At 69.3% G+C, this 57,671-nt stretch carries 45 protein-coding genes and 1 pseudogene (2 of these 46 only partly in view); 11 read left to right on the top strand and 35 right to left on the bottom strand.

The genetic code is table 11. The annotated features are described in order from the left end of the window. Positions 1–607, top strand: the 3' portion of a protein-coding gene (locus tag AC5Y2S_RS05975) for a GAF and ANTAR domain-containing protein (RefSeq protein WP_499954612.1). Its footprint begins 149 nt before the window's first position; the window shows 607 of its 756 coding nt (coding positions 150–756); its start codon lies off the left edge, out of view; it ends in the stop codon at positions 605–607. Between the two features lie 12 nt (positions 608–619). Here AC5Y2S_RS05975 and AC5Y2S_RS05970 read toward each other — a convergent pair whose 3' ends face one another. The 4 genes and pseudogenes from AC5Y2S_RS05970 to rplS form a co-directional block, all read right to left on the bottom strand. Then, a complete protein-coding gene (locus AC5Y2S_RS05970; protein ID WP_003875077.1) occupies positions 620–925 on the bottom strand; it encodes a DUF2469 domain-containing protein in 306 nt (101 codons plus the stop codon). 9 nt (positions 926–934) lie between these two features. Then, positions 935–1,694, bottom strand: a pseudogene (locus AC5Y2S_RS05965) (ribonuclease HII); the annotation flags it as partial. A 2-nt stretch (positions 1,695–1,696) separates the two neighbouring features. Next, positions 1,697–2,554, bottom strand: a complete 858-nt coding sequence (gene lepB, locus AC5Y2S_RS05960; protein WP_499954610.1) for a signal peptidase I — start codon at positions 2,552–2,554, stop codon at positions 1,697–1,699. A 48-nt stretch (positions 2,555–2,602) separates the two neighbouring features. Then, a complete protein-coding gene (gene rplS / locus AC5Y2S_RS05955; protein WP_066930268.1) occupies positions 2,603–2,944 on the bottom strand; it encodes a 50S ribosomal protein L19 in 342 nt (113 codons plus the stop codon). Positions 2,945–3,255: 311 nt separating this feature from the next. On the opposite strand from rplS, the gene AC5Y2S_RS05950 reads away from it, so the two are divergent. Further along, positions 3,256–4,212, top strand: a complete 957-nt coding sequence (locus AC5Y2S_RS05950) for a serine hydrolase (RefSeq protein WP_499954608.1) — start codon at positions 3,256–3,258, stop codon at positions 4,210–4,212. Here the strand turns inward: AC5Y2S_RS05950 and trmD are convergent. The 5 genes from trmD to AC5Y2S_RS05925 form a co-directional block, all read right to left on the bottom strand. Continuing rightward, entirely contained in the window at positions 4,209–4,925 is a 717-nt protein-coding gene (gene trmD, locus AC5Y2S_RS05945) for a tRNA (guanosine(37)-N1)-methyltransferase TrmD (protein WP_499954606.1), read from the bottom strand. The genes AC5Y2S_RS05950 and trmD overlap by 4 nt on opposite strands. After that, positions 4,922–5,440, bottom strand: a complete 519-nt coding sequence (gene rimM, locus AC5Y2S_RS05940; protein ID WP_499954604.1) for a ribosome maturation factor RimM — start codon at positions 5,438–5,440, stop codon at positions 4,922–4,924. The genes trmD and rimM overlap by 4 nt, the downstream gene beginning before the upstream one ends. Before the next feature lie 11 nt (positions 5,441–5,451). After that, positions 5,452–5,694: an RNA-binding protein gene (locus AC5Y2S_RS05935; protein WP_003878715.1), complete on the bottom strand. Its 243-nt coding sequence runs from the start codon at positions 5,692–5,694 to the stop codon at positions 5,452–5,454. Between the two features lie 5 nt (positions 5,695–5,699). Continuing rightward, positions 5,700–6,215, bottom strand: a complete 516-nt coding sequence (gene rpsP, locus AC5Y2S_RS05930; RefSeq protein ID WP_499954602.1) for a 30S ribosomal protein S16 — start codon at positions 6,213–6,215, stop codon at positions 5,700–5,702. Positions 6,216–6,376: 161 nt separating this feature from the next. Next, positions 6,377–6,796: a nuclear transport factor 2 family protein gene (locus tag AC5Y2S_RS05925; protein WP_499954600.1), complete on the bottom strand. Its 420-nt coding sequence runs from the start codon at positions 6,794–6,796 to the stop codon at positions 6,377–6,379. Between the two features lie 160 nt (positions 6,797–6,956). On the opposite strand from AC5Y2S_RS05925, the gene AC5Y2S_RS05920 reads away from it, so the two are divergent. Together AC5Y2S_RS05920 and AC5Y2S_RS05915 are read left to right on the top strand one after the other, a co-directional pair. Next, positions 6,957–7,214: a hypothetical protein gene (locus tag AC5Y2S_RS05920; protein WP_499901008.1), complete on the top strand. Its 258-nt coding sequence runs from the start codon at positions 6,957–6,959 to the stop codon at positions 7,212–7,214. A gap of 35 nt (positions 7,215–7,249) precedes the next feature. After that, complete coding sequence (locus AC5Y2S_RS05915) at positions 7,250–8,122, top strand: D-alanyl-D-alanine carboxypeptidase family protein (RefSeq protein ID WP_499954598.1); 873 nt, start codon at positions 7,250–7,252, stop codon at positions 8,120–8,122. On the opposite strand, the gene AC5Y2S_RS05910 is transcribed toward AC5Y2S_RS05915, so the two are convergent. From AC5Y2S_RS05910 to ffh, 5 genes are all read right to left on the bottom strand, one after another. After that, positions 8,091–8,702 carry a TetR/AcrR family transcriptional regulator gene (locus AC5Y2S_RS05910; protein ID WP_499901010.1) on the bottom strand — a complete coding sequence of 204 codons (612 nt, stop codon included), beginning with the start codon at positions 8,700–8,702 and terminating at the stop codon, positions 8,091–8,093. The two genes, AC5Y2S_RS05915 and AC5Y2S_RS05910, sit on opposite strands and share 32 nt — an antisense overlap. A gap of 1 nt (position 8,703) precedes the next feature. Continuing rightward, positions 8,704–10,506 carry an N-acyl-D-amino-acid deacylase family protein gene (locus AC5Y2S_RS05905; protein ID WP_499954596.1) on the bottom strand — a complete coding sequence of 601 codons (1,803 nt, stop codon included), beginning with the start codon at positions 10,504–10,506 and terminating at the stop codon, positions 8,704–8,706. A gap of 94 nt (positions 10,507–10,600) precedes the next feature. Next, positions 10,601–12,172 (bottom strand): serine/threonine-protein kinase, encoded by a 1,572-nt coding sequence (locus tag AC5Y2S_RS05900; RefSeq protein WP_499954594.1) that lies wholly within the window; start codon positions 12,170–12,172, stop codon positions 10,601–10,603. Positions 12,173–12,209: 37 nt separating this feature from the next. Next, positions 12,210–13,286: a metal-dependent hydrolase family protein gene (locus AC5Y2S_RS05895; RefSeq protein ID WP_499955660.1), complete on the bottom strand. Its 1,077-nt coding sequence runs from the start codon at positions 13,284–13,286 to the stop codon at positions 12,210–12,212. A gap of 13 nt (positions 13,287–13,299) precedes the next feature. After that, positions 13,300–14,856 carry a signal recognition particle protein gene (gene ffh, locus AC5Y2S_RS05890; RefSeq protein WP_499954592.1) on the bottom strand — a complete coding sequence of 519 codons (1,557 nt, stop codon included), beginning with the start codon at positions 14,854–14,856 and terminating at the stop codon, positions 13,300–13,302. A gap of 137 nt (positions 14,857–14,993) precedes the next feature. On the opposite strand from ffh, the gene AC5Y2S_RS05885 reads away from it, so the two are divergent. The 3 genes from AC5Y2S_RS05885 to AC5Y2S_RS05875 all read left to right on the top strand — a co-directional run bounded on the left by AC5Y2S_RS05885 (position 14,994) and on the right by AC5Y2S_RS05875 (position 19,140). Continuing rightward, a complete protein-coding gene (locus AC5Y2S_RS05885) occupies positions 14,994–15,791 on the top strand; it encodes an alpha/beta hydrolase (RefSeq protein ID WP_499954590.1) in 798 nt (265 codons plus the stop codon). An 87-nt stretch (positions 15,792–15,878) separates the two neighbouring features. Then, on the top strand, positions 15,879–17,591 hold the full coding sequence (locus tag AC5Y2S_RS05880; RefSeq protein WP_499954588.1) for a DEAD/DEAH box helicase: 1,713 nt from the start codon (positions 15,879–15,881) through the stop codon (positions 17,589–17,591). A gap of 127 nt (positions 17,592–17,718) precedes the next feature. Then, entirely contained in the window at positions 17,719–19,140 is a 1,422-nt protein-coding gene (locus AC5Y2S_RS05875) for a PE family protein (protein WP_499954586.1), read from the top strand. Positions 19,141–19,176: 36 nt separating this feature from the next. Here AC5Y2S_RS05875 and AC5Y2S_RS05870 read toward each other — a convergent pair whose 3' ends face one another. From AC5Y2S_RS05870 to AC5Y2S_RS05835, 8 genes are all read right to left on the bottom strand, one after another. Continuing rightward, positions 19,177–21,609 (bottom strand): [protein-PII] uridylyltransferase, encoded by a 2,433-nt coding sequence (locus tag AC5Y2S_RS05870; RefSeq protein WP_499954584.1) that lies wholly within the window; start codon positions 21,607–21,609, stop codon positions 19,177–19,179. A 45-nt stretch (positions 21,610–21,654) separates the two neighbouring features. Beyond that, positions 21,655–21,993, bottom strand: coding sequence for a nitrogen regulatory protein P-II (gene glnB / locus AC5Y2S_RS05865; RefSeq protein WP_067880293.1), 339 nt, complete (start codon positions 21,991–21,993; stop codon positions 21,655–21,657). Beyond that, entirely contained in the window at positions 21,990–23,372 is a 1,383-nt protein-coding gene (locus AC5Y2S_RS05860) for an ammonium transporter (protein WP_499955659.1), read from the bottom strand. Before AC5Y2S_RS05860 ends, glnB begins: the two co-directional genes overlap by 4 nt. A gap of 187 nt (positions 23,373–23,559) precedes the next feature. Continuing rightward, entirely contained in the window at positions 23,560–24,873 is a 1,314-nt protein-coding gene (gene ftsY / locus AC5Y2S_RS05855) for a signal recognition particle-docking protein FtsY (protein ID WP_499954582.1), read from the bottom strand. A gap of 73 nt (positions 24,874–24,946) precedes the next feature. After that, the gene (locus AC5Y2S_RS05850; protein ID WP_499954580.1) at positions 24,947–25,606 is read right to left on the bottom strand and encodes a hypothetical protein; all 660 of its coding nucleotides are present in this window, start codon (positions 25,604–25,606) and stop codon (positions 24,947–24,949) included. 84 nt (positions 25,607–25,690) lie between these two features. Next, positions 25,691–29,290 (bottom strand): chromosome segregation protein SMC, encoded by a 3,600-nt coding sequence (gene smc, locus AC5Y2S_RS05845; protein ID WP_499954578.1) that lies wholly within the window; start codon positions 29,288–29,290, stop codon positions 25,691–25,693. A 132-nt stretch (positions 29,291–29,422) separates the two neighbouring features. Continuing rightward, positions 29,423–29,716: an acylphosphatase gene (locus AC5Y2S_RS05840; RefSeq protein ID WP_499954576.1), complete on the bottom strand. Its 294-nt coding sequence runs from the start codon at positions 29,714–29,716 to the stop codon at positions 29,423–29,425. Beyond that, complete coding sequence (locus AC5Y2S_RS05835) at positions 29,703–30,125, bottom strand: OsmC family protein (protein ID WP_499954574.1); 423 nt, start codon at positions 30,123–30,125, stop codon at positions 29,703–29,705. The genes AC5Y2S_RS05840 and AC5Y2S_RS05835 overlap by 14 nt, the downstream gene beginning before the upstream one ends. Before the next feature lie 52 nt (positions 30,126–30,177). On the opposite strand from AC5Y2S_RS05835, the gene AC5Y2S_RS05830 reads away from it, so the two are divergent. After that, on the top strand, positions 30,178–30,954 hold the full coding sequence (locus tag AC5Y2S_RS05830; protein ID WP_499954572.1) for a PIG-L deacetylase family protein: 777 nt from the start codon (positions 30,178–30,180) through the stop codon (positions 30,952–30,954). 72 nt (positions 30,955–31,026) lie between these two features. Here the strand turns inward: AC5Y2S_RS05830 and mutM are convergent, their stop codons facing one another. The 4 genes from mutM to sepIVA form a co-directional block, all read right to left on the bottom strand. Continuing rightward, positions 31,027–31,890 (bottom strand): DNA-formamidopyrimidine glycosylase, encoded by an 864-nt coding sequence (mutM, locus tag AC5Y2S_RS05825; protein ID WP_499954570.1) that lies wholly within the window; start codon positions 31,888–31,890, stop codon positions 31,027–31,029. Positions 31,891–31,893: 3 nt separating this feature from the next. After that, complete coding sequence (rnc, locus tag AC5Y2S_RS05820) at positions 31,894–32,607, bottom strand: ribonuclease III (RefSeq protein WP_499954568.1); 714 nt, start codon at positions 32,605–32,607, stop codon at positions 31,894–31,896. After that, complete coding sequence (locus AC5Y2S_RS05815) at positions 32,604–33,197, bottom strand: YceD family protein (protein ID WP_499954566.1); 594 nt, start codon at positions 33,195–33,197, stop codon at positions 32,604–32,606. The genes rnc and AC5Y2S_RS05815 overlap by 4 nt, the downstream gene beginning before the upstream one ends. 196 nt (positions 33,198–33,393) lie before the next feature. After that, positions 33,394–34,131 (bottom strand): cell division protein SepIVA, encoded by a 738-nt coding sequence (gene sepIVA, locus AC5Y2S_RS05810; protein WP_499901028.1) that lies wholly within the window; start codon positions 34,129–34,131, stop codon positions 33,394–33,396. Between the two features lie 352 nt (positions 34,132–34,483). On the opposite strand from sepIVA, the gene AC5Y2S_RS05805 reads away from it, so the two are divergent. After that, on the top strand, positions 34,484–35,665 hold the full coding sequence (locus AC5Y2S_RS05805) for a permease (RefSeq protein WP_499901029.1): 1,182 nt from the start codon (positions 34,484–34,486) through the stop codon (positions 35,663–35,665). Here the strand turns inward: AC5Y2S_RS05805 and AC5Y2S_RS05800 are convergent. The 3 genes from AC5Y2S_RS05800 to AC5Y2S_RS05790 form a co-directional block, all read right to left on the bottom strand. Next, a complete protein-coding gene (locus AC5Y2S_RS05800) occupies positions 35,653–42,885 on the bottom strand; it encodes a beta-ketoacyl synthase N-terminal-like domain-containing protein (RefSeq protein ID WP_499954564.1) in 7,233 nt (2,410 codons plus the stop codon). The genes AC5Y2S_RS05805 and AC5Y2S_RS05800 overlap by 13 nt on opposite strands. Further along, on the bottom strand, positions 42,885–49,103 hold the full coding sequence (locus tag AC5Y2S_RS05795; RefSeq protein ID WP_499954562.1) for an SDR family NAD(P)-dependent oxidoreductase: 6,219 nt from the start codon (positions 49,101–49,103) through the stop codon (positions 42,885–42,887). The genes AC5Y2S_RS05800 and AC5Y2S_RS05795 overlap by 1 nt, the downstream gene beginning before the upstream one ends. A gap of 346 nt (positions 49,104–49,449) precedes the next feature. Further along, a complete protein-coding gene (locus AC5Y2S_RS05790; RefSeq protein ID WP_499954560.1) occupies positions 49,450–51,129 on the bottom strand; it encodes a PfaD family polyunsaturated fatty acid/polyketide biosynthesis protein in 1,680 nt (559 codons plus the stop codon). A 171-nt stretch (positions 51,130–51,300) separates the two neighbouring features. Here AC5Y2S_RS05790 and purU point away from each other — a divergent pair, with 171 nt between their 5' ends. Next, the gene (gene purU / locus AC5Y2S_RS05785) at positions 51,301–52,227 is read left to right on the top strand and encodes a formyltetrahydrofolate deformylase (RefSeq protein ID WP_499954558.1); all 927 of its coding nucleotides are present in this window, start codon (positions 51,301–51,303) and stop codon (positions 52,225–52,227) included. A 6-nt stretch (positions 52,228–52,233) separates the two neighbouring features. Here the strand turns inward: purU and coaD are convergent, their stop codons facing one another. From coaD to AC5Y2S_RS05760, 5 genes are all read right to left on the bottom strand, one after another. After that, the gene (coaD, locus tag AC5Y2S_RS05780) at positions 52,234–52,716 is read right to left on the bottom strand and encodes a pantetheine-phosphate adenylyltransferase (protein ID WP_499954556.1); all 483 of its coding nucleotides are present in this window, start codon (positions 52,714–52,716) and stop codon (positions 52,234–52,236) included. Positions 52,717–52,740: 24 nt separating this feature from the next. Then, positions 52,741–53,295, bottom strand: coding sequence for a 16S rRNA (guanine(966)-N(2))-methyltransferase RsmD (gene rsmD / locus AC5Y2S_RS05775; protein WP_499954555.1), 555 nt, complete (start codon positions 53,293–53,295; stop codon positions 52,741–52,743). A 10-nt stretch (positions 53,296–53,305) separates the two neighbouring features. Further along, positions 53,306–53,917 carry a vitamin K epoxide reductase family protein gene (locus tag AC5Y2S_RS05770; protein ID WP_499955658.1) on the bottom strand — a complete coding sequence of 204 codons (612 nt, stop codon included), beginning with the start codon at positions 53,915–53,917 and terminating at the stop codon, positions 53,306–53,308. An 11-nt stretch (positions 53,918–53,928) separates the two neighbouring features. Further along, positions 53,929–54,690 (bottom strand): DsbA family protein, encoded by a 762-nt coding sequence (locus AC5Y2S_RS05765; protein WP_499954554.1) that lies wholly within the window; start codon positions 54,688–54,690, stop codon positions 53,929–53,931. 74 nt (positions 54,691–54,764) lie between these two features. Beyond that, positions 54,765–55,877 carry an alpha/beta hydrolase gene (locus AC5Y2S_RS05760; protein WP_499954552.1) on the bottom strand — a complete coding sequence of 371 codons (1,113 nt, stop codon included), beginning with the start codon at positions 55,875–55,877 and terminating at the stop codon, positions 54,765–54,767. A gap of 254 nt (positions 55,878–56,131) precedes the next feature. Between AC5Y2S_RS05760 and AC5Y2S_RS05755 the strand changes: the two genes are divergently transcribed. Continuing rightward, positions 56,132–56,977, top strand: a complete 846-nt coding sequence (locus AC5Y2S_RS05755; RefSeq protein ID WP_499955656.1) for an aldo/keto reductase — start codon at positions 56,132–56,134, stop codon at positions 56,975–56,977. An 8-nt stretch (positions 56,978–56,985) separates the two neighbouring features. On the opposite strand, the gene AC5Y2S_RS05750 is transcribed toward AC5Y2S_RS05755, so the two are convergent. Next, positions 56,986–57,671, bottom strand: partial view of an HNH endonuclease family protein gene (locus AC5Y2S_RS05750; RefSeq protein WP_499954550.1) — the 3' portion only. 25 nt of this gene lie beyond the right edge of the window; the window shows 686 of its 711 coding nt (coding positions 26–711); the start codon falls outside the window, past its right edge; it ends in the stop codon at positions 56,986–56,988.

Raw genomic sequence — 57,671 nt, 5'->3', positions numbered from 1 at the left:
CTGTGACCACGCCAGCCTGCTGGTGCGCGAAGGCGACCGCTATGTCACGGTCGGCGCAAGCGACCAGATCGCGCAGCAAATCGACGAGATGGAACGGCGTTCCGGCGACGGGCCGTGCATCGACGCGATCGAGGAGGAGACTCCCCAGATCGACACGGACCTGACCTCGCCGTCGCTGTGGCCCAGGCTCGCCAAGGTGCTGGTCGAGGAGACGCCGGTGCGCGGCGCCATGGGCTTTCGGCTCCTGGTCGACAAGCGCAAGGGGGCCGCGCTGAACCTGTTCAGCGACACCCCCAGCCTGTTCGACGCCGAATCCGCCGGCCGGGCGGCGGTGCTGGCGTCGTTCGCCAGCGTGGCCATCAACGCGGTCGCCAAGGGGGAAGACGCCGCAAGCCTGCGCCGGGGGCTGATGAGCAACCGGGAGACCGGCAAGGCGGTCGGCATGTTGATGCTGCTGCACGACATCACCGAAGACCAGGCATTCGACCTGCTGCGCCGGCACTCCCAGGCGCTGAACATCAAGCTGGCCGACGTGGCGCGCGCCGTCATCGACAATCGTGGCCAGCTGCCGGCCGGCGGCGACGATCAGGTTCCGCCCAGCGGATAGCGATGCCGGCCGCTACTCCGGCAGCCGCAACTCGGGCTTCTCGACCTCTTCGATGTTGACGTCCTTGAAGGTGACCACGCGCACCTGCTTGACGAAGCGGGCCGGCCGGTACATGTCCCACACCCAGGCGTCGGACAGCCGCAGCTCGAAGTACACCTCGCCGTCGGCGTTGCGGGGCGTCATCTCCACGCTGTTGGCCAGGTAGAAGCGCCGCTCGGTTTCCACGACGTAGCTGAACTGGCCGACGATGTCCTTGTATTCGCGGTACAGCGAGAGCTCCATCTCGGTTTCGTACTTTTCGAGATCTTCTGCACTCATCTGCTCAGACGTCCTTCTGCATGACGTGGGAACCTGGTCCCATCTTTCCTCACCGGTCTTCGCCAGGCTCGGCCGGAGGGTCCGGTTTGCACTCCGCGACCACGCGCGCACCGGATCCGGTCGCCACGCGCCGGACGTTGATGAACGAATAGCGGTGCTGAGCGCAGGGGCCGAGCTCGGTCAGCGCCGTCGAATGCGCCGGGGTGCTGTAGCCCTTGTGGTCGGCGAAGCCGTAGCCGGGGTGATCGGCGTCCATCGCGACCATCAGCCGGTCGCGGCTGACTTTGGCCAGCACGCTGGCCGCGGCGATGCACGCGGCGACGGCGTCCCCGCCGATCACCGGCAGCGACGGCATCGGCAGGCCGGGCACGCGAAACCCGTCGCTGAGCACGTAACCGGGGCGGACCGCGAGCCCGGCCACCGCGCGCCGCATGCCCTCGATGTTGGCGACGTGCACCCCGCGCCGGTCGACCTCCTCCGACGAGATGAAGACGACGTGGTACGCCAGGGCATAACGGCGGATCAAGGGGAACAGCTTCTCCCGCATCTTTTCGGTGAGCTTCTTCGAGTCATCAAGGGCCGCAAGGCTTTCCAGTCGGCTCGGGCCGAGCACGCAGGCCGCCACCACCAGCGGGCCGGCGCAGGCGCCGCGGCCCACCTCGTCCACCCCGGCCACCGGACCCAGGCCGCTGCGATATAGGGCCGACTCCAGGGTGCGCAACCCGGACGATTTGCGGATGACGGTCCGCGGCGGCCACGTGGTGGCCATGGCTACTGACTCTGCTGGGGGTTCACCGACCTGACGCCGCCCCACCTCGACGGCGGCCACACGATGAACTGGGCCTTGCCGATGACGTTGGCGACCGGGACGGTTCCCGAATTGGGGTCACCGGTGCACAGGATGCCCTTGAGGGCTTCGATCGGGACGCTGGTGCAATGGGCCCGGGAATCGGCCGAGTGAGTCCGGTTGTCCCCCATCACCCACAGCCGCCCCGCCGGAACGGCGACGGGCCCGAACTCGCTGCCCAGGCAGGGGTACTTCGACGGGTCGGCCATCATCGTGTTCGGATCCAGATACGGCTCTTTGAGCGGCTTGCCGTCGACGGTCAACCCCGTCTCGGCCCGGCAAGCCACCGTCTGCCCTCCCACCGCGATGACCCGCTTGACCAGGTCGTTCTCGTCGGGGGGCACGAAACCGATGAACGACAGCGCGTTCTGCACCCAGCGCAGCGCGGTGTTGTTCGACCGGATCGACTTGTAGCCGGCGTTCCACGACGGCGGGCCCTTGAAGACGATCACGTCGCCGGGGTGCGGCTGACCGAACCGGTAACTCAGCTTGTCGACCATGATCCGGTCGCCGACGCAGCCGGTGCAGCCGTGCAGCGTGGGCTCCATGGATTCCGACGGAATCAGGTAGGGGCGGGCGACGAACGTCAGCATGACGTAGTAGAGGAGCACGGCGATCACCCCGAGAAGTGCGAGCTCGCGCAGCGTGGACTTCTTCTTGGGCTCCGGCTCGGCCGCCTCGGGCGAGGCTTCGGAGGGAGCGCCGGGGTCGGCGGTGGAGACCTTCGGCTCTGGCTGACCAGCGTCGGGCTGGCGCTCGGGTGAGTCCGGGGTATCGGTCACGAGATCAGCGTAGCCAGCGTGGTTTGTGGGCCGATAAACCGCGCCCGGTCAGCGCTTTTCCTTGATCTTGGCCTTCTTGCCGCGGAGTTCACGCAGGTAGTACAGCTTGGCGCGGCGGACGTCGCCACGGGTCACCACCTCGATGTGGTCGATGTTCGGCGAATGCACCGGGAAGGTCCGCTCGACGCCGACGCCGTAACTCTCCTTGCGCACGGTGAACGTCTCGCGGATGCCTCCGCCCTGTCGGCGGATCACCACGCCCTTGAACACCTGGATACGCTCCTTGGCGCCCTCGATGACCTTGACGTGCACATTGATGGTGTCGCCCGGGCTAAAGGCCGGGATGTCGTCGCGCAGCGACGTCTGGTCGACGAAGTCCAGCCGGTTCATCGTAGGAACACTCTTCCTTGCGGTCGCGGCCTGCGACGGCTGCCCATACGCGGGCGCGTGGGCGGTCATCAAGCCGATGGTTTTCGGGCTTTTAGTGCGTATCTCGCAGCCGCCGGGAAACGGCCCGGCCCGCTGACGGGTTCGAGACAACTGAACAATTGTGCCAGACGGCCCGCGTGCATTGAAAATCACATGTAAACGTCGCGGTTTGAACCGCCCCGAACGAGCTGGTGAGTGGTACACATAATTCGGGTCAAAACGGCCCCGCCACGTGCGCGTTTAACGTTCGCGCAAACCAAGGAGACCGACACATGCGCACCCGCCCGCTCGCCGTGCTCGCCGCCGTGGCGGCGGTGACGCTGGTGCTGGCCGGGTGCGACGAGGCGTTGGTGGAGCCGCAAAGCCAATCGAAGCCGTCCGGCCACCCCGAACGCACCGAGCCCGTTCGGCTGTCCCAGACGCAGCCGGAGACGGTTCAGCTGCTGCTGGACACCCTGCCGATGCACGGGCCACCGCAGGCGCCGTCCGGCACGGTGCTCAACGGCCTGCCGGCGCGCATCCGGCAGGCCATCGACGAGGCGGCCGGCGCCGGGGCCACGCTGTCGGTCGCCGTCCTGGACCGCAAGACGCATGAGCTGGTCGCCAACGGCAACACCCAGATCGTCGGCACCGCATCGGTGGCCAAGCTCTTCATCGCCGACGATCTGCTGCTGGCCGAGTCCCAGGGCCGCACCACCCTTTCCCCCGCCGACCGCCAGGCCCTGGACGTCATGTTGCAGTCGTCCGACGACGGCGCGGCCGAGAAGTTCTGGGGTCAGGGCGGCGGCGACAACATAATCACCCAGGTCGCGAGCCGGTACGGGCTGTCCTCCACCACTCCGCCCAGCGACGGGCGCTGGTGGAACACCATGAGCTCGCTGACCGACCTGATCCACTACTACGACGCGCTGCTCGACGGGTCGGGCGGCCTGCCGACCGAGCGGGCCGCGATCATCGTCAACGATCTGGCCCGGTCCACGCCGACCGGCCTCGACGGCTACCCGCAGCGGTTCGGGATCCCCGACGGCCTGTTCGCCGAGCCGGTGGCGGTCAAGCAGGGCTGGATGTGCTGCATCGGCGCCGACTGGGTGCACCTGTCGACCGGTGTGATCGGCGCCGACCACCGCTACGTGATGGTGGTGCAATCGTTGCAGCCGTCCGACGACGCCACCGCGCGCCAGACGATCACCCAGGCCGTCAAGACGATATTTCCCAACGGCCGGATCTAGCTCTCTGCAGTGTTCGCCGGGCCCTGTCCGGTCACCAGGTCGGGGCGGCGCTCGCGGGTGCGCTGAAGCGAAACCTCGCGGCGCCAGGCCGCGATGCGCGCATGATCACCGGACAGCAGCACCTCGGGCACGTCGAGGCCACGCCAGCTCGGTGGGCGGGTGTAGCTGGGGCCCTCCAGCAGCCGGTCCAGGGCGGGCGCGTGCGAATCGTCCTGCAGTGACGCGGGGTTGCCAAGCACCCCGGCGAGCAGCCGTAGCACGGCTTCGATCATCACCACGGTCGCCGACTCCCCGCCGGGCAGCACGTAGTCCCCGATCGAGACCTCCTCGACCCGCATCCGTCGGGCGGCGTCCTCGATGACCCGTTGGTCGATGCCCTCGTAGCGGCCGCACGCGAACACCAGGTGTTTTTCGGCGCTCCAGCGCTGGGCGGTCGCCTGCGTGAACAACTTGCCGGCCGGCGTGGGAACCACCAAAAGCGTTTCACCCGAACAGGTCTCGTCCAGTGCCTCGCCCCAGACCGGGGCCTTCATCACCATCCCGGGTCCGCCGCCGTAGGGTGCATCGTCGACCGAGTGGTGCACGTCGTAGGTCCACCGGCGCAGGTCGTGCACCTGCAGATCGACCAGGCCCGACGCAATCGCCCTGCCCGGCAATGACTCTCGCAGGGGATCCAGATAGGCGGGGAAGATTGTGACGACGTCGATCCTCATGCCAGTTCCAACAGCCCCTCGGGCGGATCGATCTCGATCAGCCCGTCGTCCAACGACACCGACGTGACGATCGCGCTGACGAACGGCACCAGCACCTCACCGGAATCGCGCCGCACCGCCAGCAGCTCGCCGGCCGCGGTGTGCAGCACCTCGGCGACCACTCCGACGTCGAGCCCCGCCGTCGTCCGGACAGCAAGGCCTTCGAGCTGGTGGTCGTAGTAGGTGTCCGGCTCGTCGATCGGCGGCAGCTCGTCGGAGTCCACGACGAACAGGCTGCCCCGCAGCGCGTCGGCGGCGTCGCGGTCGTTCACCCCGGCCAATCGCACCAGCAGCCGGCCGCCATGCTCGCGGACTTGGTCGACGACGACGGTGCACTCCTCGCCGCTACGGGAGTTCTTGGCGCGCAACGCATTACCCGGAGCGAATCGCGCCGCGGGATCGTCGGTGCGGATTTCCACGACCACCTCGCCGCCGATGCCGTGCGCCTTGACCACGCGCCCGACCGTTAACTCCAAGGGGCGCTCCGCTACTGGTCGGTGTCCACCACGTCGACGCGAATGCCGCGGCCACCGATGCCGGCGACCAGCGTGCGCAACGCGGTCGCGGTGCGTCCGCCGCGACCGATCACCTTGCCCAGGTCGTCGGGATGGACGTGCACCTCCACGGTGCGCCCACGCCGACTGGTGACCATGTCCACCCGGACATCGTCGGGATTGTCGACGATCCCGCGGACCAGGTGCTCGACAGCGTCAACGACGACGGTGCTCACCTCGGTCAGCCTTCCTGGGCCGGCTCGGACTGCTCGGTCTGCTCACCGCTCTCGGCCGGCGCGGCCTCGGCGGCCGGCTCGGCGGCGGCTTCGGCGGCCTCGGGCGCCTCGGCCGCCTTGGCGGCCTTCTTGGCCGGGGCCTTCTTCTTCGGCTTGGCCGCCTCGGTGGTGGGCGCGCCGTCGGCCTCGGCCAGCGCGGCGTTGAACAGCTCCAGCTTGGACGGCTTGGGCGCCGCGGTCTGCAGGCTGCCCTCGGCGCCGGGCAGCCCCTTGAACTTCTGCCAGTCGCCGGTGATCTTCAACAGCTTGAGGACCGGCTCGGTCGGCTGGGCGCCCACCGAAAGCCAGTACTGGGCGCGCTCGGAGTTGATCTCGATCAGGCTCGGGTCTTCTTTGGGATGGTACCGGCCGATGACCTCGATCGAGCGGCCGTCGCGGCGGGTCCGAGCGTCGGCGACGGCGATGCGGTATTGCGGATTGCGGATCTTGCCAAGCCGGGTCAGCTTGATCTTCACAGCCATGGTTAAGCGACTTCTCCTGTGTGTGTCACGCTGCAATTCAGCGATCCGGGCGGGATGCCGGGGTCCGGTTTTGCCTCGCGTGTGTGACCCCCGAGCAGCCGTAGTTGCGCGGCGGACAGCCGCCCATTGTGCCAGAACGGGGCGATCAGCCGGAAATTCGCCTACATCACCTTCTGGAAGGTCTTGGTCTCCACGCGCCGCGTCATCCGCCAGCCCTCGGGGGTGCGGACGAACTCGTCGTCGTACCACAGGCCGCAGAACAGGATCTGGTCCTTGTCGCCGCCCAGCACCATCGGGTTGAAGCAGATCACCCGTGATGAGGCCTTATCCCCGTCGATGGTCACCGAAAAATTGCCGAGCATGTGCGCGTACACCGGGAAGTTCGGCAACACCTCCGACAGCCATTTCTTGACCTCCGGATAGTGACCCTCGATGCCGCCGAGGGCGGTGTAGTCGATGTAGGCGTCGGGCGTGAAGACCTTGTCCAGGTCGTCGAAGCGGCGGTTGTCGATGGCGGTGGAGTAGTCCACCAGCAGCTGCTGGATCTCTAGGCGGTCGGATATTTCGGCCAGGCTCAACATGCATCGATTGAACACCGCGGGTTGGGATCGGTAGCGACGCGGGCGTTGTCCACTTGCCGCAGGACCGTCAGCAACGAAGGAGCCCGACATGAGACAAGCGCCGCGATTTTCCCGTTTTCGCAGGACACCAGTGGCGGCCGAAGGGAATAATCCCCTGGGTATGAGAGCAGCAATCGCGGGATTAGCAACGGCGCTGTTGATGTTCGGCGGCGCGGGGCTGGCCGCACCCTCCGCCCAGGCCGCGCCGTGCCCGGCCGGGAAATCCTGCCAGCACTGGTGCCCCGGCGACGTCCTCCCGGCGGGCCGGCCCGTCCCGTGGGACGGCAACATCTGCCACGACTACTACTGGGACTACTACGGAGTGCACGACATCGGCGACGGCGCGAACTACTCCTGGCGCGACATGCCGTGGCACTAGGCCGGTAACAAGCCCGGAAGTTAAACTCTGCGGCCATGCGGAAGCTCATGGCCGCAGCCGCGGTGCTGCTGACGGTCGCGGCCGCCTTCGGCGCCAACACGGCCGCGGCCGACAGCACGCAACCGGTCGGCTCGGTGCCCATACCGGACGGCCCCGCGCAGACCTGGATCGTGGCCGACCTGGACAACGGTCAGGTGCTGGCCGCCCGCGACGCGAACGTCGCCCACCCGCCCGCGAGCACCATCAAGGTGCTGTTGGCGCTGGTGGCGCTGGACCAGGTGAGCCTGGACTCCACCGTCGTCGCCGACGTCGCCGACACCCAGGTCGAGTGCAACTGCGTCGGCATCAAGCCCGGCCGCACCTACACCGCGCGTCAATTGCTGGACGGGCTGCTGCTGGTTTCCGGCAACGACGCGGCCAACACCCTGGCTCACCTGCTGGGCGGCCCCGACGCCACGGTGGCCAAGATGAACGCCAAGGCCGCGTCCCTGGGGGCGACGAGCACCTTTGCCGCGACCCCGTCCGGGCTGGACGGACCCGCCGGCTCCGGGGCGTCGACGGCGCATGACCTGGCCGTCATCTTCCGGGCCGCCATGGCCAACCCGGTGTTCGCGCAGATCACCGCCGAGCCGTCGGCGATGTTCCCCGGCGACCACGGGAACGAATCGATCACCAACCAGGACGAGCTCTTAGCGCGCTATCCCGGCGCCATCGGCGGCAAGACGGGCTTCACCGACGCCGCGCGCAAGACCTTCGTCGGCGCCGCCGCCCGCGGTGGGCGCCGGCTCGTGATCGCGATGATGTACGGGCTGGTGAAACAGGGCGGACCCACGTATTGGGATCAGGCCGGCAGCCTGTTCGACTGGGGTTTCGCGCTCAACCCCGAGACGGGGGTGGGCTCGCTGTAACCGCGTTCAGCAGCGCGGTCAGCACGGGTATCCGCCGCTCCGCGATCGCCGGCTGCGGCAGCACCCCCTCCACCACGGCGGCCCCATCGAACACGTTCGTCATCAGCGCGACGACGACCGGGAACGTCTCCTCGGGGAAGCCCTCGGCGCCCGGCAGCGCCCGCGCGGCATCGACGATCTTCGCCGAGTACTGCCCGAGCTCGTGTTGCAAAGTGTCCCTGAGCTTTTCGTCGGTGCGCGCGGCGATCAGCAGTTCGTAGACCACCGCGTTGGTCGGGGCGCTGGTGATGTCCCGCAATATCGCCAGCGCGGCTTCGAGCGCCGGCCGGTCGGACGGAATTTCGGCGACGCGCTTGGTGAACGACTCCAGCTGACGGCGCAACACCTCGGATGCGGTGGCCGCCATGAAATCGCCCATGGTCTCGAAGTGGCGGAACAGGGCGCCGACGGAGACCCCCGCGCGCTTGGTGATCACCGCGGCCGACGCCCGCGCGTAGCCGACCTCGATGATGGTGTCGATACAGGCCTCGAGGAGCCGCCCGACGGTCTCCTCCCGGCGCTCCTGCTGGGTCCTGGCCACCTCAGGCCCCGACCTTCTCCGCGCTGCGGCCCCGGCTGCGCCGGCCCGCGCGCAGGTAGCGGCCCGACTTGGTGTGGCCGTAACCCTCCCGGAATTCGCCCTTTCCGAAGACGACGGCGCCACCAACGCCGGTCGCGACGACGGCGTCGTCGTTGCGATTGACCATGCGCCGCAGGCCGCCGTAGAACGGCACCTCTTCCTCGTGGTAGCCGTCCACCGATTCGTTGAGGCCGGCGGGGTCGATCACGACGAAGTCCGCGCGATCACCCTCACGCAGCGTGCCGGCGTCGATGCCGAACCACTCCGCCAGTTCGCCGGTCAGCCGGTGCACCGCGTGTTCGGTGGACATGAACGGCGCGCCGGCGCGGTGGGCGTCGCGGGTGCGCTTGAGCATCTTGAGCGGAAAGTTGTAGAACGCCATGTTGCGCAGGTGCGCCCCCGCGTCGGAGAAGCCCATGTGGATGCTGGGATCGGCGGCGAGCTTGTTGAGCTGCTTGGGCCGGTGGTTGGCCACGACGGTCGTCCACCGGACGTTGCGCTCACCGTTTTCGACGAGCACGTCGAGGAACGCGTCGAGCGGGTGCAACCCGCGCTCGTCGGCGATAGCGCCAAAGCTCTTACCGACCAACGACTTATCGGGGCACTCGACGATCACCGCGTCGTGGAAGTCGCGGTGCCACAGCGACGGGCCGAGCTTGATCCGGTCGAACTCGCGCCGGAACTTGCGGCGGTATTCCTGGTCGGCCAGCAGCTCGTTGCGCTCCAGCTGGTCGCGCAGGTGCAGGGCGGCCGTCCCGGCGCCGAACTCCTCGAAGACCGGCAGGTCGATGCCGTCGGAGTACAGCTCGAACGGGACCGGTAGGTGCTGGAACCGCACACTCGAGCCCAGGAACTTGTTCAGCAGCCGGGTGCCGAGCCCGAAGGTGTGCACCGCGAGCGGCATGGACTTCGCGTCCGCAGACACCAGCATGCTCATCCGAACTCCCTTGCCGCGCCCGAAGATCCGGCTGCTGGTCAGGAAGAACATCAGGGCGGACGTCGGGTTCTCGACGTCGGGTGCGCTCTGCAGCATCCGGCCGCGCTTGCGCAACACCTTGATCAGCCGGCGGCGCTCCCGCCAGGTCGCGAACGTCGACGGCAGGGCGCGCGACCGGAAGCGGTCGCCATCGAGCTTGTCGATGGCCGCGTCCATGCCGGACATGCCGAGCATGCCCGCGTCGAGGGCCTCCTCCAGCAGAGCCGCCATCTTGTCCAGCTCGGCGTCGGTGGGCCGAACGGTGTCGTCGGTGGCGCGATCCAGCCCCAGCACGGCGGTCCGCAGGTCCGAATGACCAAGCAGCGAGCCGACATTCGGACCCAACGGCAGCGCGTCGAGCGCCCGGACGTAGTCCGCGGCCGTCGACCACGTCTTGTTGGAATCCAAAGCGCCGTAGACGTATTCGCGGGGCACGGCCTCGACCCGGCTGAACAGGTCGGCGGCGTCCTCGGAATCGGCGTACACCGTCGACAGCGAGCAGTTGCCCAGCAGCACGGTCGTGACGCCGTGTCGCACCGACTCCCGCAGCCCGGGGTCCAGCAGCACCTCGGCGTCGTAGTGGGTGTGCACGTCGATGAAGCCCGGCACGACCCACTTGCCCGCGGCGTCGATCACCTCGGGGCAACCGGTCTCGTCCAGGGGCGTGCGGGACACGGTGGCCACCACGCCGTCGCGGATGCCGAGCGTGCGAGTCTGCGGCGCGCGGCCCGTGCCGTCGAACCACAGTGCGTCGCGAATGATCACGTCGTAGGTCACCGTTGCCTCCAAGCTGGTCGGGTTGCCACGAACCGTAACATAGATAGCAAGTACTCGCAATCTTTTCTGCAGGCGTGTCTGGTAGCGAGAAAAGTGCCTGGTCAAGTCAGCGAGGGGGGTCGGGCACCGTCACACCGGGCGGCACGTCGCCGCTGCGGGTCGCCTGCACGGGTGCCCGAAGCACGGCGCCCTGCTGGTCGCACTCGTTGCTGCGCACGATGACGGTCATCCCGCCGGCGAACCCGCCCTGCGGGCGCGGCCGCAGCGCGAGCAGCTGCGTCGTCGCCTGCGTCCGTTCGGCGCCGTTCGGCCCGACGCACGGGAATGTCGAATGTTCCGGGCGCGACAGCCAACGGCCGTCGCGGAATTCCAACACGGTCGGCTCCCCGCCCGGCGACTTCGCGTGCGTGTGGTCGCCGTCGTCCAGCGGCATTCCGACGGCCGTGCAAGAGGCGGGCGAGCACGACGAACGGAAGGCCCACCACGTGGTCACGTCGGGTGGTTGGGGGTCGGGGGTGGCGTTGAACGTCTGCCGGGTGCGCAGCACCTTGAGGCGGTACGTGCCGTCGAGCAGGACCGGCGCGCTCGTGGTCGGGGCGCTCGTCGTCGGGGCGCTCGTCGTCGTGCGGGCCGCCGGGGCGACGGTCGCGCTGGTCTTGCGCCCGGCGACGAAGCTAACCGCGAGCAGCGCCGCGACGAGCACGACCGCCGCGGCGCCCAGGACGAGCCTGCGGCGGCGGTTGCGCTTCGGTGCGGACACCGCGGGCGCGCCAGCGGCGGGTGCGGGCGCCTCGGAGGATTCCCCGGCAAAGTCGTCGGGGCGGTCAGGCAACGGCGCCGCCGCGGGCGGGACGGGGCGGGAGTAGGCCGGGTACTCGGCCACGAGGACGGCGTCCGGGCTGCGATCACGGCTGCGGACGCCGGCCTGTTCGTTCAACGCCTCGGCGAACTCGAGGCAGGTCTCGAACCGGTCGGCGGCGCTCGTGGCGAGCGCCCGGGTGAACACGCCGTCCAGCCGCGCGAGTTCGGGGCGCTGATCGCTGAGCCGGGGCGGCGCGGTGCCGGATGGGGGCGGCGCCCCGGCCAGCAGGTGGAACGCGGTGGCCGCCAGCGCGTACTGGTCGGCACGCCCGTCGGCGCCGGCGTCCGCCAGTTCGGGCGCGCCATAGCCGGCCGTGCCGAGGCGGCCGGCTATGCCGAAGTCGGTCAACAGGGTCCGTTGCTCAGCCTCCCCGCGGCCCGTCAGCAAGACGTTGGCGGGCTTGACGTCGCGGTGCAACAGCCCGCGCTCGTGCGCGTAGTCCAGGGCGCCGGCGACGGCGGTCACGATGGAGCACACCTCGCCCGCGGGCGAGACGGCCGGGAATCGATCGGCGATGAGCCGCGCGGCGTTGATGCCCTCGACGTACTCCATCGCGACGTACAACTCGTCGTCGAACTCGCCACGGTCGCGGACCTCGACGATGTTCGGGTGATAGAGGTTCGTCGCGATCGGGTTCTCCGCCCAAAATCGCCGGCGAAACTCACCGTCCGTCGACAACGGCGGCGCCAGCACCTTCAACGCCTGCCAGCGCGACGAACGGGGGTCCTGGACGAGATAGACCGCACCAGTCGCTCCAGAACCCAGCCTCCGCGCGACCTGGTAACCGGCGAAGGTCGCGCCGCTGGCCAACGCCATCCCGCGATCCTAACCACGATCGCGGTGCCGCGCGCGCCTAGCCACGTGGCCGAAAGGCCTTGCCGCGCAATATCACCAGGTCCGGCCGGTTCAGCACGCCGGGGCCTTGTCTCGGGTCCTCGGAGTAACACAACAGGTCGGCCGACGCCCCGTGTTCGAGTCCGGGGCGGCCCAGCCAGCGACGGGCGTCCCAGCACGCCGCGCCCAACGCCTCGGTGGGGCTCATCCCGACGCTCTTGAGGGCCTCGACCTCGTCGGCGATCCGCCCGTGCGCGATCATGCTGCCGGCATCGGTGCCGGCGTACACCGGCACGCCGGCCTCGCGCGCCGCGGCGATCCGTCCGCGGCACCGGGCGTGCAGGTCGCGCATGTGCGCGGCGTAGGCCGGGTAGCGGGCCGCGGAATCCGCGATGCCCGGGAAGTTCTCGAGGGTGTTGATCAGCGTGGGGACGAGCGCGGTCCCCTGTTCGAGCATCAGGGCGATGGTCTCGTCGGTGAGACCGGTGCCGTGTTCGATGCAGTCGATGCCGGCGTTGATCAGGCCGGGCAGCGCGTCCTCGCTGAAGACGTGCGCGGTGACCCGCGCGCCGTGGGCGTGCGCGGCGTCGATCGCGGCCTTGAGCACGTCGTCGGACCACAACGGGGCGAGGTCGCCGACGCCGCGGTCGATCCAGTCGCCGACCAGCTTGACCCAGCCGTCGCCACGCCTGGCCTCCCGGGCCACCGCGTCCGGCAGCTGGGATTCGTCTTCGAGTTCGTCGGCGAAGCCCCGCGAGTAGCGCTTGGGCCTGGCCAGGTGCTTGCCGGCGCGGATGATGCGGGGCAGGTCGTCGCGGTCGTCGAGGCCGCGGGTATCGGTCGGTGAGCCGGCGTCCCGCAACAGCAACGCGCCGGCGTCGCGTTCGGTCTCGGCCTGGCCGATGGCCTCCTCGAGCGGGATCTCGCCGTCGTCACCGAGCCCGACGTGACAGTGCGCGTCCACCAGACCGGGCACGATCCAGCCGCCGTCGAACACGGTGTCGGCTCCCGCGACCGGTTCGGTGCTGATGCGGCCGTCGACGACCCACAGCTGGATCTCGGTCTCGCCGGGCAGCTGAAGACCCCGCAGGCGCATCCGCACGGCCGGGCTAGTTCTTGCCCGGGTTGCCAGGGAACTTGAGCTTGGACAGGTCGAAGTCGGCCAGGCCGGGTGGCAGCTCGTCGAGGCCCTTGGGCATCTGCGACAGGTCGGGAAAGCCGGCGGGCATGCCCTGCATGAGCGGGTTGCGGGCCTTGGGCGGCGTCGGGCCCCGTCCGCCCTTCTTGCCCTTCTTCCCCTTCGCGCCCTTGGCCTTCCGGGTCGAGGACTTGCGGCCCAGGCCGGGGATGCCCATGCCGCCGAGCATGGACGACATCATCTTGCGGGCCTCGAAGAAGCGGTCGACCAGCTGGTTGACCTCCGACACCGTCACCCCCGAGCCGTTGGCGATGCGCAGCCGCCGCGACGCGTTGATGATCTTCGGGTCGGCGCGCTCCTGCGGCGTCATCCCCCGGATGATCGCCTGCAGCCGGTCGAGTTGCTTGTCGTCGACCTCGGCCAGCGCGTCCTTCATCTGGCCGGCGCCGGGCAGCATGCCCAACAGGTTGCCGATCGGGCCCATCTTGCGGATGGCCAGCATCTGTTCGAGGAAGTCCTCCAGCGTCAGCTCGCCGGTGCCGATCTTGGCGGCGGCCTCCTCGGCGCGCTGCGCGTCGAAGACCTGCTCGGCCTGCTCGATCAGGGTCAGCACGTCGCCCATGCCGAGGATGCGGCTGGCCATCCGGTCCGGGTGGAAGATGTCGAAGTCCTCGAGCTTCTCGCCGCTGGAGGCGAAAAGGATTGGGACGCCGGTGACCTCGCGGACCGACAGCGCGGCGCCGCCGCGGGCGTCGCCGTCGAGCTTGGTCAGCACCACCCCGGTGAAGCCGACGCCCGCGCCGAACGCCTCGGCGGTGGCGACGGCGTCCTGGCCGACCATCGCGTCCAGGACGAACAGCACCTCGTCGGGGTCGACGGCGTCCCGGATGGCCGCGGCCTGCGCCATCAGCTCGTCGTCGATGCCGAGGCGCCCCGCGGTGTCGACGATGACCACGTCGAAGTGCTTGGCGCGGGCCTCCGCGAGCCCCGCCGCCGCGACGGCGACCGGGTCACCGGGCCCGGACTCCGGCGAATCTCCGGGATGCGGCGCGAACACCGGCACCCCGGCGCGCTCGCCGGTGACCTGCAGCTGGTTCACCGCGGCCGGGCGCTGCAGGTCGCAGGCCACCAGCAGCGGCGTGTGCCCCTGGCCGCGCAGCCAGGCGGCCAGCTTGCCGGCCAGCGTGGTCTTACCGGAACCCTGCAGACCGGCGAGCATGATCACCGTCGGCGGCGTCTTCGCGAACGCCAGCTGGCGGGTCTCGCCGCCCAGGATGCCGATCAGTTCCTCGTTGACGATCTTGACGACCTGCTGCGCCGGGTTCAGCGCGCCGGAGACCTCGGCGCCCTTGGCGCGCTCCTTGATCCGGCCGACGAACGCCCGCACCACGGGCAGCGACACGTCCGCTTCCAGCAGCGCCAGCCGGATCTCCCGGGTGGTTGCCTCGATGTCGGCGTCGGTCAGACGACCCTTGCCCCGCAGCCCCTGCAGGGCACCGGTCAATCGGTCGGACAGCGATTCAAACACCCCGCCAGCCTAGTGGTTGTGTCGTGAATGCCGAGCGTGCGGCCAGCCGCACGTTCGGCGCCGAGGGTGCGGCTGGCCGCACGCTCGTGGGGCCGCGGGGGCTTGACGCCGCGACGCGGGCAAAGAAAAGTCGGCTCATGCTCGAGGTGATCGACAAGGGGTCCTGCACCGACGCGCACCCGGTGCCGCTGCTCTTCGTGCACGGCGGCTGGCACGGCGCGTGGTGCTGGGACGACGGTTTCCTGGACTTCTTCGCCGACGCGGGCTATCGCGCGGTCGCGATGAGCCTGCGCGGGCACGGCACCAGCCCCACCGACAAGCCACTGCCAAAGGTCTCCATCGAGGACTACATCGACGACGTCCGTTCGGTGGCCGACGACCTGGGCGGCGCGCCGGTGCTGATCGGCCATTCCCTGGGCGGCTACACGATCCAGCGCTACCTGGAAGACCGGACGGCGCCGGCCGCGGTGCTGGTCGGCTCCCTGCCGCCGTCGGGCGTGCTCGGGGCGGCGCTGCGCGTCTGGCGCCGGCGGCCGTGGATGACCGTGCACTCGTTCAACGACCCCACGCTGGTCAAGTTCCTCCGCACGTCGGGACTGGCCCGCGCGTACCTGTTCTGCGCGGACACGCCCGAGCACATCGTCCAATCCTGCTGGGACCGCGCCGGACCCGAGAGCATCCGCGCCGCGATGACCGACCCGATGTTCCGCCGGGTCAAAACCCAGCGCGTCACCACCCCGATGCTGGTGCTCGGCGCCGTGCACGACGGCTTCGTCAGCGTCGGCGCGGTGCGCGCCACGGCGCGCGCCTACCGGACCGAGCCGGAGTTCTTCCCGATGGGCCACAACATGATGCTCGAACCGGGATGGGCCGACGTCGCCAAGCGCATCCACACGTGGCTCGACGCCCGCGACCTGTCGCGCCACGCCGGGTAGTTCGCGTCGCTGCTGCGCCGAAAAGCGTTGGCATGCTACATTTCACACCCGCCGCCGAACCGAGCTGGCCGTGTCGAGGATGCAACTTTGGGGGGAGCTGTTTCGGTGCAGGCGGGCAGCGACACCGGCTTGGCATTGCGTGGCTGGCAGCGGCGGGCGCTGGTCAAATACCTCGCCGCCCAGCCGCGCGACTTCCTGGCCGTCGCCACTCCCGGCTCGGGCAAGACGACGTTCGCGCTTCGGGTGGCGGGCGAGCTGCTCGCCCAGCGCGCCGTCGAGCAGCTCACGGTCGTGGTGCCCACCGAGCACCTCAAGGTGCAGTGGGCGCTGGCGGCGCAGCGGCGCGGCCTCGCCCTGGACCCGCGGTTCTCCAACACCAGCCCGCAGACCTCGCCGGAGTACCACGGCGTGATGGTCACCTACGCGCAGGTCGCCGCGCACCCGACGCTGCACCGGGTGCGCACCGAGCAGCGCAAGACGCTCGTCATCTTCGACGAGATCCATCACGGCGGCGACGCCAAGACCTGGGGCGAGGCCATCCGGGAGGCCTTCAGCGACGCGACCCGCCGACTCGCGCTGACGGGCACGCCCTTTCGCAGCGACGACAGCCCCATCCCGTTCGTCACGTACACGTCCGGCGCCGACGGGGTGCTGCGGTCGCAGGCCGACCACACCTACGGCTACACCGAGGCCCTCGCCGACGGCGTGGTGCGGCCGGTGGTGTTCCTCGCCTATTCCGGGCAGGCCCGCTGGCGGGACAGCGCCGGCGAGGAGCACGCCGCGCGACTGGGCGAGCCGCTGTCCGCAGAGCAGACGGCGCGGGCGTGGCGCACGGCGCTCGACCCCGCCGGCGAATGGATGCCGGCGGTGATCGCGGCCGCCGACGAGCGGCTGCGCCAGAAGCGGGTCCACGTCCCCGATGCGGGCGGCATGATCATCGCCTCCGATCGCACGGCGGCCCGCGCGTACGCCGCCCTGCTGACGAAGCTGACCGCGGAGGCGCCGACCGTCGTGCTGTCCGACGACCCCGGATCGTCGGCCCGCATCACCGAATTCGCCGAGAGCACCAGCCGCTGGCTGGTCGCGGTGCGCATGGTCTCCGAAGGGGTCGACGTGCCCCGGCTGTCGGTCGGGATCTACGCGACCAGCGCCTCGACGCCGCTGTTCTTCGCCCAGGCCATCGGCCGGTTCGTGCGGTCGCGCCGGGCCGGCGAAACCGCGAGCATCTTCGTGCCGTCGGTGCCCAACCTGCTGCAGCTGGCCAGCGAGCTGGAGGCCCAGCGCAACCACGTGCTCGGCCAACCGCACCGCGAGGACGACGATCCCCTCGACGGTGATCCCGCCGTGCGGACGCAAACCGAAAAGACGGAAACGGAAAAGGGTTTCACCTCGCTGGGCGCCGACGCCGAGCTGGACCAGGTCATCTTCGACGGGTCTTCCTTCGGCACCGCCGCCCCGGCCGGCAGCGAGGAGGAGGCCGACTACCTCGGCATCCCCGGGTTGCTCGACGCCGACCAGATGCGCGCCCTGCTGCACCGGCGCCAGGACGAGCAGCTCAAGAAGCGGGCCGCCAACGGGCCGCCGGCCCCGGTGGCGTCGATGCACGGCCAGCTGCGCGACCTGCGTCGCGAGCTCAACACGCTCGTCTCGGCGACCCACCACCGCACCGGCAAGCCGCACGGCTGGATCCACAACGAACTGCGCCGCCGCTGCGGGGGCCCACCGATCGCCGCGGCGACGCGCGAGCAGATCCAGGACCGCATTCAAGCGCTGCGGCAGCTGAACTCCGAACACTCCTGAGTTCCTCGCGGGCGATCTTGGATGCGACTGCTCCCGCGGAAAAAGGCATGAGCGGTTTCCTCGGCTGTTGTACTATTCGTCGGTCGTCAAATAGCTCGTTGTTGCCTTCGCGGACGGAGGACCGAGTATGTCGTTGCTGAGCGTCGCCCCGGACATCGTGACGGCGGCGAGTGGGAATTTGGCGGACGTGGGTTCTGCGCTGCGGGCCGCGAACGCGGCGGCGGCAAGCCAAACAACCGTGATTGCCGCGCCGGCCGCCGATGAGGTGTCTGCAGCGATCACCGCACTTTTCGGTGCGCATGCTCAACAATTGGAGGCCCTTGGCGCCAAGGCGGCCGCATTCCACGACGGGTTCGTGAACTTGTTGAATGGCGGGGCGGCCCAGTATCTGAACACGGAGATCGCAAACGCCCAGCAGACGTTGGCGAATGCGGTGAACACGCCCGCCGAGGCCCTGCTGGGCCATCCGTTGCTGGGGACGCGCCAATGGGCCGCCGGCGCTGCCGCTGCGAACCCGGCTGGCGTCCTAGACACAGGCAAGAAGCTGCTTCAAGACGCCCTGCCGTACAAATGGACGACCAACGTCACGTACAAGCCCGACGGTAACGGCGGCTTCGTAACGGTTCAGACTAATTCGCTGGGCCCCAATGGTGAATTTATTGCCGGGAAGGTTTTTGGTGCCATAGGCGATAAATTCGTCGAAGGCATTGGCGAAGGCAGTTCGTATATTGAAACGCAGGCATCGGGTTTCATCGGCGACTCCGCTTTCGGCAAATCCCCCCTTGGTGCAGCCATCGGCGACAGTGCGGGGCTTGTCTCCTCCCAGGCGGCAGATTGGTTCGGCGGTACGGTCTTCGGCGATGCTCTTTCGTCGCTCCTGAACCCACACCCGTTGGTCACGGTGACCTCGATCACCGATACTGATGCTTTCGGAAACGTCAGGGAATCTGGTTTGGACGTGAATGTCCTAGGGGCCAACGGCTCGTATCAGACGGGGTCGGGCGGTATCGGCATCCCAGCGATAAATATAAATTCGCTCTTTGATAACCCGCTCACGCAAACTGTAAATTCTGTCCTCACGGACAGTCCCATCGGCCAATTGGTTACTGATGTGACTTCGAGCCCAAATAATATAGCGGTCGATATCGGCGATATACTCGACACATCGTCTTCGGACTTGACGAATTCCTTATACAATCCTCAAAGCGTGTTGACTCAATTGCCGTTCTGGCCAACGCAGCCTTCGAACTTTCAGTTGGGCCCCGGCTTTACGGTGACCAGCGACGTGGTCTCCCCATACGGCGCCGACGGCATTCAGCAAGACATTGCGGGGGTTTACACGTTCGGCCTTGGACCGGTCAGCGTGCCCTGGGGGTCTTTCAATGGGAACGTGGCCGCCGACATGTACGGAGGCCACGCGGTGGCAACTGCCAGCATTTCCGGATTTACCGAGACGGCCGGCGTGTACCAAACACTCGACGGCGGTCCCCAATTCTTCTTCTCCGGCTCGCTGTTCGGCATATTGAACACGCCACAATTTACATTCTGAGCTTTTCAGCTCGGTGGCACGTGTTCGTAGTTCTTTTTAATCCAGGCCGCCCAGCACCGCCAGCAGCTGCTTCTCCACCGCCGCCTGCGCGTCCGGCTCGTCGGGCAGCTCCACACAGAACACGTCGGCCGCCGTCGACCCGAACGTGTGAACCTTCGCCCACGCGATGTCGGCGCCCGCGCGCTCCAGCGCCCGGGCCAGCAACGCGAGCAGGCCCAATCGATCCATGGCACGGACCTCGACGAGAGGCTGCCCCGACGCGGCGGGGTCGAGCCACTGGATGTGGGGCGGGGCGGTCGACCGCGTCACGGGCACGCCGACCTGGATCTCGCCGGCCCGTTCGGTCGCCGCGCAGGCGGCGTCGCTGTCGCGCTTTTCCAGCGTGCCCAGGACGTCGACGTCGCCGCCCAGAGCGTTGGTGAACTGCTGGCGCAGCAGGCCCGCCTCGGGTGGCGAACCGAACAGGGGCGACACCACGAATTCGATGATCGCCACACCCTCGTGCGTGTTGACCGACGCCGAATGGATGCGCAGCGAGTTCAGGGCGAGCACCGCGGCGGCGTTCGACACCAACCCGCGCTGGTCGGGCGCGATCATCACCATGTTCAGGCGCTCGCCGCCGCCGGGCTCCATCTGCACATGAACCCCGTGGTCGGCCGCCAGCGAAAGATATTGCGGCGCAGTCGGTTCCGCCTGCGGCAGCGGCTCGCCCGCCATCACCAGCCGGCAGCGGCGCACCAGCTCCTCGATCAGCGACGCCTTCCAGTCGCTCCACACCCCGGGCCCCGTCGCCTTCGAGTCCGCCTCGGTCAGCGCGTGCAACACCTCCAGCAGAAGCGGATCCCCGTCCAGCGCATCGGATACGGCCTCGATCGTCTTCGGGTCGTTGAGGTCGTTTCGGGTGGCCGCCACCGGCAGCAGCAGGTGGTGGCGGACCAGCTTCGACAGAAACTCGGAGTCTTTGGGCGAAACCCCGAGCCGCGGACCGATTTCGAGGGCCATCTCCGCCCCGAGCACGCTGTGGTCGACTCCCCTGCCCTTGCCGATGTCGTGCAGCAGCGCGCCCAGTGCGAGCAGGTCGGGCCGCGACACGCGGGTGGCCAGCGGCGCCGCGTTGACGGTGGTCTCGACGACGTGGCGGTCCACCGTCCACTTGTGCGCGACGTCGCGGGGCGGAAGGTCGCGGATCGCAGCCCATTCCGGCACCAACCGCTCCCACAGCCCGGTGCGGTCGAGCGCCTCGACCGTCGCCACCGCGGTGGGTCCCGCGGAGAGAACGACCAGCAGGTCGTCCAATGCCGTACTGGGCCAAGGGATTGGCATCTCGGGCGCGGCGGCGGCCAGGCGACTCAGCGTGGCTGCGCCGATCGGCAGCCCGGTGTCCGCCGACGCGGCGGCCACCCGCAGCACCAGCCCCGCGTCGGTTTCGGGAGCGGCGTCGCGGGCGAGCACGATCTCCCCCGCGTACTCGACGACGCCCTCGTCCAGCGGGCGGCGCTTGGGCCGCCGCACCAGGGCCGACACACCACGGCGCGGCAACGCGTTCTCCGCGGTCCGCAGCCCCGTCTCGGCGTGGTAAGCGATGGTGCGGCCCGCGTCGGACAGCTTGCGGGACAAGTCGAATCGGTCACCGATGTGCAGGGCTGCGCTGATCTCGTCGGCGTACTGGGCCAGTAGCTGATCGCGGCCACGCCCGGAGACCCGGTGCAACTCGGTGCGCACGTCGAGGAGCGTCAGGTAGGCCTCGTCGAGCGAACCGCCCGGCGTTTCCGTGCGCGCCATGCCGTGGCGATCGATGAGCTGGGCCACCCCGAGCGCGTCGAGCAGTTGCACGTCGCGAAGGCCGCCGCGACCCGATTTGAGGTCCGGCTCGGCACGCTGCGAAATGCGGCCACAGCGCTGCCAGCGGGCCTGGGTGATTTCGACCAGCTCACCCATTCGGGAGCGAATCGCGCTGCGCCACTGCTTTCTTGCGCCGGCGATCAATTCCTCGGACAGCCGCGCGTCGCCAGCGATGTGGCGGGCGTCCAGCATGCCCAGGGCCGCGATCATGTCCGTGTTGGCGACGCCCAGCGCCCCGGAAACCGTTCGCACGCTGTGGTCGAGCCGAACGTTGGCGTCCCACAACGGATACCACAGCTTGTCGGCGACTTCTTGCAGCACCTCGGCGGGCTTGTCGTCGTGCAACAACATCAGGTCCAGATCGGAATACGGCAGCAGCTCGTGACGGCCCAGCCCGCCGATCCCGACGATCGCAAAGCCACTGCCGTCGGCGATCCCGATCTCGTCCGCCTTGGCGGTCAGCCACGACTCGTGCAGATCCTGCCAAGCGTGCCGCAGCTCGGCCGCCCCCAACCCGCGACCATCCGACAGCAACCGGCGCCGCGCGGCAACCAAATCGCTTGCCCCGCCAGCTTTTTCCGTGCCCGGTCCAGATGACCCGGACGGGCCGGGTGGGTCCTCTTTCATACCCTCCCGGCCCGTCCGGCCTGAATCAGCAAGCTACGGTCAAGGTCAGAGGGCATCGGTCCCGCGTTCACCCGTGCGCACCCGCACGATGGTTTCCACGGGGCTCACCCAGACTTTGCCGTCCCCGATCTTGCCGGTGCGGGCCGCCCGGACGATGCTGTCGACGACCTTGTCGACGATGGAGTCGTCGACGACGACCTCGATCCGCACCTTGGGCACGAAGTCGACCGAGTATTCCGCACCCCGGTAGACCTCCGTGTGGCCCTTCTGCCGTCCGTAGCCCTGGATTTCGCTCACCGTCATCCCCAGGACGCCCGCCTCCTCGAGGGCGGTCTTGACGTCGTCGAGGGTGAACGGCTTTACGATCGCGGTGACTAGCTTCATGAAGTCTCTGCCTCCACTTTCTTGACTGCGTCGTCCTGTCCGTTGGGGCTTTCCTCCGCGCCGCCGATCCGGTGCGGAATGGACGAGGCCCCGACAGCTGCGAACTCGTAAGCGGTTTCTGCGTGCTCCGACTCGTCGATGCCGCCAGCCTCGGCTTCCGCACCCAGCCTAATCCCGATGGTGTACTTCAGGATAAGGGCCAGGATAAGCGTCACGATGAACGAGTAGAACAGGACGCTGAACGCGCCGACCGCCTGCCGCTCGAGCTGAGACCACCCACCGCCGTAGAAGAGGCCCTTCGAAACCCCAGTCACGCCGTTGATGGCCGTGCTCTCCGGGGCCGCGACCAGACCGACCAGCAGCGTGCCCGTCAAACCGCCGACCATGTGGACACCGACCACGTCCAGCGAGTCGTCGAAGCCGAACCTGAACTTCAGCCCCACCGCCAGCGCGCACACCGCGCCGCCGACGAAGCCGATCACGATCGCGCCGAGCACGTTGACCGACGAGCACGACGGCGTGATGGCCACCAGCCCGGCGACGATGCCCGAGGCCGCGCCCAGCGTGGTGGGATGCCCGTCCCGGATGCGCTCGACCAGCAGCCAGGCCAGCATGGCCGTCGCGGTTGCGATCGTCGTCGTCATGAAGGTCGACCCGGCGGAGCCGTTGGAGCTGGTCGCCGATCCGGCGTTGAACCCGAACCAGCCAAACCACAGCAACCCGGCGCCGAGCATGACGAACGGCAGGTTGTGCGGGCGGAACAGCGTCGTGGGCCAGCCTTTGCGCTTACCCAAGACAATCGCCAGCGCCAGGCCCGCCGCACCGGAGTTGATATGGACCGCCGTTCCACCTGCGAAGTCGATCGCATGCAGCTTGGTGTTGATCCAGCCGCCGTGCTCGGACGCGAAGCCGTCGGCCGCGAACACCCAGTGCGCCACCGGGAAGTAAACCAGCGTCGCCCACAGCCCGGCGAACACCAGCCAGGCGGTGAACTTCAGCCGGTCCGCCACCGCGCCCGAGATCAGGGCGACGGTGATGATCGCGAACATCAGCTGGAAGGCCACGAACACCGTGGCGGGCATGGTGCCGGCCAGCGGGATGTCCACGGCCGCCTGCGCCTTGCTCGGGTCGGCCTTGACCGCGTTACCACCGATCAGGCCCTTCAAGCCCCAGTAGTCACCCGGGTTACCGACGACGCCACCCTTGCTGTCACCGAACGACATCGAGTAGCCGTAGAGCACCCACAGCACGGTGACGACGCCCATCGCGCTGATGCTCATCATGATCATGTTGAGCACGCTTCGGGTACGGACCATGCCGCCATAGAAGAAGGCAAGGCCCGGCGTCATTAACAGCACCAGAGCGGAACTCGCCAACATCCAGGCGGTGTCGCCCGTATCGGGTTGGCCCAATTGCGGGAATGCCACGCGCTATCACCTCCGGTCGCACAGGAAAGGCCGTCAGACGTCCGTCTGTGGCCTGCGAGAACCATGCGCAATTGTTGTTTCGGCGATGGTGCCGCCATGTTTCGGCGGTATTAACGTCGCGAGTGGCGTGTAAGCGACTTCAGCCGAGCAGGGCGTCCACGAATGCGGCGGGTTCGAACGGCGCCAGATCGTCGGGGCCTTCGCCGAGTCCGACCAGCTTCACCGGCACCCCGAGTTCTTGTTGGACGCGGAAAACGATGCCGCCCTTCGCCGTTCCGTCCAGCTTGGTCAGCACCGCGCCGGTGATGTCGACGACGTCGGCGAAGACGCGCGCCTGCGCCAGCCCGTTCTGCCCGATGGTGGCGTCGAGCACCAGCAGCACCTCGTCGACCGCGGCGCGCCGGGTCACCACGCGCTTGACCTTGTCGAGCTCGTCCATCAGCCCGACCTTGGTGTGCAGCCGCCCGGCGGTGTCGATGACGACGACGTCGGCGCCGGCCGCGATGCCCTTGTCGACCGCGTCGTAGGCCACCGACGCCGGGTCGGCGCCCTCGGCCCCGCGCACCACGTCCGCGCCCACCCGCGCGGCCCAGGTTTGCAGCTGATCGGCGGCCGCGGCCCGGAAGGTGTCGGCCGCGCCGAGCACGACGCGGCGCCCGTCGGCCACCAACACCCGCGCCAGCTTGCCGACGGTGGTGGTTTTTCCGGTGCCGTTCACGCCGACGACGAGCAGCACCGAGGGATGGTCGGCGTGTGGCAGCGCCCGGATCGAGCGGTCCATGTCGGGTTGCAGCTCGTTGATCAACACGTCGCGCAGCACGGCCTTCGCGTCGGCTTCGGTACGCACGCTGCCGCTGGCCAGCCGGCTGCGCAGCTGCGTGACCACCGACTGGGTGACCACCGGACCCAGGTCGGCGACCAGCAGCGTGTCCTCGACGTCCTGCCAGGATTCCTCATCAAGGTCGCCGCCGCCGATCAGGCCCAGCACGCTGCGGCCGAGCGCGTTCTGCGAGCGGGCCAGCCGGCCGCGGAGTCGCTCCAGCCGCCCTTCGGGTGGGGCGATGGCCTCGATCTCCGCGGCCTCGGGCGACGGCGCGGCCTCGGGGGCCGGCGGGACGGGCGGTGGCGCGGCCTCGGGGGCCGGCGCGGCGGGCGGTGGCGCGGGCGTCTCGGGCGCGGGCAGTTCGACGTCGGAGATCGCGCGCCGCGGCGCGTCGCGGGGCACGGTCGCGTCGTCGCCTACCGCGGGCAGGCCGGTGGTGTCGAGGGTGGGGGTGCGGCTGAACGTGATCCCCGAGGACGCGGTGTAGCCGCCGGAACGATCGAGCGCCCCGGGCTCGGGCCGCGCGATGCTGATCCTGCGGCGGCGGTACCGCACCAGGCCTGCGACCAGCGCGGCAATGATGACCAGGGTGGCGGCGACCGCGATCGCGATCCAAAGACCTTGGGACACGCTGGCATTCTTTCAGGGACCCTCCGGTCCACCGAACACAGCCGGACAACCGGGGCGCATTAGGGCAAGGCCGTCAGCCGCCGAGTCCCTTCTTGACGGCCGCGTCCTGCTTCTGGCCGACGTCGACGACGAAGTCCGGCGGCGGGAGGGGGTCCACCGGGCCGATGAACTCCAGCGTGACGAAGGCTCGGCCCTCGGTGAACAGCAAGACCGTCACACCCTTTGAACCATCCGGAGACTTGCCCGACATCGTGGTTCCACCGGTGCCGACATTTGCTGGGGCCGTTTCGGGGTTCGTGACCATGCCCTGTCCCGCCTTCGCCGAGTTCAGCGCGCTCGTGGCAGCGGCCGCATCCGGCAGGACCTGGATGGTGTCGCGGATATGGACCTCCTTGACCGTGACGCCGTCCTGATCCGCGGGGTGGGGTTGGGTGCTGAAGGTGATCGCAGCGCCCGGTTGGCCGTTGGGGTTCGTTGTCGGCTGGCCGGCGACGAAGGGAATCGGCGCATCGATATCTGTCGTCTGGATCAACAACCGGGTGTAATCGCTGGGCTGTGCCGGCGGCGAAGAAGTCGGAGCCGGGATCGCGGTTGAGGGGGCCACGGTTGTGCTCATCGGGGTGGCCGATGCTGACGTCGCCGTGGGCGACGACGAAGTGCCGCTGCAGCCGGCCAGCGTCGCCGCCAGCGCCGCCGCCGCCATGGCACCGGCAGCGATGCGGTTGGTCTCCATTGGGGGACTTCCTTTCTGCCCGCCCGGCGGGCCCCCCGAGTTCACAAGCGTCGGCTCGCTACCGATCCCAACAAAACACTGCGCTCAGGACGGGTTGCCGACCAGCTGCTCCACCTGCTGGCCGCGCATCCGCTGGGAGATCACCGCGGTGATACCGTCGCCCTGCATGGTCACGCCGTACAGGGCGTCGGCGACCTCCATGGTGGGCTTCTGGTGGGTGATGATGATGATCTGCGACTTGGCCCGCAGCAGTTCGAACAGGCTGATCAGCCGGCGCAGGTTCGTGTCGTCGAGCGCCGCCTCGACCTCGTCCATGATGTAGAACGGCGACGGGCGGGCCCGGAAGATCGCCACCAGCATGGCGACCGCCGTCAGCGCCTTCTCACCGCCCGACAGCAAAGACAGCCGGGTGATCTTCTTGCCGGGCGGACGCGCCTCCACCTCGATGCCGGTGGTGAGCATGTCGCCCGGATCGGTCAGCCGCAGCCGGCCCTCGCCGCCCGGGAACAGCACGGCGAAGACCTCCCGGAATTCGCGTTCGACGTCGACGAACGCGTCGTTGAACACCTGCAGGATGCGCGCGTCGACGTCGGCGATGACGTCGAGCAGGTCCTTGCGGGCGGCCTTGACGTCCTCGAGCTGGGTGGACAGGAAGTTGTAGCGCTCCTCCAGCGCAGCGAACTCCTCCAGCGCCAGCGGATTGACCCGGCCGAGCTCGGCCAGTTCCTTCTCGGCCCGCTTGGCCCGGCGCTCCTGGGTGGCCCGGTCGTATGGGATCGGGGCGGGCGCGAACACCTGCTCGCCGCGCTCCTTGGCCTGCTCGTATTCGGCCATCTCCAGATCCGTGGGCGGCAGCTGGTTCTCCGGCCCGTACTCGGCGATCAGGTCGTCGGGCGACATGCCGAACTGCTCGAGCACCATCTGCTCGAGCTGCTCGATGCGCATCGCCGCCTGGGCGTTGGCCACCTCGTCGCGGTGCAGCGAGTCGGTGAGCTTGGCCAGCCGCGCCCCCAGCGCGTTGACCTCGTCGCGCACCGTCGCCATCGCGGCCGTGCGCTGCTGGCGCTCGGCGACCAGCGCGTCGCGCATCGCCGATGCCGCCTCGACCACCCGGTCCAGCCGTGACGCCAGCAGCCGCCCCGCGTCGGCGACGGCGCCCGCCACGGCGGCCGCGTGCAGCCGCGCCGCGCGCGCCTGCTGGGCGCGCAGCCGCGCCTCGCGTTCGGCCGCGGCCGCGCGCCGCAGGGAGTCCGCCCGCCCGCGCACCGCGTTGGCGCGCTCCTCGGCGGTCCGCACCGCCAGCCTGGCCTCCACTTCCACGCCGCGGGCGCTTTCGGCGGCGGCGGCGATCTGCAGGCGGTTGGCGGGTTCGGCGGCCTGCACGTGCTGGGTCTCCTGGGCGTTGCGCAGCCGGGTTTCCAGCGCGGTGACCTCTTCGACGGTCTGCGCGCGCCCGGCCTCGGCCTCCTCGCGCTGGCGAAGCAACCGGCTCCACTCCTCCTCGGCGGCCCGGGCTTCCTGCCCGAGCCGGCCCAGCTGCTCGTACATCGCCGAGATGGCGGTGTCGGACTCGTTGAGTGCGGCCAGCGCCTGCTCGGCGGAATCCTGCCGCGCGATCTGCTCGGTCAGCGCGCCGGACAGGGCCGCGCTGAGCTGCGCCACCTGGGCCTCGGCCGCCGTCAGCTCGGCGCTGGCCTTGTCGATCTCCGAGGTGAGCTCCAGCGTGGACAGCTTGCGGTCGGATCCCCCGCTCACCCAGCCCGCGCCCACCAGGTCGCCGTCGAGCGTGACCGCGCGCAGCTGGGGACGTGCCGCGACCAGGTCCAGCGCGTCGCCGAGGTCGTCGACGACCGCGACGCCGGACAGCATGGCCGTCATCGCCCCGCGCAACCGTTGCGGCGTCTCGACCAGGTCGAGTGCCCAGAAGGCGCCGCCGGGCAGCGCGCCGGCGGGCGGGTGCTGATCGGCCGGCCAGTCGCCCAACACCAGGGCCGCGCGGCCGCCGTCGGCCTGCTTGAGGGCGGCGACCGCGGAACGCGCGGCGCCGAAGCTCTCGGCGGCCAGCGCATCGGCCGCCGAACCGAGCACCGCGGCCAGCGCCGTCTCGTAGCCGGACCGCACCTTGACCAGCTTGGCGATCGGGCCGAAAAGCCCTGTGCCGGCGTGGTTTTGCGTGAGCCACGCCGCGCCGTCCTTGCGCTCCAGCCCGACCGAGAGCGCGTCGATGCGGGCCCGCAGCGACGCCACTTCCCGTTCGGCGCCGCGCTCGGCGGCCTGCAGCTCGGCGACGCGTTCGTCGGCCGACCGCAACGCGGCCACGGTCCGCTCGTGGTGCTCGTCGAGGCCCACCTCGCCCTGGTCCAGCTCGCCGACGCGCGCCTGCACCGTCTCGAACTCCGCGCGGGTCTGCTGTGCGCGGGTGGCGGCCTCTTCGATGCGCTCGGAGAGCCGCGCGACGCTGTCGTCGATCGATTCGACGCGCGCCCGCATGGTCTCCACCTGGCCGGCCAGCCGCGCCAGGCCCTCGCGCCGGTCCGCCTCCGCGCGCACCGCCGCCAGATGGGCCCGGTCGGCCTCGGCGGCCTGCGCCTCGCGCTCGGCCAATTCGGTGCGGGCCGCGTCCAGGCGGGTGCGCGCGCCGGCCAGCTCGGCCAGCAGCCGCTGCTCGGTCACCTCCACCTGCTGGGCCTCGGCCTCCAGCGCCTCGGGATCGGTGTCCCCGGTTGCCACGGGCTCGACGTCGAGATGCTGCGCGCGTTCGCTGGCGATGCGCACCGTCGCGGCGACGCGCTCGGCCAGCGCGGACAGCCCGAACCAGGTGTGCTGGACCGATTCGGCCCGCCCCGACAGCTCGGCGAGCGCCGTCTCGTGCGCGGTCAGCTCCTGCGAGGCCACCTCCAGCCGCGCGGCCGCCTCGTCGTGCTCGCGGCGCATCAGGGCCTCGGCCTCGAAGATCGCGTCGCGCTCCACCTGGCGGCTGACCAGGTCGTCGGCGGCCAGCCGCAACTTCGCGTCGCGCAGGTCGGCCTGAATGGTCTGGGCGCGACGGGCCACCTCGGCCTGGCGGCCCAACGGTTTGAGCTGGCGGCGCAGCTCGGTGGTCAGGTCGGACAGTCGGGCCAGGTTCGCCTGCATCGCGTCGAGCTTGCGCAGCGCCTTCTCCTTGCGCTTGCGGTGCTTGAGCACGCCCGCGGCCTCCTCGATGAAGGCGCGGCGGTCCTCGGGTCGCGACTGCAGGATCTCGTCGAGCTTGCCCTGCCCGACGATGACGTGCATCTCACGGCCGATCCCGGAGTCGCTCAGCAGCTCCTGGACGTCCATCAAACGGCAACTGCTGCCGTTGATTTCGTATTCGCTGGCGCCGTCGCGGAACATCCGCCGGGTGATCGACACCTCGGAGTATTCGATGGGCAGCGCGTTGTCGGAGTTGTCGATGGTGACCGTGACCTCGGCGCGCCCCAGCGGGGCCCGCGACGAGGTGCCGGCGAAGATGACGTCCTCCATCTTCCCGCCGCGCAGCGTCTTGGCGCCCTGCTCCCCCATCACCCACGCCAGGGCGTCGACGACGTTGGACTTGCCCGAGCCGTTGGGCCCGACCACGGCGGTGATGCCCGGCTCGAAGCGCAGAGTCGTCGGCGAAGCGAAGGACTTGAAGCCCTTCAGCGTCAGACTCTTGAGGTACACAGCGCGCCAGACTACCGCTCAAATCGCCGGCGCCAGGCTTCCCCGAGGGGTGTCGGTGCGCTTCAAATTCGCCTGGTGTTCACACTCCGACGCACTGGCCACAGTGGTCACACCAGTCACTGCGGGGCCACGTCAGTGCTCGACGAAACCGACGAAACGCTGCGCGGGTTCCGACCAATCGGCGACGACCTTGTCCACCCGTCCCGGCCTGGTAGGCCACGCGGTTCCGCCTTCCAGCAGCCGCAACAACTCCTCGGCGGCCGCGCGCGGACCCTGCGCCACCACCAGCACCCGGCCGTCGGGCTGGTTGGCCGCGTACCCGGTGAGCCCGAGCTCCAGCGCCCGGGACCGCGTCCACCAGCGGAAACCGACCCCCTGGACGCTGCCGTGCACCCAGGCGGTGAGCCGGGCGTCAGGCTGGGGCATCTGAGGCATCGGCGATATCGAAGTTGACGGTGGTACCGGACTTCAGCGTGCGCCCGACGGTGCAGACCAGGTCGACCGCCCGGCTGGCCACCGCCAGCACGCGTTGCTTCTCCTCGTCGGAGAGCCCGGACAGGTCGAGCTCGAGGGTCTCCTCCAGCAGCGGATAGCGCTCCTGCTCGCGGTCGGCGGGGCCGGAGACCTTGACCACGGCCTGGTAGTCGTCGCCGAGCCGGCGGGCCAGCGGCTCGTCCGTGGACATGCCGCTGCAGGCGGCCAGCGCGATTTTGAGCAGCTCGCCCGGGGTGAACACGCCCTCGACGTCCTCCGAACCGACGAGCACCTGAGCGCCGCGCGAGCTGTGCCCGGTGTAGCGGCGCGTCCCGGTGCGTTCGACCCACAGTTCCGTCATGGCTTCTTTTCTACCGGGCGGCCTTTGCGGCCGGGCGGGCATACTGCGTTGCATGGCGACCGTCGTCGCATTCCACGCCCACCCGGACGACGAGGTGATTCTCACCGGCGGCACGCTCGCTCGGGCTGCGGCGGCCGGGCATCGCGTTGTCCTCGTCACCGCGACCGACGGCCGTGTGCACAATGACGACGGCGATCTCCGGTTGAACGAAGTGCGTGCGAGCGCAAGCATTCTCGGCGTACACCGGTTCGAGTGCCTTGGCTATGCCGACAGCGGCTACGGCCCCGTTTTCTACCCCGATCCGCCCGGGCGGGTCAGGTTCGGCCGGGCCGACGTCGACCAGGCGGCGGGGCGGCTCGCGGAAATACTGCGCGATGAAGCCGCGGATGTGCTGCTCAGCTACGAGCGCAACGGCGGCTACGGCCACCGCGATCATGTCCAGGTGCACCACGTGGGCAAGCGCGCCGCCGAACTCGCAGCGACGCCGCGAGTGCTCGAGGCGACGATGCCGCGCGAATTGCTGGTGCGCATCGGCAATCTCGCCCGCCTGCTCCGACTGCCGGCGCCCTACGAACCGGAAGTCGCCCGCACTGCCTACACGCCGACGGGCAGCATCACCCACCGCGTCAACGTCTTCGGTTTCGCGCGGCACAAGCGCGACGCGATGGCCGCCCATCGCTCCCAAATCGGCGACTCCGGCCTCGCGGCACGCGCGTTCGACGTGCTCCTTGCGCTGCCGCCGCAGGCGTTTGGCCTGCTATTCCCTCGTGAATGGTTCGTCGACCCCGCGCTACCGCCGGGGACCGTGCACCGCGACATCTTCGACTGATTCGCCGTCGAGTGTGTTCCCCGTGCGTCGCGGCTCGGCGTGTCGCGGCCGTGGGCTCACACCGAAAAGCCGTCAGCGCACACTCGAAACCCGCGGGCGCGGTTGGCACCTCGGGCAGTAAAACGAGGAGCGGTTCATGAACTTCTCCCGGCGTATCACCGCGCCGCAGCGCCGGCAGGGTTCGCCTTCGCGGCCATAGGCGTCCAGCGATCGGTCGAAGTATCCCGACTCGCCGTTGACGTTGACGTAGAGCGAGTCGAACGAGGTGCCGCCCTTGCCCAACGCGTCTCGCATCACGTCGGCGGCGGCGTCCAGCACGGCGGTCAGCTGGCGACGGCTCAGCGCGTCGGCGATGCGCGCGCCGTGCACCTTGGCCCGCCACAACGCCTCGTCGGCGTAGATGTTGCCGATCCCCGAGACGACGGTCTGATCGAGGAGCTGCCGCTTGATCTCGGAATGCTTGCGCCGCAAGACGTTTACCACCGCGTCGCGATCGAAAAGCGGGTCAAGCGGGTCGCGCGCCAGGTGCGCGACGGGCTGCGGAACCACGCTGCCGTCGACATTGATCAGGTCGGCGAGCATCCACCCCCCGAACGTCCGCTGGTCGGCGAAGCTCAGCACGGTCCCGTCGTCGAGCAGCGCGGAGATGCGTACGTGGTCGGCGCGGGGCACCTTGCCGAGCAACATCTGCCCGCTCATGCCGAGGTGAACGACGAGCGCCGCGTCCGGGTCGTCCAGCAGCAGCCACAGGTACTTGCCGCGCCGGTCGGTCCCGGTGATCTTCGCCTCGAGCAGCCGGGCGGTGAGGTCGGCCGGCCCGGCCTCGTGGCGGCGCACCGCGCGGGGATGATGCACCCGGACCGCGGTAATCGTCTTGCCCACGACGTGGGCCTGCAAGCCGCGGCGCACCACCTCGACTTCGGGCAGTTCGGGCATCGGCTACGCCGACGTCTTGCCCGCGGTGTCCAGCGTCTCGAGCACTTTCCAGGTCGCCGCCGCGGCCTTCTGCTCGGCCTCCTTCTTGGAGCGGCCGACACCTGACCCGTATTCGGTCTCCATCACGACGACCACCGCGGTGAACTCCTTGTCGTGGTCCGGCCCGGTGGAGGTGACCACGTACGACGGCGCCCCCATGCCGCGCGCGGCGGTGAGCTCCTGCAGGCTGGTCTTCCAGTCCAGCCCGGCGCCCAGCGTCGGCGCGGCGTCCAGCAGCGCGCCGAACAGCCGCAGGATCACCTCACGCGCCGTGTCGATTCCGTACTGCAGGTAGATCGCGCCCAGCAGCGATTCCATGCCGTCGGCCAGGATGCTCGACTTGTCGGCCCCGCCGGTGTTCGCCTCGCCGCGGCCGAGCAGGAGGTACACGCCGAGACCCTCGTCGGACAGGTTGCGCGCGACGTCGGCCAGCGCCTGGGTGTTGACCACGCTGGCCCGCAGCTTGGCCAGGTCGCCCTCGGACCGGTCGGGATGGCGGTGGTAGAGCTCGTCGGTGATGGTCAGGCCCAGCACGGCGTCGCCCAGGAACTCCAGGCGCTCGTTGGTGGGCAGCCCGCCGTGCTCGTAGGCGTAGCTGCGATGCGTGAGGGCCAGCGACAGCAGCTCGTCGGGCAGCCCGACGCCGAGCGCCTCGAGCAGGGCTTGCCGCGACGTCACCGCTGGTCCCCCGCGGTGTCGTCCGGCTCGGGCGGCTCCGGCAACATCTCGGCCAACTTGGACCACCGCGGGTCGATGCGGTCGTGGTGATGGCCGGGCTCCGCCACGAGCGCGACACCGCAATCGGGGCACAACCCCGGGCAGTCCGGGCTGCACAGCGGCGCGAACGGCAGCTCCAGCCCGACGGCGTCGATGATCGGCTGCTCCAGGTCGATGGTGTCGTCGACGATGTGACCGACCTCGTCTTCCTCGGTGGTCGCCTCGGTCGTGCTGTCCGGATAGGCGAACAGCTCGGTCAGCCGGACCTGCACCCGCCCGGTGACCGGCGTCAGGCAACGGGAGCATTCGCCGACGGTGGGCGCGTCCACGGTTCCGGTCACCAGCACGCCCTCGGACACCGACTGCACCTGCAGGTCCAGCTCCAACGGGGCGCCCCCGTCGATCGCGATCATGTCCAGTCCGATACGCGCCGGGCTGGGCACGGTCTCGCGCAGGGTGACCATCGCGCCTGGGCGCCGACCCAGCCGGGTGATGTCGACCGTCATCGGCGACGTCGAACGGCGCTGCGTGGTGCTGCTATGCCGCGTCATAGAGGAAATCCTACGGCGCCGCGCGCGTAATGAACGTAATGAAAGGGCGCGGACGGGCGGCTAGCCCGGATGGCGGCGACCCGCTTCGCCCGGTCCCCCGCAAGCGGGAGGTGCCCCCAACGCGCGCTCGCGATCGCCGCTAGCCCGGACGGCGGCGACCCGCTTCGCCCGGCTGGCGCCGCGCTCGCGATCGCCGCTACCGGGTGGCGTAGTCGTGGGTGCCGGCGGCCGTGCGCAGCTGGTGGCGACCCCGGCCGACCGACCGCAGCGTGCCGTTGAGGAACTCCTCGAACTCGGCGAGCTTGTTGTCGACGTAGACGTCGCACTCGCCGCGCAGCCGGTCGGCCTCGGCGTGCGCGGTGTCGATGAGGCGGGTGGCCTCGGCATTCGCCGCCTCGACCACGCTGTTCTGCGAGACCAGGCGCTGCTGCTCCTTGATGCCCTCTTGCACGGCCTTCTCGTAGGAGATGTTGCCGTTCTCGATCAGCCGGTCGGCCTCGGCCTGGGCGCGGCTGACGCTGGCCTCGTACTCGCGTTTGGCCGCCGTGGCGATGCGAATCGACTCCTCGCGGGCCTCCCCGACCATCCGCTCGCTGTGCTGGCGCGCCTCGTTGACCATCCGGTCGGCCTGCGCCTTCGCGTCGGACAGGAGCCGGTCCGCCTCGGCGCGGGCGTGGTTGAGCATCGACTCCGATTCGGTGGTCGCCGAGGAAACCATGGATTCGGCGTGCGACTTGGCGTCATGCAGCATGGAATCGCGCGCATCGAGCACGTCCTGGGCGTCGTCCAGTTCGCCGGGGATCGCATCCTTGATGTCGTCGATCAGCTCCAGCACGTCACCGCGGGGCACGACGCAGCCGGCCGTCATGGGCACGCCACGCGCCTCTTCGACGATGGCGCCCAGTTCGTCCAGCGCTTCAAAAACTCGGTACACGGCCATACCCTCCTGGCGTCTTGCCAAAAAATCTCGTTGTTACCAGTGTGCCTGTTGTTACGTCTGTGACAGCGGTGGCGACGCGGTGTGTCGGGCATTTGCCCTCCGCGCCCGCTCGCCGCCTGGGAAATCCATAGAAAATGCCCGTTCACGCCGTTTCCGCGGGCCCGACCGCCGCGCGGGGTTGTTCCGTCCATATTCTTTGCCGGCCCCCGCACCGATTTGCAGCCATTCTAGGGATCGCGGCCGTTCCCGCGCGCAAACGGCCTTCGCTCACGTTGACAGATACCCCCTAGGGGTATAGTCTGGGCGCCGGAACTCACCGGATCACGCAACCGAAGCGGAGGCCTCGATGAGAGCGCTGGCAGCGGTCGGTCACGCCCTGGGCTTGGCGGGGTCGATGACATGGGAAATCCTCTGGGCACTGATCCTGGGCTTCGCCCTGTCGGCGGTGGTGCAGGCCGTCGTGCGCCGATCGACCATCGTGACCCTGATGGGCGACGACCGGCCGCGCACGCTGGCGGTGGCGGCCGGGCTGGGGGCCGCGTCGTCGTCGTGCTCCTACGCCGCGGTGGCCCTGGCCCGCTCGCTGTTCCGCAAGGGCGCCAACTTCACCGCCGCGATGGCGTTCGAGATCGGTTCGACGAACCTCGTGGTCGAGCTGGGCATCATCCTGGCCCTGCTGATGGGCTGGCAGTTCACCGCCGCGGAATTCGTGGGCGGCCCGCTGATGATCGTGGTGCTCGCCGTCCTGTTCCGGCTGTTCGTGCGCTCCCGGCTCGTCGATGCGGCCAGGGAGCAGGCCGAGCGTGGCATCGCGGGCTCGATGGAAGGCCATGCCGCCATGGACATGTCGATCCAGAAGGAGGGCTCGTTTGGCCGACGGCTCTTCTCCCCGCAGGGCTTCACCTCGGTCTCGCATGTGTTCGTGATGGAGTGGATGGCGATCCTGCGCGACCTCGTCCTGGGCCTGCTGATCGCCGGTGCGATCGCGGCGTGGGTGCCCGAAAGCTTCTGGCGAATCTTCTTTTTGACCGATCACCCGACCTGGTCGGCGGTGTGGGGCCCGCTGGTGGGGCCGATCGTCGCGATCGTGTCGTTCGTCTGCTCGATCGGCAACGTGCCGCTGGCCGCGGTGCTGTGGAACGGGGGCATCAGCTTCGGCGGCGTCATCGCGTTCATCTATGCCGACCTGCTGATCCTGCCGATCCTGAACATCTACCGGAAGTACTATGGCACCAGGATGATGCTGACGCTGCTCGGCACCTTCTACGCCGCGATGGTCGCCGCCGGTTATCTGGTCGAATTGCTTTTCGGCACAACGGGTCTCATTCCAAGGCAGCGTAACGCCACGGTGATGGAGGCGTCGATTTCCTGGAACTACACCACCTGGCTCAACATCGCCTTCCTCGTCATCTCGGCGGTCCTCATCGTGCGATTCGTCACCTCGGGCGGAGTCCCGATGCTACGGATGATGGGCGGCTCCCCCGCCGCGAGCGAGGGTCACCACGATCACAGCCATCACTGCGACTGAGGGCTGTGGCGCTGGGTTGAGCGGGCCGCCATCCATTCGTCGGCGCTGATCGTGCTTCGCCAGTCCACCGGGAGACCGTCCAGGGCGTCTTCGATGCAATCCCAGATCGACTCGAGGGGGGATGCGCCCGGGGCCGCGGCGGCAATCCGGTCCTCCACAGCGTAATTCGGCTCGTGCGGCGCGTCGCTGAACGGCGCGAGCGCGTTGATGGCGTCCATGACATGGCGCCGGCGATCGGCGTAGGGCCAAGCGGCCACCTCGTCGGGCATGATCGGCCGGCCGAAGATGTAGTCCTGCGCCGCATGCCGGTAGGGCACCTCGAGCTTGTGATCCACCGGTTCCTCGGGCAGGCCCCCGGCGAAGTACACCGGCACGATCGGCAGCGACGCGGCGATCGACAGGTCCAGCAGCGTGGAGGTCAGCCGCTCGACGCGCTGGCCGGAGCGCACCGCTCGGGTTCCGTCGGCGTGCACCATCGTCGACACCCCGTGGGCGGCGACGTCGCGTTTGATCTCGTCGATCAGGCTCAAGAACTGTTCGGGGTTGCGCTGGTCGAAATACCGGGTGCTGCCCGGCTTTCCGTTCGCCGCGGCATCGGCCAGCCGGGTGAGCGCACCGACCCAACGGGTTTCGTGCTTGGCGTGCGCGATCGTCACGACCTTCGTGTCGGTCAGCCACGACGCGATGGACGTGCCCAGGATCGATTCGACCTGCACCTGGTGGTTGCCCAGCAGCAACACGGGACGGCCCCGAACCGCCGCCATCGCCACGGGATCCGTGACGATGACGAGCCGGACGTAGCGCGACAGCAGCGCCCAGTGGACAAGGTCGGCGAATCCGCCCGGCTGAATCCCCAGCCGGTCGGTTGACCAGCTGCGCACCGGTTGCCAGTCCGTTTGCAACGACGCGTTCGCCCGGCATTCGCTCGTCCCCGTTTGCTCGAGTTCGACGGAGATCCGCTCCAGCGGCAGTGCCGGGCAGCTCACCTCCCCGTCGACGATGCGGACCTGTGCCGGGTGGATCGCGCCGTGGGCGGCGTCCGCGACGGCCTCTTTGACGGCGATGTCGGCGATCAGCGAATCGCCTTGGCTTTCGGTGTCATACACCGCCCGCAAGGTGCCCTTGAACCAGTCCTGTGTTGCCGCGCGCGCCGGATCGAGGGTCACCGTGCCGGCGCCGACCCGCTCGCTCAACGACATCCCGGGCACCGCGCGCCGCTCGGCAATGAACGCGCGCCGCTTTGCGCCGCCGACCTGGACGAGATGCCCCTTGTCCAGAAGGAATTCGACGACGCGCAGGTAGGCCCAGGGCTTGCCCGCGACGCTGAGCCAGAGATCGACGATCGGCAGTCGGTCGTCGGCGTCGTCGAACCCGACGAACCGGGTCTGCACGTCGACGGTCCCTTGCAGCGGGGCGTCGCTGTAGAAGCGCGCCCAGATCACGCGGCGCGGGAATCCGACGGTCGTGTCCGCGGCGTCCGCGTAGGACGCGGCATCCGAACCGTCCGTGGTCCATACGCTCATCGCGGTGTGGGGAACGATGTGGAACGCGCCGTCGAGCAGCCCGGGGTGTTGCTGACCCGCGGGGACCTGGCAGCGGTCGACCGCGAGCGTCCCCGACGAGCCGTTGCGGCCGATTCGGGCGCCGCCCATCAGCGTCTGGAAGGCGGGCCCGTGGAACACCGTGCCGTCGTACGGGCTGGTGTAGGGCACCGCGTCGTGCAACGGGGCGGGCGTCACGGGTTGGCCCGAATAACGGTCCGCGGCGAAGATCACGGCCTCCGCGTGGGTCTCCCAGCGCGACAATTCCGCTCTGGGCGCGTCTCGCCACACCTGTAGGCGTCCGTCGAAACGGCCCGGGTCGACGGGCTCGACCAGCACGCGTAGCCGCGTCGGCGCGTCGACGACCACCCAGCGCATCAGGCGCAGGTCGCTGATTTCGACCACCTTGGCCCCGGCGGTCGCCCGGCTGGCCGCCTGCGCGAACAGGTCCAGCACCGACATCATTGGCAGGGACGGGATCACGTAGGTCGGGCAGTGATCGAGGACCCAAGCGTCCCGCGCGGGATCGATGGTGATCTCCAGCGTGGTGGCCGAGCCGGCGTCGAGCGCGGGTCGACCGTCCGGGGCACCGGGTGCGATGCGCATGGCCAGATTTGTTGCGCTGTATATCCGTATCCCGTCGCACCACAGGGAGGCGTCGGCCACCGCCAGGATGCCGGCATCGCCGCGCCCGACGCGGGTGATTTCGATCTCCGCGGTGATCTGCGTGTTGGTGGGCACGATCTGCCCGCGGTATCGCCACGTGATCGCTTCTCCGATGGCCACGGGCTCGAAGCGTGCCGAGGGGCCCATTTCCGCGCCGAAGCCGAGATCGAGCATCGCGAATTGCAGGAGCTGGAGCAGCATTTCGATGCCCAGCGATCCGGGCTGCACCGGGTCGCGGTAGAAGTGCGCCTTGAAGTACCACTCGGCGGGGTTGATGTCCTTGACGGCACGCCACCGGCCCAGGCCGGCGCCGCCGGCGGTGGGCCAGCGGCCCGTGACCCGGTCGATCATCAGCAGCATCGGGTCGGCGAGCCGCGCTCCCGGGCCGAAGAATGCCGCCGGGCGCGCGCCCAGGTCGACGACCGGCGCCTCGCAGGGCAGCTCCAGCAGGGCGCGCTGTTCCCCGCTGACCGGGAGCCCGACCTGCTGCTGCAACGCTTCGAGCCGGAAGTAACCGAACACCGTGTCGAACGTGTAGACGATGCCGTCGTCCGCGGAGATTTCGCCGTCGAAGGTCACAATGATGGTCCCGCCCGCCTGGGCGACGTTCTTCAGCACGGCCTTGATCCGTAGCGTCCCGGTCGAGGGTGTGATCTCCCGGTGCTGGATGCCTGTTCCGTCGAGGTTGCGGAAGAACAGGTCCACGTCGAAGTCCAGCGGGCAGCCGGCGTAGGCGCCCAGCCAGCCGCAGGGCTGCAGCGCGATTTCCATGAGGACCGCGTTGGGCATCGTCGGTGTCGCGTTCGCACCCTTGTTCTCGGCGAAATACCAAGCGTCGCTCGGGATGTCGTATTCCGCGACGACCTGCGCGCCGGGTTTCGCGACGCCGAGCTCGCCGACGACCTCGGTGACGCGCGACATGAAGTGGTAGGGCGGCCCCGGCAGCCGCGCGACCCTGCGGTGGGTGTCGAACTTCTCGTAGAGCGGACCGAGCGCCAGGGAGGGCTTGGCGATGGCGCAGGCCAGCATCGCGGCGTAGTCGAACTTGACCCCGTGGCCTTCGGCGACGGGTTTGGGTTCGACGTAGCCGTCCAGTTCCTTGACGCCCATATCCATCGGGCAGCCGGGTGAGAGCCGCAGCCCCATCCGGCGGCAGTGGAAGGCCGGCAAACCGTCGACGGTGCACAGCAGGTCGGCGAACAGCGTCGGCTCGGGCCCGGCGATGACCTCGCGCACGAACACCTCGTAGACCAGCTCGCGCGATTGGGGCGTGACCTGGCCGCGGCAGACCAGTTTGTAGGTCTCGAACGGCACCGGTTCGAAACGCCACCCGTCGCACTCCAGCGTCATGCCGAGGGCGGTCATGTAGATGGCCATCGTCTGCATCGTGGCCTCGTACATCAGCGTGCCGGGCATGCAGGGATCGTTCTTGAAATGGCCCGCGAAATACCAGGTTTCGGGCGTCACGCGCGCGACCGCGCGCAGATAGCCGCGGCCCCACGGCCCGCCGGCGAAGTCCAAATGGGTCACCTCGTCGACGAACAGCATGTCGCCGGCCGAAATGCTCGGCGTGCGGGTGTGGCTGGCCCCACGCTCGAAGCCGGGTCCCAGCGTGTGCCAGATCTCACCCGCGGCCAACGCCTCCAGGTCGGCGCGCTGCAGCGACGTGCGCGACGTTCGCACCGGTGTCGATTCCATCGGCCCGCTGACGGTCTCGTCTTCGGGGCGCCAGAGGATCCCGCCCGACGTCGCCAGCTCCTCGTCGGAGAAGAACCCGGCCTGGCCGTTGCGCATGGACATCCGCTCGACACCGTCGATCGTGCAGTCGTAGTGGAAGAAGAACATGCGGATGTCGCCCTGCCGGGCGTGGCCGTCCACATGGATGTCGAAGCGCAGGGTGTCACCGATCTCGGGCAGGCCGCCCAGGTAGGTCACCTCGCAGCCCAGCAGGCGATACACCCGCTCGCCCTTGTTGGCGAAGTCCGCGCCCATCCAGGAGATGAGCATCAGGTCAGCCTGCCCGGCCTCGATCATGATTCCGGCCGGCATCCGGCCCTGGTGCAGCCACCAGGCGTCGGCGGTGACATCGGTTTCGGTCCACAGCGTTCCGGTCCCGTCGTTGCCCGGCTCGGCGTCGATGCCCAACAGCCGATCCGCCAGCAGCAGCGGCGGTTCCGGCATCCGTACCTGCCGCGCGTAACCGTCCTGCACGGTGAACGCCGGGCCGAAGATCTCGGATATCTTGCCCGACGCGTGCTTTCGCAGGCCATCCTTGTCCAGCGTGAGGCCCACCGGGGCGCGCTTGACCGTGGGCTTGGGCGGCTCCTTGCCGGGCGGCGGGGACGGCTGAGTCGCCCGGTAGGCGCCCGCGTCGGGCCGCTGGCCGACACCGTTGTGGGTCAACGGTTTTGGTTCGTCCGTCGACGGTTGGGGCGGCGGCGCCCCGTTGACGCCGATCGACAGCGGCTCGGGCGGCGTCAGCCCGAGCAGGTCCGCGCCCAGCGGCACCCGCGCCGCTGCGTCCGCGGCCTTGGGCAGAGCTGGCGGGACGGGCAGGTGTGTTGTCATGGGCCGCTCCAGTCGAGAGATGGCATGGCGAGTGGGGACGCGAGTCGGCAGCCGGACGTCGGGCAGGTGGGCGGGAAAGCGCAGCAGTGCGTGTTTCCCCGGGTGTGGCGGGGACGACAGCTCCCCGGTTGCCGTCGGCGCGAACACGATTTGCTGCTGTTGGCCGCCGAGGCCGGTCAGCGCGACGACGACCGACCGCTCTTCGGCCGTCCATGGCGTGCCGTCGGGACACACGCCCAGAACGCCGTAGAGCGCGCCGGCCGCGACGTGCAACAGACCCGACGCGGCGTGCGCGTGACCCAGTACCGACGACAGGTTCAACGCGCCGGGCGCGGTGCCGAGGTGAAGGCACTCGCCGCGTGGCTGCTGATCCGCGGGCAGGGTGGCCAGGACCGTGTCGCCGGCACGGCGCGCGTCGCTGGCCCGCTTGAGCACGACGACGACGGCGGCGTCGCCGGGCGTCTGCTCGCCGGGTCCGAGCAGCGCACGCGCCGCGGCCTCGTGCACCGGCTCGCAGCTGAGGTCCACCGCGCCGACGACAGCCGCGTCGATCTCGCCCCGCCCCAAGGCGCGGGCGGCCATCTCCAGCGCCGTGGTGCCGGAGAGTTCTTCCCTGGACACCGTGAAACTCGGCCCCCGCAGGTCGAATTGCCGATTCAGGCGGTTGGCGACGATGTTGGGCATGGCGCCGACGACACCGGCGGCCGTCCACCCTGGCACGACGGCGTCGCGCGCCGCCGCCAGTTCGGCCGGGTCATCGATCTCGTCGGCCAACCGCCACCGCACCCCCAGCCGCGTGATCTCGGTGTCGCAACCCATCCCGACGATGACGCTGGTCCGGTCCGGCGGCAGGCCGGCGATCAACGTCTCGATGTTGACGGCCGCACCGAGCAGCGCCAGCTGCTGGGGCAGCGTCTGTTTGAGATCGGCAGGGGGAAAGCGTGTTTGCGCGACGTCCAGGCGGACCTCGGTCGCCCGGGCCCTGCGGGTGCCGTCGGTCTCGCGGGTGGGAATTGGTTCGGAGGCCTTGAGATGCTCCGCCACCGAGGCGGTTTCGTCGTCTCCGACCAGCAGGCTGACGCCCACGATCGCGATGTCGTCCTCCGCGCGGGAGACGACGACCCGCGGCCGGTCGGGGCGGCCATCGGCGGGCCGGACCCATTCCTCGAGCAGCAGGTGGGCGTTGTTGCCGCCGAAACCGAAGTTGTTGACCGCGGCGCGGCGCGGCCCGCTGCACACCCAGGGTTCGGCCCGGGTGAGCAGGCGGAACGGCGACTCGGCGAGGAACGGCAACGGGTCGTCGGCGTGCAGCGTCGGCGGCCGGATGCCCGCCCGCATCGCCGCGAGCACCTTGATCGCCCCCGCGGCGCCCGACGCCGTGATGGAGTGTCCCAGATTGGATTTCAGCGATCCGATGGGTAGCTCCGACACGCCCTCGAAGATGCACGCCATGCTCAGCAGCTCGGTCAGGTCGCCCCGCGAGGTTCCGGTGGCGTGGCACTCCACGAGCGAGATGTCCCGAGGCTGCAGCTCGGCCATCTCGTAGGCGAGCCGCATGGCCCGCTCCTGCCCCTCCTGCGACGGTACGAGCGGGCCCTGTCCCCGGCCGTCGTTGCTGAGCCCGACCGCGCGGATGACGCCCAGGATGGGGCCGGCGCCGGCGGTCGCGTCGTCGAGCCTTTTGAGCACCAAAAATGCCGCGCCCTCGGCGGGTACCAATCCGTCGGCCCCGCGGTGGAAGGGGCGCGATTTGCCGGTCCGACTCAGCGCCTGCAGCGCGCTGAAGCCGACGTGCAGCAGCAGGTCGCTGGCGCCGTTCACGCCGCCCGCCAACATCACGTCGGCGGTGCCGTCGTGGAGTCGGTCGCACGCCAGCTTGATCGCGTACAGCGAGGAGGCGCACGCGGCGTCGAGGGCGGTGGCGCCCCCGGCCAATCCCAGCGCGTTGGCGATGAGGTGGGCCGGCAGGCCGGACATGAAGCGGTTGCGCCAGTCGATTCCGTGTTCGTCTCCGCGCCAGACCTTTTCGGCCAGGTCGATCATCGATTTCGTCGGGTAGCTCAGATTGCCCAGGACGACCCCGGCCCGGCCGGGGACTGCACCCGGGCGCCAGCCGGCGCTTTCCAGCGCTTGCCGGGCGGCCTCGACGGCCCACAGGTACAGCGGGTCGAGACCGCGGAATTCGTCGGCGTCGAGCAGGAATCGGCGGGGGTCGAAGATCTCGTCGAAGCCGCGCACGTATCCGCCGCGGTCCGACCACGCGTGGTCGAGGAAGGGGGCGTTCTTCTCGTCGCGGACGATCCGCTCCGGCGATACCCCCCAATAGCCGGGCCGCGGCGGGCCGAGCGCGTCTCGGCCCTCGCGCACGGTCTGCCATAACTCGTCGGGGTTCAGGCCGCCGGGCAGCACGCAGCCCTGGCCCACGATCGCAATGGGCTCAAACATCAGCCGCCGTAGGGGTACAACTCGAGTCGTTTCAGGCTGGCCACCACCCGGTTCTGGGCGTCGACAAGGTCCAGGTCGCAGACGGCCCCACTGTTCTTGGCGTCGCCGTTGGAGAGCACACAGCGCAATCCGTCGCCCAGCGCCCCGGCACGGTAACGCACCATCTCGCCCACCCGCAGCGGCAGCACGGTGCGGCCGAGCCGTTCGTAACTCCACACCAACGCCAGTTGCAGGCAGCCGTCGAGCGCGGCGGAATCCATAGCCCAGCCTTCGCCCTGCCAGCCCGCGGTGGTCAGGCCGTGCAGCGATGCCGTTGCGGTCGTGGCCTGGCATTCGACGTCCTCGAGGACCTGGAACGCGGGCCCGTGGAACAGCGCGCCGTTGCCGTAACAGGCGTCACGGTTCAGCCGGTGACCACCGACCGGCGCCGTCGGTCCGGTGGGTGCAACGGTTGGGGCCGAATCCATTTCGGCCGTCGCGCAGTAGTAGGCGGTCGATCCCGAGATGTCGGACAGCGTGCAGGCGAGCCGATCCGGCCGATCGTCCACCGGCGCGGCGCGCACCAGCATCGGGTCGCCCTGTTGGAGGAAGTCGTGCAGGGTCACACCGCGCAGCACCTTGAGGTCGAAAAGACGCTGCACGAGTTGTCCGGGCCGGCACGCCTCGGCCATCCGCACGAACCACTCCAGGACCTGCACCACCGGCAGCACGACGTTGCCGCGGACGCGGTGATCCGCCAACTGCGGCTGCCGTCGCACATGGGCCAGCACGCGCGCGATCCGGCCTTCGGCGGGCAGCGCGCCGGCCGACACGCCGTCTCCGAGGGTGACCTCGGGATCGTCGGTCTTCCCGTCCAGCACGTCCGAGACGAATGCCCGTGCGCCGTCGGCGAGCGGGATCAACCCGATGCCCCGGGACTCGAACATGGCCTTCAGGCCGGGCGTGACCATGCCGGAATCCCAAGGGCCCCAACCTAACGCGCGAACGAGGCAGGCCGGGCCGCGCCGGGCCTGCTCCGCCAGGGCCACCTTGTTCAGGATCTCGTTGGCCATGGCGTAGTCGCTTTGGCCGGCGTTGCCGCTGCGCGCCGCCACCGATGAAAACAGGCAGATGACCTTCAGCGGGTCGCCGGCCGTGGCGTCCAGCAGCGCGCACAGGCCGCCGACCTTGGTCTCGAAGACGCGGTCGAACCCGTCGAGGGTCTTCTTGTGCAAGGGCGCGTCGGCCAACACGCCGGCCCCGTGCACCAATCCGGTGATCGGCCCGAATTCGGTTCGCACACTTTGCAGAAGGGCGCCGAGCGCGGACGCGTCGCGCACATCGGTCGCGGCATAACGGACCCGGGAGCCCGCGCCGGTCAGGGCAGCGACGGTCGCCCGCACCTCGCGGTCCGCGAGGATGCGCCGCACCTGCTGTTCCAACTCTCGGGGGGTGGGCTTCAGGCCCCGCGTCACGGCGGCGCTGAGCAGCGCCCGTTTGAGTTCGGCGTCGGTCGTCAGCCCATGCGCCTCGGGCGGTTCGTCGGAAAGTTCCGTGCGTCCGAGCAGGACGAAGCAGGCCTGGGTCTCCTGCGCCAGGGCGATCACCGACGCCGCGGTGACGCCGCGGCCCCCGCCCGACACGACGATCACGTCGCGATGGTCGATGCGGCGCGCGCGGGAGGTCACCTGGCTGGCGTCGGCGACGACCGTGACGCGGCCGTGCCCGCTGCCCAGGCCGACTTCCAGCTCGGCCCCGCCGGCAAGCAGCTCCTGCGCGAGCTGTTCGGCGACCGTGAGCGGCGACTGCCGTTCGACCGCGATGTCGATCGCTTTCACCTGCGCGTGGGGCCACTCTTGCGCGGCCGTCTTGGCGAGCGCGGCGACACCGCCGGCCCAGGCGCGCGGGCCGGGGTCGGTGAGCAGGCCGAAGGTGCCACCGGTGTCCTGGACGGTGACGAAGACGCCGCCGTGTTCGGCGAACCTCGCCGCGACGCGCTGGGCGTCCCCGAAGACCGTCCGGTTGATGGCCAGCGCGTCGTCGCGGGTGGCGGTTCGCCGCAGACCGCCGAGGAGGATCACCGCCTCGGCATTCGCGCCCGGCTCGGACACGATCGTCGCGTTGACGCCGTGCGTGCGCAGGATCGCGGCCAGGGCGTCGGCGGTGGCGCCGGTGGCGTCGTCCGGCGCGGTGACGATCTCCACACTGGTGGCGGTGTAGAGGCCGGGCATCCCCATCCCACTAGCCGGAGCAGGAATCGCACGCACCGCATAGCGCGCGATCCCCGCTCCGGCTAAGTCAAAAGGGAGGCGATCACCGGCCTCGGTCGGGGCCGTCAGGCCGTGTAGGTAGTCGATGATCTCCTGCAGGGTGCCCAACGCCGCCATCGTCGAGGCCTCCACCTCGGGCAGCGCCGGCACCCGCTGCTGCACCGCCGACAAAATCTCGACCCGCTTGATCGAATCAATACCCAGGTCGGCCTCCAACGCCATCGACAAATCCAGCATCTCCACCGGATAACCCGTCTTGTCCGCCACCACCTCGAGCATCTGCGTCACCAACTCACCACCGGCAACCGAAACAGCCACCGGCGCAAGCGTGCTCACCGCGGCGCCATTACCGACGGCCGGACCCGTCAAGCCCTGCAGGTAGTCGATGATCTCCTGCAGGGTGCCTAACGCCGCCATCGTCGAGGCCTCCACCTCGGGCAGCGCCGGCACCCGCTGCTGCACCGCCGACAAAATCTCGACCCGCTTGATCGAATCAATACCCAGGTCGGCCTCCAACGCCATCGACAAATCCAGCATCTCCACCGGATAACCCGTCTTGTCCGCCACCACCTCGAGCATCTGCGTCACCAACTCACCACCGGCAACCGAAACAGCCACCGGCGCAAGCGTGCTCACCGGGGCCGCCGTCCCGTTGTGGCCCGCCGTGGTGCCGTTGTGGGCGGCCGGGACGGCGGGGACGGCCGGGGCCACCGGTACCGCCGGTGCCGCGGGCATCGACGGCCCGCCGTTGCGGATGGCCGGGGCCGGCGGCGGGGTGGGCATCACCGGTTTCCCGTTGGGGATGACGGGGGACGCGGCGGGTGGCGACGCGACGGCCGGCTCCGGTAGGAGAGCTTTGAGGAGCCGTTGTATTTGGCCGATCCCCTCCTGCACGGTTCCCACCGCGGCGATCAGCTCCGTCACCACGTCGGCGCCGAGGTGGAGCGCCGGCGCGGGAGGTGCGACGGGCGCGTGGGCGTGCGCACCGTTGCCGCCCGGCGCGGCCGGCGGGGGCGCCGTAGCGGTTGGGTTTGCGGCCGTATTCGACCCGGATGGCGCCAATTTGTACTCCGATTCGGTCCGGTGCCCGTTGCTTCGAACACGGTGGTCGGTGGGGGTTTCGGTGGACCGTTGGACGGGCTCGTCGCTCGTCTGCGGGCGTCCATAGTTGGATCCGTTGATCTTGAGGGTCAGCTTCGGCCGCTCACGGGTGCGCGGGTCGTCGACGACGCGGTAGTCGACCCAGAGGGCGTCGAAATTCATCGGGACGCCGGCGGCCGCGAGTTGTGCGAGCCCCAGCCACAGCGAGCGAATGCCGTTGCGGCCCTTGGTATCCAAAGACACCGCGGAGTGCTCCTCGCCGGCCAGACACTTACCGACCAGACCCGTCAGCACGCTGCCGGGACCGACCTCGACGAAGGTGCGCGCGCCGGCCTGCCACATCGCCTGAACCTGTTCGGCGAACCGCACGGGCTGCGCGATCTGGTTGGCAAGCGTGTTCCGCATTTGGTGGGCGTCGCCGGCGTACGGCTGTGCCGTCGCGTTCGCGTAGACCGGCACCTCGGGCACACCGAAGGGGATCTCCGCGAGGAAAGAGGCGAACGGAACCGCGGCCGGGGTGACGATGTCGGAATGGAAGGCGGTGGCGACGTCCAGGAGCCGTGCGTTGATGCCGACCGCGCTAAAGCGTTGGGCGGCATGGTTTATCGCCGTGCTGTCGCCCGACAGCACGATCTGGCTGGGCGCGTTGTGGTTGGCGATGACGACCGGGAGCCCCCACTCTTCGATCAGGTGGCGGACCTGGTCGACGGGTGCGGTCACCGCGCACATCGCCCCGTCGCTGTTGGTCGCGGCTTCGGCCATCAGCGCACCACGCGCGCGTGCGATCAACAGGGCGACCTCGGCGTCGAAAACGCCGGCGGCACACAGCGCGGTGACCTCGCCGAAGCTGTGTCCACCCACGGCCACGGGCTCAATGCCGAGCGCGCGGATGGCCGACAGCAGGCTCAGGCTGTGCGCGCCGATGCCCGGTTGCGCCCACTCGGTCCTGGTCAACTCGGCCGCCTGCCGCGCGCGCTCGTCGTCGCTGAACGCCGTTCTGGGCCAGACAACCTGGTGCAGGTCGCGGTCGGCGTTCAACCGTTCGGCGCGGGCCAGTTCCCACGGAGACAGCGCCGGCTCGTAGAGCTGCGGCAGGTCGGCGCCCATGCCGACGTACTGGCTGCCCTGCCCCGGGAACAGCAGCGCGACCGGGCCCGGCGGTTGCGCCGAGTAGTAGTACCCCCGTGGCGAGCTGAACGATGCTGCCAGATCGGGGGTTCCGAGTTTCGCCGCGGCTTCGTCGAGCATCGCGCGCAAGGTGGCCACGCTGTCGGCGACGACAGCCAGGCGGTGCGGCGCCGTTGCGTCGTAGGCGGATTGGGTGCTGCGTGCGAGGTAGCCGAGCATGTCGGGATCGTCGACCAATGACGCGGACAGCCGGGCGGCCTGCTCGGAAAGCGCCGCGACCGAGGGCGCGCCGAGCACGATCAGTTCCGCGTCCCAGGACCGGTAGCGCCATGCGCGCTTTCCGGTGCCGGTGTACTCCTCGACCGTGACGTGAAAGTTGGTGCCGCCGAAGCCGAACGAGCTGACGGACGCGCGCCTCGGGATGCCGTCGGCGGCCACCCACGGCTTCGCCTGCGTCGAGAGGTAGAACGGCGACTGCTCTATTTCGAGGGCGGGGTTGGGCCGGTCGACCTTGATGGTTGGTGGGAACGTCTTGTGGTGCAGCGCCAGCACGGTCTTGAACAGACCGCAGGCCCCGGCCGCGCCCTTGGTGTGGCCGACCTGAGACTTGACGGAGCCGAGCGCGCACCATTGCCGGTCCGCGCGCCCCGAGGAGTCGAAGACCTCACGCAGCGCGGTGAACTCGGCGACGTCGCCGGCTTTGGTCCCGGTGCCGTGCGCCTCCACGAGGCCGACCGTTTCGGGCCCGTAGCCGGCGGCGGCATAGGCGCGGCGAAGGGCCTTGGCCTGGCCGGCCGGGCTGGGCGCATAAATGCTCTTGGCCCGGCCGTCCGAAGACGTACCGATGCCGCGAATCACGGCGTAGATCCGGTCACCGTCGCGTTCGGCGTCGTCGAGACGCTTGAGCGCCAGCATCGCCAGCCCCTCGCCCAGCATGGTGCCGTCCGATTGGTCGGAGAAGGGGCGGCAGTCCCCGGTGGGCGACAGCGCGGTGACTTTGGCGAAGCACATGAACATCAAGATGTCGTTGAAGGCGTCGACCCCACCGGCGATCACCATGTCCGACTCGCCGAGATACAGCTCGTGCAGGCCGACCTCCAGCGCGGCCAGCGAGCTCGCGCACGCGGCGTCGATCACGCAGTTCGTCCCGCCGAGGTCGAAGCGGTTGGCGATTCGCCCGGCGATGACGTTGCCGAGAAGGCCGGGGAACGTGTTTTCCTGCCACGGCGTGTACCCGGACGCGACGCTCTCGCTGAACGCGGTGATCTCGGCCTCGGCGAGCCCGGCGGCGCGCAGCCCGCGCTCCCAGACCGGCCGGTGCAGGCTGCCCGCCATGTAGTTGGTCATCTCGGTGCCGCCGGACGCTCCCAAAATCACGCTGACGCGCTCGCGATCCAGCGCGGAAAAATCGCCGCCCGCGACGTCCTCTAATACCTGCTGCGCGACCCGCAGACCAAGCAATTGGGCGGTATCCGTCGCGGGCACGACATTCGGCGGAATTCCGAAATCCATCGGCGAGAAATCGATATCGGGTAAGAATCCGCCGCGGCGGGCGTAAACCTTGTCCGGCGCACTCGCAGAGGGGTCGTAATAGTCGTCAAGGCTCCAGTGCGACGCCGGAACGTCGGAGAACAGGTCGGCGCCCCCGACGATGTTGCGCCAGAAGCGCTCGGCCTCCGGAGACCCGGGGAACAGCGCGCTCACCCCGACAACGGCAACGGGGGGATGCTTGGATACCACCGGTCTCCTTCGTGTCGATAACACGTACCGCACCGCCTGTCAACCCGGGTCGCGAAGACTGACCGTTAGGTTTTACCGGATTGATCAGCCAAGACGGGTCGAACGCTCGCCGGACGATACCAGAGCATAGGCGGTCGTATTGACGGAATGTCAATAACTTCTGGTTGTCCTCGAGGACAGGGGACGCCCGCTCGGACGGGAGCCTTTGGGCCCCGCGGTACGCGCGGGCAACCCGGCCGCACGCAGGCGGCAAAAACTACCAGTAAGTAATATTTGCCGCGCGATCACCATTCCGCGGCAGCGAATTCTCCCGCGCCGGCAATTCGAGCCGAGTAAGGCGGGACGGTCAGGTGGACACCGCGCCGTCGCACGCAATGGATAATGGCTGCGGAATATAGCGGAATGCACTTACTCCGACGGGCACGCCGCACGTTCGGGCCTGCTGCGCGCGGCTGATTCGGGCGGCTCCCTCGAGCAGATTAAGCGCCACTTGGTCGACGTTGCGGTGCGCGCAGTCCTCCAGGTAACTGCCGGCCACCCAGCTGTTGAAGGCGCCCATGGATGGGCCGCACCAGATCTGGTAGTCCAGGACACGCTCGGGATCGCCGTCGATCGCCCACCGGCTCGATTTGCCCAGATACCAACGGAACACCAGCGCCATTCGATACTTCGGGTCTCGGGCCGCGAGTTCGAGCACCGCCGGCTCCCGCTGCTCCCAATACTGGCGCGTTTCGGCCCAGACGTCGTCGACGCTCTTGCCGAGGATCTTCTCCAGCTCCGCGCCGTGTTCGCCCGTCACCGCCGCCAGGTCCGGGTAGCCGGCGTACCATCCGTAGAGCTTCCTCGCCCGCGGGCCGAACATCGTGCCGCGCTTGAGCACCTGCAGGTTCACGCCCATCTCGAACATGTCGGAAGCGGGGGCCATCATCACGTCCGCCACCGACGCCTTGGCGAGCATTTCGCGCGCGCGTGCTGACAGCCCCGACTCGACGCACGACTGGTTGACCGAGCCGGTGACGACGTACGCGGCCCCCATCGCGAACGCGCCGGCAACGGACTGCGGCGTGCTGATGCCGCCGCCGGCGCCCACCCGCACGCGGCCGTCCAGGCCGTGCTGTTGCGCCAGCTCGTCGCGCAGCAGCACGATCTCGGAGAAAAGCGACGCCAGCGGGCGGTTGTCGGTGTGCCCGCCGCTGTCGGCTTCGACCGTGATGTCTTCCGCCACCGGCACATGTCGGGCAAGTTCGGCTTCTCGCGCCGTCAGCTTGCCGGCCGATTCGAGCGCCGAGACCATCGCCGCGGGCGCGGGTTCCATGAACATGCGGGCGACCTCGGGCCGCGAGATCTTCGCCATCACATGGTTTTTCCGGACGATCGCCCCGGCCGGATCGGCCGACAGACCGGACAGCGCGTAGTGGACCACCGCGGGGGTCAGTTTCATGAACGCCGACGCCTCGACGACGCGGACGTCCTGCGCGATGAACAGCTCCGCCACCCGCGCCTCGAGGGCGGGCTCGGTGGGTGAGTGGATCAGGTTCGCGCCCCACGCGAGTCCGGGCCGGCCCGCCAGCCTCGCCCGGATGTCGGCCACCCCGCGCTCCACCGCGGCGTACGCGAGGCCGCCCGCGCCGAAGAAGCCCAGCATGCCGGCCTGCGCCATCGCCACCACGAGTTCCGGTGTCGCGATGCCGTTGGCCATCGCGCCGGTGACGTACGGGAAACGGGTCCCGTGGGCCTCGCAGAACTCACGGTCGCCGAGCCACTCCGGGTATATCGGAGGCAACGTCGCGACCAGCGATATCTCCGACGCGCCGACGCCCACCAGCTCGCCGCCCATGGCCAGGCCCAGCTGCCCCGTCGCCGCCTCGCGGACCACGTGCACCGGGTGGCGAACGAATTCAAGGATGCGAGCGATGTCCGGCGGCGCAAACGCCGGCGACGCAGTGGTCGGGCGCCACCCACCCAGCACCGGGGTCACCCCGGCCTCGGCGCGAGGCTCCAATACGACGGCAGGTCGCTCCTCCACTGCCAATTCCCTTCAATATGTGTGCCGGGGAAATCCAGCATGGAGTTTCTCACGGACGACGGTTATGGGCGTCAAAACTCCGAGTTTCCGAATTCTGCGGGCAGTATCCTGGGCAGCGGAAATCTCGCTTTCACGGTCCCGCCACCGGGACCCTGGCCAGGGAAGCCCACGATGGCGAACTCCGGGATGCCAACGCCGACGCAGGCTGGTGATTTTCCACTGCCACCTTGCGGTCCACCGCCGCCGGGGGATATCGGTCGTCTGCTGCTGCGGTGCCACGACCGGCCGGGATTGATCGCCGCGGTGAGCGACTTTCTGGCCCGCGCCGGCGCGAACATCATTTCGCTGGAACAGCACTCCACGGCCCCGGAGGACGGAATCTTCCTGCAGCGCGCAGTCTTTCACTTGCCCGGCCTGACCGCGGCCAGAGACGAGCTGGAGCGCGAATTCGCCCGTACCGTCGCCGACAGGTTCAACATCGACTACCGGTTCACCGAGGCAGCCAAGCCCAAGCGGGTCGCGATCATGGCGTCGAAGGAAGACCACTGTTTGTTGGACCTGTTGTGGCGCAATCGTCGCGGCGAACTTCAGATGTCCGTGGGCATGGTGATCGCCAACCATCCCAACCTGGCCGATCACGTGCGCCCCTTCGGGGTGCCGTTCGTCCACATCCCCGCCACCCGCGACACCCGTGCCGAGGCCGAACGACGCCAGCTTCAGTTGCTCAGGGGCAACGTGGATCTGGTGGTACTGGCCCGCTACATGCAGATTCTGAGCGCGTCATTCCTCGACGCGCTCGGCTGCCCGCTCATCAACATTCATCACTCGTTCCTTCCCGCCTTCACCGGTGCGGCGCCCTACAAGCGCGCCCGCGAACGGGGTGTGAAGCTGGTCGGCGCGACCGCTCACTACGTCACCGAGGCGCTCGACGAGGGGCCGATCATCGAACAAGACGTGGTGCGCGTCAACCACACTCACACGGTCGACGATCTGGTACGCATCGGCGCCGACGTCGAGCGCGCGGTGCTGTCACGCGCGGTGCTGTGGCATTGCCAGGACCGCGTCATCGTTCACGACAACCAAACCGTCGTTTTCTGACCGCCCTCAGCACCGGTCCGAGAGCTTTTCGCGCAAGCGGCGATTCACCGGTTCGGGCAGCAGCTCCGCCACGTTTCCGCCCAGCATCGCGACCTCTTTGGCCAGCGACGAGGACACGAACGAATAGCGCGGCGTGGTGGCGACGAAAAACGTGTCCACACCGGCGACGTGCTTGTTCATCTGCGCCATCTGCAGCTCGTATTCGAAGTCGGTGCCGGTGCGCAGGCCCTTCACGATCGCGGTCATGCCGCGCGCCCTGACGAAGTCGACCACCAGGCCCTGCCCCGCCTCCACCCGCAGGTTGGGCAGGTGCGTCGTCGACTCCTCGATCATGGCGATCCGCTCGTCGAGTTCGAACATGCCCTTCTTGGCGGGGTTGACCAGGATCGCGACGACGACCTCGTCGAATTGGGCCGAGGCGCGTTCGAAGACATCGATGTGGCCCAATGTCACCGGGTCGAAGGAGCCCGGGCATACCGCGCCGCTCATGTGGAACGACGGTACACGGCCGGTTCACCCAAATTCGGCCAGCTCGAGGCGGGTGTCGCCGTAAACGCGTTCGGGCCACACGGACCAGCCCGCGGGCCACGTCAGCGCCGCGCCGCCGACCGCACGCTCCACCGCGGCGACGGTTCCGTCGCGCACCCAGCCGTGCGCGGTCAGCGCCGCCAGCACGCCGTTCACGTCCGCGGCGTCGACGTCGTAGGGCGGGTCGGCCAGCACCAGGTCCACCGGGGACGCGGCCCCGGCCGCCAGGACGGACGCCACGGCGCCCCGGCGCACGGTCGCGCCGGGCAGGCCCAGGGCGTCGATGTTGCGCGCGATGACCGCTGCGGTGCGCTGGTCGGATTCCACGAACAGCGCGGAGGCCGCCCCGCGCGACAGCGCCTCCAGCCCGAGCGCGCCCGACCCGGCGTACAGGTCGAGCACCGCCAGCCCGGCCAGGTCGCGGCGCGCGGTGACGATGTTGAAGAGCGATTCGCGCACCCGGTCGGTGGTCGGCCGGGTTCCGCGCGGCGGGACCGCGATCCGCCGTCCCCCGGCGACGCCGCCGATGATCCGGGTCACGCGCAGGCGTTCACAACAGCGTCGACCAGTAGTCCCAGAACCGCGCCATGATCAGCAGAAACACCGCCGTGAACCACAGCGCGGCGATCGACCACCGCCACTGGTAGAACACCCACGCCGGACCGCCCTGCCGCCGCTGCAGCGCCGGACGAAACGAGATCGACGCGGCCACCACCAGCAGCGCGATGGTGACCACCCAGACCACCATGCAGTACGGGCACAACGCCCCGATGCGATACAGGCTCTGAAAGATCAGCCAGTGCACGAACGCCGAACCGAGCAGCACCCCGACCGTCAGGCCAACCCAATACCATTGCGGCAAAGGGACTTTCGTGACGGCCAGCACGCCGGTGACGATCACCACGGAAAAGCCCACCAGCCCGAGCAGCGGGTTGGGGAACCCCAGCACCGACGCCTGCGGCGTCACCATCACCGACCCGCACGACACGATCGGGTTGATGTTGCACGTCGGCACGTACGCCGGGTTGAGCAGCAGCTGGATCTTCTCCACGGTCAGCGTCATCGACGCGGCCAGGCCGATCACCCCGGCGATGAGCACCCACCACGCGCTGGGTGCCGGTACGCGCGAGACCGGCGTCTCCTCGGCGGGTTCGGCCGACACCGGGGTGGTCGTCACGCCGGGGGAGCGACGGCGGCGTCCAGCCCCGGCACGTCGCCGACTATCGACTTGATCTTGGCGACCAGCGCGTCGGGCGTCGACGGCTCGTAATCCTCGCCGTTGATCTTGATGGTCGGCGTCGCGTTGATCTTGGCGGCCGCCGCCTCGCCGGTGACCTTGGAAAGGTACTTGCCGCTGTTGATGCAATCGGGAACCTTGCCGACGACGCCGGCTTCGCGGGCGAGTTCGATGAGCCGCGCGTTGTCGGGGAAGCTGGTGCCGCGCTCGTTGGGCTGGATGTCGGTGCTGTAGAGCGCGCTATGGAAACGGCGGAACGCGTCCATGGATTCGTCGGCGACGCACAGGGCGGCCGCGCCCGCCCGCGACGAGTAGTTCTGGTTCCTCTGGCTGTCGAGAATCGCCACCATGGAGTAATCGGCGGCGATGGCGCCGACGTCGATCAGCTTGGAGACGGTCGGCCCGAAGTTGCGCTCGAAATTACCGCAGGCCGGGCACAGGAAGTCCTCGTAGAACGTCACCACGGCCTTGGGGTTGCTGGTCCCCGGCTGGGTGACCAGCTTGCTCGACGTCACCCGCACCGTGTCGCCCTCGCCGGTGGCGCCGCCCTTCTTGTGCTGCGACGTCACGATGTAGAAGACGATGCCGACCAGGAGGAGTACGACGAACGCGGTGCCGCCGATCTGGAAGAGGCGGCCGGATTTCCCGGTGCCGGACTTCAGGTCGTAGCGCGGGGGGCGTTTGGGTTTGTCGGCCACGGGTTCGCTGATCCTTCGGGACGGTGATGACGCTTGAGAGGCGCCTCTAGCGTACCGGCGTGCCGCCCGGTGACTCAGGCGCGGCTCAGATGGGCGCGCAACGCCGAAATCAGTTCGCTGGTCGCGACGGCGCTGTCGCCGCCGAGCTGGAACAGGTTCACGAAGCCGTGTGTCAGCGAGCCCAGGTAGCGCAGGTCCACGGCGGTTCCGGCGGCCTGCAGCGCCGCGGCGTAGGCCTCGCCCTCGTCGCGCAGCGGGTCGAAGCCCCCGACCGCGATCAGCGCCGGCGCCAGGCCCGAGAGCGACTCGGCGAGCAGCGGCGACAGCCGCGGATCCGTCGGATCGATCCCCGAACCCCTCAGGTACTGCGCCTGGAACCAATCGATGTCGCGCCTGGTCAGCAGGAAGCCGCGGGCGAACAGGCTCATGGAGCGGGTTTGCGCCGTGAAGTGGGTCCGCGGGTAGATCAGCCACTGCAGCACGGGGGCGGGGCCGCCCTCGTTTCGCGCCAGCTGGGCGACGACGGCGGCCAGGTTGCCGCCGGCGCTGTCGCCGCCGACCGCGACGCGCCCGGCGGCCGCGCCGAGTTCGGCGGCGTGCTCGTGTGCCCACCGGAAGGCGGCATAGGCGTCCTCGACCGCGGCGGGCGCCGGGTGCTCGGGAGCCAGCCGGTAGTCGATCGACAACACGTGGATGCCCGCGTCACGGCACGTCAGCCGGCACAGCGGGTCGTAGGTGTCCAGATCGCCGATCACCCACCCGCCGCCGTGATAGAAGACCAGCAACGGCGCCTCGACCCCGTCGGCCGGGCGGTAATGGCGGGCGCGGATCTCGCCGGCCGGTCCGGGCAGCGAGATCTCGTCCACCTCGACGTGAACCTGAGGTCCAGGCAAGGCCGCCGTCGTCTCGCGCAGCTGGGCCCGGGAGGCGGCCGCGTCGTCGTCGACGACCAGGCCGTCGATGCCGACGGCGTGCAGCCCGGACAGCATCAGCTGCAGCGTCGGGTCCAGCGTGTTGCCGTCGATGATGACCGAGCGGCCACCGAACAGCGCCCGCTTGGCGGGGGTCGGAATCCACGGAATGACCTTGACGCCGATGGTGGATACGGCGCCCTGCACGCGGCTCGTCCACCGCATCGATGCGCGTTTGGCTCCGAGGTCGAGCTCCGTCGCGAGACTCTTGGCCATCACTTTCTCCTGCTCCCCTCGTCACGCTGACAACGGTTGTCCGATACCCGTCTGTACCCGGCGTGCCGTGCGACCAACTTTACGGGCGTCGCCGAGACCTGCGGACCAGGGGATGCCCGCGCGGGCATTGCTTACGTAGCGATTGCAGCTGGGTAATATCGTGATCCCCAAGTCGGTGAACCCATACGGATTGCGAGTAATTCCGCGGCGGATCCGGATCCACGAACTGCAATTTCACAGGTAGGTGAATGACGTTGACTCGCGAGTCGGGCGCCGCAGTACCGTCAATGGCTCTCAATGACGAAAACACCATCCCGGTGCTCGGCCTCGGAGTCGCCGATTTGTCGGAGGAGGACACCGAGCGCGCGGTGTCGGCCGCGCTGGAAGTCGGCTGCCGGTTGATCGACACCGCCGCCGCCTACGGCAACGAAGCCGCCGTGGGCCGCGCGATCGCCGCTTCCGGGATTCCGCGCGCGGAGCTGTTCGTCACCACCAAGCTGGCCACCGCGGACCACGGCCTTTCCAAGGCCGTGGCGGCCTGCAGCGCCAGCCTGGAGCGCCTCGGCCTGGACTACGTCGACCTCTACCTGGTTCATTGGCCGGCGCCGGCGCAGGGCCTGTTCGTCGACGCCTTCGGCGGCTTGATCCAATGCCGCGGCGACGGCCTGGCCCGCTCGATCGGGGTCTCCAACTTCACCGAGGACCAGCTCTCCACGGTGATCGACCTGACGTTCGTCACGCCGGCGGTCAACCAGATCGAGCTGCACCCGCTGCTCAACCAGGACGATATGCGCAAGGCCAACGCGCAGCACAACGTCGTCACCCAGTCCTACACACCGCTCGCGCTGGGCCAGCTGACCGACAACCCGACGGTGACCTCGGTGGCCGCCGAATACGGCAAGACGCCGGCCCAGGTGCTGCTCCGGTGGAACGTACAACTGGGCAATTCGGTCGTATTCCGCTCCAGCAACCCCGAGCGCATCGCCGGCAATTTGGACATCTTCGATTTCGAATTGGCCGGCGAGCACATGGACACGATCAACGCCCTCAACGACGGCACCCGGCTCCGCCCGGACCCGGACACCTACGACGGCGCGTAACCGGCGGGCTATCCCGCCGGGCAGGTGGCCGCGGCCTGACGCAGCACTGCCGACGACGGCTGGTCGACCGGCAACTGGTAACCGCGCAGCACGGCGATGAACTGCATCGCGTACTGGCACGCGAACGCGGTGTTGGGCGGCATCCACTGGGCCGGCGGCGAATCGCCCTTGTCCTGATTGGCCTGCCCCTCGACGGCCAGCAGGTTGGCCGGATCGTTGGCGAAGCGCAACCGCTCGGGGTTCGGCCAGGCGTAGGCCCCCATGTCCCAGGCGTAGGCCAGCGGGACGATGTGGTCGATCTGCACCGCCTCGCCGACCTTGGCGCCCCGCTGAAACATCACCGTGGTGTTGGTGTACGGGTCGTGCAGGGTTCCGGTGGCCACCGCGTTCGGGCACCGCTTGATCGACACGTAGGTCTTGTCGACGAGGTCGCGGTCGAGGATGTCGTCGCGGGTGTCGCACCCGTTGTGCCCGAGCGGCGCGTCGTTGTCGTCGTCCCACGCGTCGCCGAACGCCGGGCGGCGGTAGTCGTAGCGGTGGACCCGCTCCGGCAGCACCGCGACGCCCGCGAGCACATCGGCGCCGGGTTGCACCGTGGGCACGTCGGCGCGGGCGGCGACTTCGGCGTGCTTGGCCGACAGTGATCCCAGCGTCTGGTAGGCGACCAGCACCGCGAGCACCGCGGCCGCCGCCA

The sequence above is a fragment of the Mycobacterium sp. NGS69 genome, from assembly GCF_059812165.1.
Note: the sequence above shows the minus strand (reverse complement) of the source record. Positions and strands in the feature narration are given on the sequence as shown.

What these genes read in the sequence shown, in the direction of transcription:
- AC5Y2S_RS05970 (WP_003875077.1), bottom strand. Translation starts at nt 925, where the DNA reads ATGAGTGCAGAAGATCTCGAAAAGTACGAAACCGAGATGGAGCTCTCG.
- rplS (WP_066930268.1), bottom strand. Translation starts at nt 2,944, where the DNA reads ATGAACCGGCTGGACTTCGTCGACCAGACGTCGCTGCGCGACGACATC.
- AC5Y2S_RS05950 (WP_499954608.1), top strand. Translation starts at nt 3,256, where the DNA reads ATGCGCACCCGCCCGCTCGCCGTGCTCGCCGCCGTGGCGGCGGTGACG.
- trmD (WP_499954606.1), bottom strand. Translation starts at nt 4,925, where the DNA reads ATGAGGATCGACGTCGTCACAATCTTCCCCGCCTATCTGGATCCCCTG.
- rpsP (WP_499954602.1), bottom strand. Translation starts at nt 6,215, where the DNA reads ATGGCTGTGAAGATCAAGCTGACCCGGCTTGGCAAGATCCGCAATCCG.
- AC5Y2S_RS05925 (WP_499954600.1), bottom strand. Translation starts at nt 6,796, where the DNA reads ATGTTGAGCCTGGCCGAAATATCCGACCGCCTAGAGATCCAGCAGCTG.
- AC5Y2S_RS05920 (WP_499901008.1), top strand. Translation starts at nt 6,957, where the DNA reads ATGAGAGCAGCAATCGCGGGATTAGCAACGGCGCTGTTGATGTTCGGC.
- AC5Y2S_RS05915 (WP_499954598.1), top strand. Translation starts at nt 7,250, where the DNA reads ATGCGGAAGCTCATGGCCGCAGCCGCGGTGCTGCTGACGGTCGCGGCC.
- AC5Y2S_RS05900 (WP_499954594.1), bottom strand. Translation starts at nt 12,172, where the DNA reads ATGGCGTTGGCCAGCGGCGCGACCTTCGCCGGTTACCAGGTCGCGCGG.
- AC5Y2S_RS05895 (WP_499955660.1), bottom strand. Translation starts at nt 13,286, where the DNA reads ATGCGCCTGCGGGGTCTTCAGCTGCCCGGCGAGACCGAGATCCAGCTG.
- AC5Y2S_RS05885 (WP_499954590.1), top strand. Translation starts at nt 14,994, where the DNA reads ATGCTCGAGGTGATCGACAAGGGGTCCTGCACCGACGCGCACCCGGTG.
- AC5Y2S_RS05875 (WP_499954586.1), top strand. Translation starts at nt 17,719, where the DNA reads ATGTCGTTGCTGAGCGTCGCCCCGGACATCGTGACGGCGGCGAGTGGG.
- AC5Y2S_RS05870 (WP_499954584.1), bottom strand. Translation starts at nt 21,609, where the DNA reads ATGAAAGAGGACCCACCCGGCCCGTCCGGGTCATCTGGACCGGGCACG.
- glnB (WP_067880293.1), bottom strand. Translation starts at nt 21,993, where the DNA reads ATGAAGCTAGTCACCGCGATCGTAAAGCCGTTCACCCTCGACGACGTC.
- AC5Y2S_RS05860 (WP_499955659.1), bottom strand. Translation starts at nt 23,372, where the DNA reads ATGTTGGCGAGTTCCGCTCTGGTGCTGTTAATGACGCCGGGCCTTGCC.
- AC5Y2S_RS05850 (WP_499954580.1), bottom strand. Translation starts at nt 25,606, where the DNA reads ATGGAGACCAACCGCATCGCTGCCGGTGCCATGGCGGCGGCGGCGCTG.
- AC5Y2S_RS05840 (WP_499954576.1), bottom strand. Translation starts at nt 29,716, where the DNA reads ATGCCCCAGCCTGACGCCCGGCTCACCGCCTGGGTGCACGGCAGCGTC.
- AC5Y2S_RS05835 (WP_499954574.1), bottom strand. Translation starts at nt 30,125, where the DNA reads ATGACGGAACTGTGGGTCGAACGCACCGGGACGCGCCGCTACACCGGG.
- AC5Y2S_RS05830 (WP_499954572.1), top strand. Translation starts at nt 30,178, where the DNA reads ATGGCGACCGTCGTCGCATTCCACGCCCACCCGGACGACGAGGTGATT.
- mutM (WP_499954570.1), bottom strand. Translation starts at nt 31,890, where the DNA reads ATGCCCGAACTGCCCGAAGTCGAGGTGGTGCGCCGCGGCTTGCAGGCC.
- AC5Y2S_RS05815 (WP_499954566.1), bottom strand. Translation starts at nt 33,197, where the DNA reads ATGACGCGGCATAGCAGCACCACGCAGCGCCGTTCGACGTCGCCGATG.
- AC5Y2S_RS05805 (WP_499901029.1), top strand. Translation starts at nt 34,484, where the DNA reads ATGAGAGCGCTGGCAGCGGTCGGTCACGCCCTGGGCTTGGCGGGGTCG.
- AC5Y2S_RS05800 (WP_499954564.1), bottom strand. Translation starts at nt 42,885, where the DNA reads ATGTTTGAGCCCATTGCGATCGTGGGCCAGGGCTGCGTGCTGCCCGGC.
- purU (WP_499954558.1), top strand. Translation starts at nt 51,301, where the DNA reads ATGGCGAACTCCGGGATGCCAACGCCGACGCAGGCTGGTGATTTTCCA.
- coaD (WP_499954556.1), bottom strand. Translation starts at nt 52,716, where the DNA reads ATGAGCGGCGCGGTATGCCCGGGCTCCTTCGACCCGGTGACATTGGGC.
- AC5Y2S_RS05760 (WP_499954552.1), bottom strand. Translation starts at nt 55,877, where the DNA reads ATGGCCAAGAGTCTCGCGACGGAGCTCGACCTCGGAGCCAAACGCGCA.